Annotated in this window: 56 protein-coding genes and 1 tRNA gene (2 of these 57 running past the window's edge); 27 read left to right on the forward strand and 30 right to left on the reverse strand. The window is 66.7% G+C overall.

Annotation, left to right across the window (positions count from 1 at the left end):
• Positions 1-484, forward strand: partial view of a peptidoglycan editing factor PgeF gene (gene pgeF / locus RM543_RS03600; protein WP_311689527.1) — the 3' portion only. The gene continues 266 nt to the left of window position 1, outside the view; the window shows 484 of its 750 coding nt (coding positions 267-750); the start codon falls outside the window, past its left edge; its stop codon occupies positions 482-484.
• A 115-nt stretch (positions 485-599) separates the two neighbouring features.
• Positions 600-764: a hypothetical protein gene (locus RM543_RS03605; protein WP_311689528.1), complete on the forward strand. Its 165-nt coding sequence runs from the start codon at positions 600-602 to the stop codon at positions 762-764.
• Positions 765-859: 95 nt separating this feature from the next.
• Here the strand turns inward: RM543_RS03605 and RM543_RS03610 are convergent, their stop codons facing one another.
• Both RM543_RS03610 and RM543_RS03615 read right to left on the reverse strand, forming a co-directional pair.
• Positions 860-2,389 (reverse strand): ATP-dependent DNA helicase, encoded by a 1,530-nt coding sequence (locus RM543_RS03610; protein ID WP_311689529.1) that lies wholly within the window; start codon positions 2,387-2,389, stop codon positions 860-862.
• A 65-nt stretch (positions 2,390-2,454) separates the two neighbouring features.
• Entirely contained in the window at positions 2,455-3,168 is a 714-nt protein-coding gene (locus RM543_RS03615) for a helix-turn-helix transcriptional regulator (RefSeq protein WP_311689530.1), read from the reverse strand.
• A 773-nt stretch (positions 3,169-3,941) separates the two neighbouring features.
• On the opposite strand from RM543_RS03615, the gene RM543_RS03620 reads away from it, so the two are divergent.
• The 3 genes from RM543_RS03620 to RM543_RS03630 are packed head-to-tail and all read left to right on the forward strand — an operon-like array spanning position 3,942 to position 5,654.
• A complete protein-coding gene (locus tag RM543_RS03620; protein WP_311689531.1) occupies positions 3,942-4,271 on the forward strand; it encodes an H-NS histone family protein in 330 nt (109 codons plus the stop codon).
• Positions 4,272-4,310: 39 nt separating this feature from the next.
• The gene (deoD, locus tag RM543_RS03625; protein ID WP_311689532.1) at positions 4,311-5,015 is read left to right on the forward strand and encodes a purine-nucleoside phosphorylase; all 705 of its coding nucleotides are present in this window, start codon (positions 4,311-4,313) and stop codon (positions 5,013-5,015) included.
• 39 nt (positions 5,016-5,054) lie between these two features.
• Complete coding sequence (locus RM543_RS03630; protein ID WP_311689533.1) at positions 5,055-5,654, forward strand: thymidine kinase; 600 nt, start codon at positions 5,055-5,057, stop codon at positions 5,652-5,654.
• Here the strand turns inward: RM543_RS03630 and RM543_RS03635 are convergent.
• Both RM543_RS03635 and RM543_RS03640 read right to left on the reverse strand, forming a co-directional pair.
• Complete coding sequence (locus tag RM543_RS03635) at positions 5,635-6,303, reverse strand: GntR family transcriptional regulator (protein ID WP_311689534.1); 669 nt, start codon at positions 6,301-6,303, stop codon at positions 5,635-5,637. The genes RM543_RS03630 and RM543_RS03635 overlap by 20 nt on opposite strands.
• 33 nt (positions 6,304-6,336) lie before the next feature.
• Positions 6,337-7,026: a M48 family metallopeptidase gene (locus RM543_RS03640; RefSeq protein ID WP_311689535.1), complete on the reverse strand. Its 690-nt coding sequence runs from the start codon at positions 7,024-7,026 to the stop codon at positions 6,337-6,339.
• Positions 7,027-7,123: 97 nt separating this feature from the next.
• Here RM543_RS03640 and RM543_RS03645 point away from each other — a divergent pair, with 97 nt between their 5' ends.
• The 3 genes from RM543_RS03645 to RM543_RS03655 all read left to right on the forward strand — a co-directional run bounded on the left by RM543_RS03645 (position 7,124) and on the right by RM543_RS03655 (position 8,308).
• Complete coding sequence (locus RM543_RS03645; protein ID WP_311689536.1) at positions 7,124-7,444, forward strand: TIGR02300 family protein; 321 nt, start codon at positions 7,124-7,126, stop codon at positions 7,442-7,444.
• Positions 7,445-7,516: 72 nt separating this feature from the next.
• Positions 7,517-7,592: transfer RNA gene (locus RM543_RS03650), tRNA-Ala, on the forward strand.
• Positions 7,593-7,762: 170 nt separating this feature from the next.
• Positions 7,763-8,308, forward strand: coding sequence for an AAA family ATPase (locus tag RM543_RS03655; RefSeq protein ID WP_311689537.1), 546 nt, complete (start codon positions 7,763-7,765; stop codon positions 8,306-8,308).
• A gap of 95 nt (positions 8,309-8,403) precedes the next feature.
• Here RM543_RS03655 and RM543_RS03660 read toward each other — a convergent pair whose 3' ends face one another.
• The 10 genes from RM543_RS03660 to RM543_RS03705 all read right to left on the reverse strand — a co-directional run bounded on the left by RM543_RS03660 (position 8,404) and on the right by RM543_RS03705 (position 21,790).
• Positions 8,404-9,861, reverse strand: a complete 1,458-nt coding sequence (locus RM543_RS03660; protein ID WP_311689538.1) for a phospholipase D-like domain-containing protein — start codon at positions 9,859-9,861, stop codon at positions 8,404-8,406.
• A gap of 289 nt (positions 9,862-10,150) precedes the next feature.
• Positions 10,151-13,381, reverse strand: coding sequence for a carbamoyl-phosphate synthase large subunit (carB, locus tag RM543_RS03665; protein WP_311689539.1), 3,231 nt, complete (start codon positions 13,379-13,381; stop codon positions 10,151-10,153).
• A 213-nt stretch (positions 13,382-13,594) separates the two neighbouring features.
• Complete coding sequence (locus RM543_RS03670; protein ID WP_311689540.1) at positions 13,595-14,845, reverse strand: class I SAM-dependent methyltransferase; 1,251 nt, start codon at positions 14,843-14,845, stop codon at positions 13,595-13,597.
• Positions 14,846-15,003: 158 nt separating this feature from the next.
• Positions 15,004-15,126: a hypothetical protein gene (locus RM543_RS03675; RefSeq protein ID WP_311689541.1), complete on the reverse strand. Its 123-nt coding sequence runs from the start codon at positions 15,124-15,126 to the stop codon at positions 15,004-15,006.
• Positions 15,127-15,222: 96 nt separating this feature from the next.
• Entirely contained in the window at positions 15,223-16,158 is a 936-nt protein-coding gene (locus RM543_RS03680) for a 2-hydroxyacid dehydrogenase (protein ID WP_311689542.1), read from the reverse strand.
• Entirely contained in the window at positions 16,155-17,303 is a 1,149-nt protein-coding gene (rodA, locus tag RM543_RS03685) for a rod shape-determining protein RodA (RefSeq protein ID WP_311689543.1), read from the reverse strand. Before rodA ends, RM543_RS03680 begins: the two co-directional genes overlap by 4 nt.
• A gap of 4 nt (positions 17,304-17,307) precedes the next feature.
• On the reverse strand, positions 17,308-19,230 hold the full coding sequence (mrdA, locus tag RM543_RS03690; RefSeq protein ID WP_311689544.1) for a penicillin-binding protein 2: 1,923 nt from the start codon (positions 19,228-19,230) through the stop codon (positions 17,308-17,310).
• An 8-nt stretch (positions 19,231-19,238) separates the two neighbouring features.
• Complete coding sequence (locus RM543_RS03695; RefSeq protein WP_311689545.1) at positions 19,239-19,778, reverse strand: rod shape-determining protein MreD; 540 nt, start codon at positions 19,776-19,778, stop codon at positions 19,239-19,241.
• Positions 19,771-20,706, reverse strand: coding sequence for a rod shape-determining protein MreC (gene mreC / locus RM543_RS03700; protein ID WP_311689546.1), 936 nt, complete (start codon positions 20,704-20,706; stop codon positions 19,771-19,773). Before mreC ends, RM543_RS03695 begins: the two co-directional genes overlap by 8 nt.
• Positions 20,707-20,752: 46 nt before the next feature.
• Positions 20,753-21,790, reverse strand: a complete 1,038-nt coding sequence (locus RM543_RS03705; protein ID WP_116085854.1) for a rod shape-determining protein — start codon at positions 21,788-21,790, stop codon at positions 20,753-20,755.
• 178 nt (positions 21,791-21,968) lie between these two features.
• On the opposite strand from RM543_RS03705, the gene RM543_RS03710 reads away from it, so the two are divergent.
• On the forward strand, positions 21,969-22,982 hold the full coding sequence (locus RM543_RS03710; RefSeq protein ID WP_311689547.1) for an ATP-grasp fold amidoligase family protein: 1,014 nt from the start codon (positions 21,969-21,971) through the stop codon (positions 22,980-22,982).
• Here RM543_RS03710 and RM543_RS03715 read toward each other — a convergent pair.
• A complete protein-coding gene (locus tag RM543_RS03715) occupies positions 22,964-24,541 on the reverse strand; it encodes a 2-isopropylmalate synthase (RefSeq protein WP_311689548.1) in 1,578 nt (525 codons plus the stop codon). The genes RM543_RS03710 and RM543_RS03715 overlap by 19 nt on opposite strands.
• Before the next feature lie 236 nt (positions 24,542-24,777).
• On the opposite strand from RM543_RS03715, the gene RM543_RS03720 reads away from it, so the two are divergent.
• From RM543_RS03720 to RM543_RS03730, 3 genes are read left to right on the forward strand one after another with little or no spacing between them, the layout of a single operon-like run.
• Positions 24,778-25,500, forward strand: coding sequence for an SDR family NAD(P)-dependent oxidoreductase (locus RM543_RS03720; RefSeq protein ID WP_311689549.1), 723 nt, complete (start codon positions 24,778-24,780; stop codon positions 25,498-25,500).
• A complete protein-coding gene (locus RM543_RS03725) occupies positions 25,497-26,153 on the forward strand; it encodes an SDR family NAD(P)-dependent oxidoreductase (protein ID WP_311689550.1) in 657 nt (218 codons plus the stop codon). Before RM543_RS03720 ends, RM543_RS03725 begins: the two co-directional genes overlap by 4 nt.
• Entirely contained in the window at positions 26,147-27,676 is a 1,530-nt protein-coding gene (locus RM543_RS03730) for a cryptochrome/photolyase family protein (protein ID WP_311689857.1), read from the forward strand. Before RM543_RS03725 ends, RM543_RS03730 begins: the two co-directional genes overlap by 7 nt.
• Positions 27,677-27,739: 63 nt before the next feature.
• Here the strand turns inward: RM543_RS03730 and RM543_RS03735 are convergent, their stop codons facing one another.
• A complete protein-coding gene (locus RM543_RS03735; RefSeq protein ID WP_311689551.1) occupies positions 27,740-29,197 on the reverse strand; it encodes an MORN repeat-containing protein in 1,458 nt (485 codons plus the stop codon).
• Positions 29,198-29,359: 162 nt separating this feature from the next.
• On the opposite strand from RM543_RS03735, the gene RM543_RS03740 reads away from it, so the two are divergent.
• Complete coding sequence (locus RM543_RS03740; RefSeq protein ID WP_311689552.1) at positions 29,360-31,084, forward strand: NAD+ synthase; 1,725 nt, start codon at positions 29,360-29,362, stop codon at positions 31,082-31,084.
• 332 nt (positions 31,085-31,416) lie between these two features.
• Here the strand turns inward: RM543_RS03740 and RM543_RS03745 are convergent, their stop codons facing one another.
• From RM543_RS03745 to RM543_RS03755, 3 genes are all read right to left on the reverse strand, one after another.
• Complete coding sequence (locus RM543_RS03745) at positions 31,417-32,001, reverse strand: chemotaxis protein CheD (protein ID WP_311689553.1); 585 nt, start codon at positions 31,999-32,001, stop codon at positions 31,417-31,419.
• A gap of 24 nt (positions 32,002-32,025) precedes the next feature.
• Positions 32,026-34,284, reverse strand: a complete 2,259-nt coding sequence (locus RM543_RS03750; RefSeq protein WP_311689554.1) for a methyl-accepting chemotaxis protein — start codon at positions 34,282-34,284, stop codon at positions 32,026-32,028.
• A gap of 69 nt (positions 34,285-34,353) precedes the next feature.
• Positions 34,354-34,758 carry a metallopeptidase family protein gene (locus tag RM543_RS03755; RefSeq protein WP_311689555.1) on the reverse strand — a complete coding sequence of 135 codons (405 nt, stop codon included), beginning with the start codon at positions 34,756-34,758 and terminating at the stop codon, positions 34,354-34,356.
• Between the two features lie 94 nt (positions 34,759-34,852).
• On the opposite strand from RM543_RS03755, the gene gltX reads away from it, so the two are divergent.
• Positions 34,853-36,172, forward strand: a complete 1,320-nt coding sequence (gene gltX / locus RM543_RS03760) for a glutamate--tRNA ligase (protein WP_311689556.1) — start codon at positions 34,853-34,855, stop codon at positions 36,170-36,172.
• Positions 36,173-36,214: 42 nt separating this feature from the next.
• On the opposite strand, the gene RM543_RS03765 is transcribed toward gltX, so the two are convergent.
• Both RM543_RS03765 and trpA read right to left on the reverse strand, forming a co-directional pair.
• Positions 36,215-37,018 carry an ion transporter gene (locus tag RM543_RS03765; protein ID WP_311689557.1) on the reverse strand — a complete coding sequence of 268 codons (804 nt, stop codon included), beginning with the start codon at positions 37,016-37,018 and terminating at the stop codon, positions 36,215-36,217.
• A gap of 114 nt (positions 37,019-37,132) precedes the next feature.
• Positions 37,133-37,924 (reverse strand): tryptophan synthase subunit alpha, encoded by a 792-nt coding sequence (gene trpA, locus RM543_RS03770; RefSeq protein WP_311689558.1) that lies wholly within the window; start codon positions 37,922-37,924, stop codon positions 37,133-37,135.
• Between the two features lie 138 nt (positions 37,925-38,062).
• Here trpA and RM543_RS03775 point away from each other — a divergent pair, with 138 nt between their 5' ends.
• The 3 genes from RM543_RS03775 (at position 38,063) to purU (ending at position 40,527) form a co-directional block, all read left to right on the forward strand.
• Entirely contained in the window at positions 38,063-38,254 is a 192-nt protein-coding gene (locus RM543_RS03775; RefSeq protein WP_311689559.1) for a hypothetical protein, read from the forward strand.
• A 156-nt stretch (positions 38,255-38,410) separates the two neighbouring features.
• Positions 38,411-39,508: a redox-regulated ATPase YchF gene (gene ychF, locus RM543_RS03780; RefSeq protein WP_116085834.1), complete on the forward strand. Its 1,098-nt coding sequence runs from the start codon at positions 38,411-38,413 to the stop codon at positions 39,506-39,508.
• Between the two features lie 134 nt (positions 39,509-39,642).
• Positions 39,643-40,527 carry a formyltetrahydrofolate deformylase gene (gene purU, locus RM543_RS03785; RefSeq protein ID WP_311689560.1) on the forward strand — a complete coding sequence of 295 codons (885 nt, stop codon included), beginning with the start codon at positions 39,643-39,645 and terminating at the stop codon, positions 40,525-40,527.
• Positions 40,528-40,672: 145 nt separating this feature from the next.
• On the opposite strand, the gene RM543_RS03790 is transcribed toward purU, so the two are convergent.
• Positions 40,673-41,059, reverse strand: a complete 387-nt coding sequence (locus RM543_RS03790) for an ArsR/SmtB family transcription factor (RefSeq protein WP_311689858.1) — start codon at positions 41,057-41,059, stop codon at positions 40,673-40,675.
• 202 nt (positions 41,060-41,261) lie between these two features.
• On the opposite strand from RM543_RS03790, the gene RM543_RS03795 reads away from it, so the two are divergent.
• From RM543_RS03795 to RM543_RS03815, 5 genes are all read left to right on the forward strand, one after another.
• Positions 41,262-41,594, forward strand: coding sequence for an AtpZ/AtpI family protein (locus tag RM543_RS03795; RefSeq protein ID WP_311689561.1), 333 nt, complete (start codon positions 41,262-41,264; stop codon positions 41,592-41,594).
• A 1-nt stretch (position 41,595) separates the two neighbouring features.
• Entirely contained in the window at positions 41,596-42,369 is a 774-nt protein-coding gene (locus RM543_RS03800) for a F0F1 ATP synthase subunit A (RefSeq protein WP_311689562.1), read from the forward strand.
• Between the two features lie 59 nt (positions 42,370-42,428).
• Entirely contained in the window at positions 42,429-42,665 is a 237-nt protein-coding gene (locus tag RM543_RS03805; RefSeq protein ID WP_116085830.1) for a F0F1 ATP synthase subunit C, read from the forward strand.
• A 98-nt stretch (positions 42,666-42,763) separates the two neighbouring features.
• The gene (locus RM543_RS03810; RefSeq protein ID WP_311689563.1) at positions 42,764-43,396 is read left to right on the forward strand and encodes a F0F1 ATP synthase subunit B'; all 633 of its coding nucleotides are present in this window, start codon (positions 42,764-42,766) and stop codon (positions 43,394-43,396) included.
• Positions 43,393-43,956 carry a F0F1 ATP synthase subunit B gene (locus tag RM543_RS03815; RefSeq protein WP_311689564.1) on the forward strand — a complete coding sequence of 188 codons (564 nt, stop codon included), beginning with the start codon at positions 43,393-43,395 and terminating at the stop codon, positions 43,954-43,956. The genes RM543_RS03810 and RM543_RS03815 overlap by 4 nt, the downstream gene beginning before the upstream one ends.
• Before the next feature lie 161 nt (positions 43,957-44,117).
• Here the strand turns inward: RM543_RS03815 and RM543_RS03820 are convergent, their stop codons facing one another.
• The 4 genes from RM543_RS03820 to RM543_RS03835 all read right to left on the reverse strand — a co-directional run bounded on the left by RM543_RS03820 (position 44,118) and on the right by RM543_RS03835 (position 47,816).
• A complete protein-coding gene (locus RM543_RS03820; protein ID WP_311689565.1) occupies positions 44,118-44,780 on the reverse strand; it encodes a YiaD family glycine zipper/OmpA-like lipoprotein in 663 nt (220 codons plus the stop codon).
• Positions 44,781-44,915: 135 nt separating this feature from the next.
• Entirely contained in the window at positions 44,916-45,761 is an 846-nt protein-coding gene (locus RM543_RS03825; RefSeq protein WP_311689566.1) for a methylated-DNA--[protein]-cysteine S-methyltransferase, read from the reverse strand.
• A 75-nt stretch (positions 45,762-45,836) separates the two neighbouring features.
• A complete protein-coding gene (locus RM543_RS03830; RefSeq protein WP_311689567.1) occupies positions 45,837-46,202 on the reverse strand; it encodes an HIT domain-containing protein in 366 nt (121 codons plus the stop codon).
• 39 nt (positions 46,203-46,241) lie between these two features.
• Positions 46,242-47,816 carry a DUF5928 domain-containing protein gene (locus RM543_RS03835; RefSeq protein WP_311689568.1) on the reverse strand — a complete coding sequence of 525 codons (1,575 nt, stop codon included), beginning with the start codon at positions 47,814-47,816 and terminating at the stop codon, positions 46,242-46,244.
• Positions 47,817-47,958: 142 nt separating this feature from the next.
• On the opposite strand from RM543_RS03835, the gene RM543_RS03840 reads away from it, so the two are divergent.
• The 4 genes from RM543_RS03840 to RM543_RS03855 all read left to right on the forward strand — a co-directional run bounded on the left by RM543_RS03840 (position 47,959) and on the right by RM543_RS03855 (position 51,806).
• Positions 47,959-48,777, forward strand: a complete 819-nt coding sequence (locus RM543_RS03840; RefSeq protein WP_311689569.1) for a sulfotransferase family protein — start codon at positions 47,959-47,961, stop codon at positions 48,775-48,777.
• 108 nt (positions 48,778-48,885) lie between these two features.
• A complete protein-coding gene (locus tag RM543_RS03845; RefSeq protein ID WP_311689570.1) occupies positions 48,886-49,959 on the forward strand; it encodes an enoyl-CoA hydratase/isomerase family protein in 1,074 nt (357 codons plus the stop codon).
• A 92-nt stretch (positions 49,960-50,051) separates the two neighbouring features.
• A complete protein-coding gene (locus RM543_RS03850; RefSeq protein WP_311689571.1) occupies positions 50,052-50,999 on the forward strand; it encodes an NAD(P)H-dependent flavin oxidoreductase in 948 nt (315 codons plus the stop codon).
• Between the two features lie 30 nt (positions 51,000-51,029).
• A complete protein-coding gene (locus tag RM543_RS03855) occupies positions 51,030-51,806 on the forward strand; it encodes a phosphatase PAP2 family protein (protein ID WP_311689572.1) in 777 nt (258 codons plus the stop codon).
• Positions 51,807-51,831: 25 nt separating this feature from the next.
• On the opposite strand, the gene RM543_RS03860 is transcribed toward RM543_RS03855, so the two are convergent.
• The 4 genes from RM543_RS03860 to RM543_RS03875 all read right to left on the reverse strand — a co-directional run bounded on the left by RM543_RS03860 (position 51,832) and on the right by RM543_RS03875 (position 54,603).
• Positions 51,832-52,818 (reverse strand): adenosine kinase, encoded by a 987-nt coding sequence (locus RM543_RS03860; protein WP_311689573.1) that lies wholly within the window; start codon positions 52,816-52,818, stop codon positions 51,832-51,834.
• Positions 52,815-53,459: an endonuclease III gene (gene nth, locus RM543_RS03865; protein ID WP_311689574.1), complete on the reverse strand. Its 645-nt coding sequence runs from the start codon at positions 53,457-53,459 to the stop codon at positions 52,815-52,817. The genes RM543_RS03860 and nth overlap by 4 nt, the downstream gene beginning before the upstream one ends.
• A gap of 457 nt (positions 53,460-53,916) precedes the next feature.
• Positions 53,917-54,342: a globin domain-containing protein gene (locus RM543_RS03870; protein ID WP_311689575.1), complete on the reverse strand. Its 426-nt coding sequence runs from the start codon at positions 54,340-54,342 to the stop codon at positions 53,917-53,919.
• Between the two features lie 63 nt (positions 54,343-54,405).
• On the reverse strand, positions 54,406-54,603 hold the full coding sequence (locus RM543_RS03875; RefSeq protein WP_116085810.1) for a zinc-finger domain-containing protein: 198 nt from the start codon (positions 54,601-54,603) through the stop codon (positions 54,406-54,408).
• A gap of 88 nt (positions 54,604-54,691) precedes the next feature.
• Here RM543_RS03875 and RM543_RS03880 point away from each other — a divergent pair, with 88 nt between their 5' ends.
• A protein-coding gene (locus tag RM543_RS03880) for an ABC transporter ATP-binding protein (RefSeq protein WP_311689576.1) crosses the window boundary here: on the forward strand, positions 54,692-55,611 show its 5' portion. 58 nt of this gene lie beyond the right edge of the window; only the first 920 of its 978 coding nucleotides appear in the window; the start codon lies at positions 54,692-54,694; its stop codon lies beyond the right edge, outside the window.

A 55,611-nucleotide genomic window follows, 5' to 3' on the forward strand; every position in this document is an offset into this window, starting at 1 on the left:
CGTGACGAACGAGCCGGGCGTGGTCTTGAGCGTGCTGACCGCCGATTGCCAGCCCGTCCTCTTCGCGGACGAGGAGGCCGGCGTGATCGGCGCGGCCCATGCCGGATGGCGCGGCGCGAAGGACGGTATCCTCGAGCGGGTGGTCGAGGAGATGGAGGGCCTCGGCGCCGAGCGGTTGCGGATCTGCGCGGTGATCGGCCCCTCGATCAGCCAGGCTGCCTACGAGGTCGGCCCGGACTTCGTCGAAAGCTTCGTGGACGAGGAACCCGAGGCCGCCCGCTTCTTCGCCGGCGGCGAGGGGGATCGCGCGATGTTCGACCTGCCGGGCTACGGGCTCTGGCGGCTGAGGGCGGCGGGCGTGGGAGAGGCTGAGTGGACCCGGCACTGCACCTATGCGGATCCGGACCGATTCTTCTCCTACCGCCGGACGACCCATCTGGTCGAGGCCGATTACGGGCGCATGATTTCCTGCATCCGGCTGTGACGCGAGCCGGTCTCCAAGACTCCCGCAAAGTGGCGCCGGGGCGCCCCATGCCCGCCCCATTCGAGCGCGTATCTTGCAGTCGAGCAAAGGTGCGAGCCCGTTGGGAGAAGCCGAAATGGCAAGCAAGACAAGACGCTGGATGACGTCCGCGATCGAGGCCGCGAAAGCGGCGGAAGACGTGCGCATGCCCTGGGCGAAGGGCGCGCCCCGCGCCGCCCGGATCGCGCGCCGGGATGCCCGTGAGGAGGAAGCGCCCCGGCTGAAACGCCGCACCGCCTGACATCCCGCCCATGTCGGCGCCGGGCACGTCTCTCTGGCGCTAGCTCCGGGGGGCCGGTTCGAGGCCTTCCGGTCAGCGACAACTACGCTTCGATATCAAACGTCCGGCGACGTCAGCGTCAGGGGGGCGGGTTCTGCGGCCACGAGATCGTCTGCGGTGAGCGGACCCGAAGGCCGGGCGAGGCGATACCGGGTGACCCAGAACAAGCGCTCCTCGGCCCGCGTGATCGCGACATAGGCGAGGCGCTTCCAGAGCGGCTGCCCCGCCTCGCTCCGCCCCATCCGCGCGGCGGCATAGAGGTCCGGGGAGAAGACCTGCACGTCCCGCCATTGCGAGCCCTGCGCCTTGTGGATCGTCACCGCGGCCCCATGCAGAAACGCAGCGCCCATGGTCGCGGCATGAGGAATCACGGGCTCCCCCTCCTCCGGCAGCTCGATCTTGATGATCGAGGCGACGGAAATATGCGGATCCTCCGCGCCGACGATGTGAAGGCGCGCGAAGCCGGGCTTCTTGCCCGGGCCGCGATAGATCGCCTGCGCGCCCTTGATGAGGCCGCGGGCTTCGAGATCGAGGCGTCTGTTGCGCTGCTTCAACGGCAATTCGATCCCGTCGCAGATCAAGGGCTCGCCGGGAAGAAGGTCGTCCTCCGGCGCCCCGAACGCACCGCGAAAGGCATGGATCAGCCTGATGCGCGTGGCATTGCGCCAGACCAGGACCGGGGAGCGCGCCATGAGTTCGGCGTCGACCCGGCCCGCAACGACGACGCGTTCGTCCTGCCGGGCCTTCTCCTCGATCATGCGCTCGAAGTCGTCGAAGGTGAGCTCGGGATCGGCGAGGGCGTGGGCAAGATCGAGAATCGGGTTGTCCTCGGCCTGCCGGTGGATGCGGGTCAGATCGAAGCGCTGCGTTTCGGGGAGCGTCTCGAAGACCATCTTGCCGCCGCCGTTGACGGGCGGGAGCTGGGCCGGATCTCCGAACAGCATCAACGTCGGAAAGATCTCCTTCAGATCCTCGAACTGACGCTCGTCCAGCATGGAGCTTTCGTCCACGAGTCCGATATCCAGCGGATCGTCCCGCCGCTTCCAACCCGTGATGAAGTCCGAGCCGCGCAGACCGGCGACGGCCAGGGCGCCGGGCACCGACGGGTGGCGGGCATAGAACGCCGCGGCGCGGTCCAGTGCCTCGTCGGACAGGGCCTCGGTGTCCGGGCGGTCGCCTTCGCCGGCCAGCCAGTCCGCGATGGCTTCGTATTCGGGCGCGAAGACGGGGGTGTAGAGAATGCGGTGGATCGTGCAGGCCGGGACGCCGCGATGCCGCAGGACGCTGGCCGCCTTGTTCGTGGGGGAGAGAATCGCGAAGGTCCGCTTCTCCGTCTTCTTCTTGCCCTCCCAGTCGCCGGTGACGATCTGCGCGCCGGCCGCCTCCAGGGCCTGCGCAACGTGCGCCAAGAGCACCGTCTTGCCGCTGCCGGCCTTGCCGGTGATGGCCAGAACGCGCGCGCCGCCCTTGCCGGGCGGGCGGGTGGTTCCAGCCTCCAGATCGACGCCGGCATGACGCAAGGCGTCCCCGATGGCGGCGAGAGCGCGGTTCTGGTCGTCGGAGAATGTGAGCGTGGAGGGATCCATGGCGCGTTCCTAGACCGCCCCGCGCAAGGTGGCCAGACGGGGCGGTACGCGAGGTGCCGTCCGGCTCAGACCACGATCAAACCGTAACTTATGGCGCGGGCGACAGCGTGCGTGGTGTTGAGCGCCCCGAGCTTATGCCGCGCGCCCTCCGTGCGGACCCGGATCGCGCGCTCGGAAACGCCCAGCTCTTCGGCTGCCTGCGTCATGTCCATGCCGCGCGCAAGACAGGCGATGGCGTCCCGCTCCTCGGACGAGAGGGACGGCGCGGGGTTCGCGACCGTCTCGAACTCCAGCGCCTTGAGATTGAATTCATGGGCGAGGATCAGAAGATCGTGCGTATTCTCTTCGCAGAAGGCGTTCCAGACGACGTCATCGCAGTTGTGGGAGATCGTGAGCACGGCAAGCTGCCCGGTCGGTCCGCGGACCGGAATGCTCAGGCCCTGGTTGCCGACGCCGTGCTCGATCGCGTCCGCGCGGAACTGCTTGGCCGATTTGCTCGACCAGTCGAGATCCCGCCAATTCGTGGGGTCTGCGCGTTGCAGGCTGCCGAGGATCACGGGATCGACCCGGAGGTATCCCTGCTCGACATAGTGGTCGACCCATTCCGCTGTATAGGTGCCTGCGCCGAAGCGTTCACCGGCGTTGTTCACCCAATGGTAAACGAAGTGATCGACCGCGTAATGCCGGCTGACCGCCTCCGTTGCCTTTTGCAGATCCTCCACCGTCTCGGCGGACCGGATCATCTTGCAGAGGCCCTCGATGCTGCGCCCCATCGTCATCGGTAAATCTCCAAACGCGTGCCACGCCATGGCGTCATCCGCCGGCCTGGTCCGAAATACATTTCGCCCCGGATAGGCGGGACGTTGGGCAAAAAGGTGGCAGTCGGTACTGCTGCCGACACGCCAAACCGGAGGCCCGTGTCTCCGGTTGATCCATCTTTCCTGCTAACGGAAGGTTGGGCAATCCAGCGGTTCGCAGGCTAATGACAGTGTTGCGCGTTCGCCTCGCGAGGCAGGCGGGACGTCTCCCGGAGGACAAGCCGGAAGGGGGGCGCTGCAACGTCTTGGCCTTCAACAAAAAAAGTCCGTCATCCCGGCGCGGGACCCGGCGGCGCCGGCCTGGGCGTGGCGGTCGCAGGCGTCGTGCCGCGAATGGATGGGAAGTGTGTTCAGAATGGACCGCCGAACGCCCTCGGAGGAGGGGTGCCGCGGACCAGGCCTGCCCGAGCCGCCTTCCCGTGCCGCGGGACGGCTGCGACTCCCATCGGCAATTTCGTGCGGGCGCCCCCCAACGCCATCGACTCTGCACGGTGGGCAATGTGAAGCGCCGGGCCTGGCCTTGCCTTTATTTTGCCAGAATGCCGAAATCCAATTATGAGCGCCATAAATTAAATGAATGGCGCTATGCGCCTATGTTGACGTAAGTTAAGTGAAGAATTCCACCGTAACGGGAGTGGTTTGGAGCGGCTTGCGCTTTCAAATTTTTTCGTTCATTGAAAGTCGCCAATGGCGCGATATGTGGCCAAAGATCTTTTTCACGCGAACAGGGTTATATGAAAATGTCAGTAAATATCGAAGGCAGGTCCCGCAAGGAGCTCGAGGAGATGCGAGCGCAGATCGACGCGGAGATGGAAAAGGCGCTGGAGCGGGATCGTCGCGAGGCGCTCGATGCCGTGGAGAAAACCGCCCAGAAACACGGCTGGACGCTGGACGAACTCGTCGGTGGCCGGAAAAAGGGCAAGGCTGCGACGGCCAAGAAGTCGCGCCCCAAATATGCGCATCCCGAAAATCCCTCCATGACCTGGACGGGTCGCGGCCGTCGCCCCCAGTGGATCAAGGATCACGAGGAAAACGGCGGGGATCTGAACGATCTCGCCATTTGATGCAGGTTCGGATCGCTTTGCAGACCGGGAGGTGATGACGTGACGGTACATATCGGGGCGAAGCCCGGAGACATCGCGGAAACGGTCCTGATGCCGGGCGATCCCCTGCGGGCCAAATGGGCAGCAGAAACGTTCCTCGACGGAGCCGTCTGCGTCAACGAGGTCCGCGGGATGCTCGGTTTCACCGGGGAATGGAAAGGCAATCGCGTCACGATCCAAGGGTCGGGGATGGGAATGCCGAGCCTGTCGATCTACGCCAACGAACTGATCTCGGAATACGGCGCCAAGACGCTGATACGAATAGGTTCGGCCGGTGCGATGCAGGACGCCATCGAGCTGAGGGACGTGGTGCTGGCAATGACCGCCACCACGCTCTCGACTCCCTCCCGCGGGATTTTCCGGGAAATGCAGTTCGCGCCGTGCGCGGACTGGTCGCTTCTCAAGGCGGCCGAAGCAGCGGCCACGGCAAAGGGCACGAAGACGCATGTCGGCGGCATCTATTCCTCGGACGTTTTCTATGACGAGCGTCCCGACCTGAACGAACAGATGACCCGGCACGGCATTCTCGCCGTCGAAATGGAGGCGGCGGAGCTCTACATTCTCGCCGCCCGCCATCGCTGCCGGGCCCTGGCGGTCCTGACGATTTCCGATCACCTCATTCGCGAGGAAGCGCTGCCCTCTTCGGAGCGGCAGTCGAGCTTCGGCGATATGGTGGAAATCGCTCTCGAGGCGGCCTTCGCCTGAGACTTGCCCGGCCGATCCACGGGGGGTAGGCCGGGCAGCATGGCGAAACTCTACTTCCACTACTCGACCATGAACGCGGGCAAGTCGACGATCCTGTTGCAGGCGTCGTACAATTACCGCGAGCAGGGGATGGACACCTTTCTTCTCACGGCCGGCGTGGATACCCGGGCGGGCGCGGGTCGCATTGGCTCGCGCATCGGCATTTCGGACGCTGCCGAGGTCTTCTCCGAGGGCGACGATCTTTTCGCCCGTATCAGGGCAGAGATGGAGGCGCGGCCGCTCGCCTGCGTGTTCGTCGACGAGGCCCAGTTCCTCTCCTCGGAGCAGGTCTGGCAACTGGCCCGTGCAGTCGACGATCTGAACGTCCCCGTCATGTGTTACGGTTTGCGCACGGATTTTCTTGGCCAGCTTTTCCCCGGCTCCGCCACGCTCCTGGCGCTCGCGGACGAGATGCGGGAAATCCGCACGATCTGTCATTGCGGGCGCAAGGCGACGATGGTCGTGCGGCGGGATGAGGACGGGCAGGTCGCCCAAAGCGGCGCACAGGTCCAGATCGGCGGGAACGAAACCTACCTCCCCCTCTGCCGCCGGCATTTCCGGGAGGCGGTCGGCGACCGGCCTACTGGGCCAGAAGCCTGAGCCCCTGCGTCACGTCGGTGCGGACCGCGAGTTTAAGCGACGGTTCGTCCCCGGCGCGGAGGGCGGCCAGGATCAGCTTGTGATGATAGGGCGGCTCGGTCCGCCGCAGCCGCCCGTAAAGGGCGCGCATCGTCGGGCCGAGTTGCAGCCAGACCGTCTCGGCCATCGCCAGCATCGCGGGCGCCTGCGCGCGAAGGTAGAGCGTTCGGTGAAATTCGAGGTTCGAGCGGATGTACCCGCAGCCGTCCGCGGCGGCGACATGGCCTGCGACCGTCGAGTTGATCGCCTGAAGCCGGTCGATGAGGGCGAAATGCGCGCGGGGCAGGGCGCGGGCGGCGAGCTCCGGCTCCAGCAGTGCGCGCAGGGCCGCCAGTTCCTCGATTCGTTCAGGTGAGAGCTCGGGAGCGGAGACGCGGCCGGAGGCCGAGAGGGTCAGCGCGCCTTCGGCCACCAGGCGCCGTACCGCCTCCCGCGCGGGCGTCATCGACACCCCGTATTCCTTGCCGATCCCGCGCAGCGTCAGAGCGGCGCCGGGCGCGATCTCCCCGTGCATGATCCGGGTGCGCAGCGCGCGGAAAACCCGCTCATGCGCCGACAGCGTGGCGGCGGAACCTGGAAGCACGGTCTCTGGGCGGGGCTGGAGCAGCATGGCGCGTCACAATCGCGCCGCGCGCGAAGCGGGTCAATCGCTCGCCGGCGCCTCAGCATCGAATCGCCACCCGTGGAGCGCTTGCCCTTGCGTCTTCAGCCACGCGCGCGGAGCCTCGAAGCCGGGCATCAGATCGCGGACAAGCGCCCAGTAGCGATCCGAGTGGTTCATCTCCTGCAGATGGCAGACCTCGTGTGCGGCCACGTAGTCGAGCACCACGGGCGGCGCCATGATCAGGCGCCACGAATAGGACAGGGTTCCGCTCGAGGAGCAGGAGCCCCAGCGCGATCGCGTGTCCCTGAGGGCGATGCGGGAATAGGGGCGGCCGAGCGCTGCGGCATACCTGTCGGACGCCGCCGCCAGCCGCTCCCGCGCCAGCGTCCTTAGGACGGCCCGAGCCGCGGGGCCGGGCGCGGACCCCTTGCGCACACAAAGGTGCTCCTCCGTGACCCCTGCGCGCGAGCCTTCAGCGATCTGAACCGTTCGTCCTTCAACCGGGATCGCCGCGCCAAGGATGACGTCATGCTGCGGGGCGGCCCTCTTCAGTGCGTCCCGGATCCAGGGGAGGCGGCCGCGCGCGAAATCGAGCGCCTCGCGCTCCGCCATCCGCGCAGGCAGCGTCAGCGTGACCCGACCGTCGAGGGCGGATACCCGCAGCGTCACCCTCCGCGCGCGGGCGGATCTGCGCATCAGCAGGGGCACGGATCCGATGCCGTCCGACACCGACCGCTCGCGACTCGCGTCACCGCCATTTGACAGCGGTGCGCCCCTGTGGCATCGGGCGTCTTTCTGCTTCCTGCGAAACATGAGGATCCCTTCGATGCCCAAGGAAGAATGGGGAACCAAGCGGCTGTGCCCGACGACGGGCAAGCGATTCTACGACCTCGGCCGTACCCCGGTTATCAGCCCCTATACCGGCGAGGCCGTCAACCTCGAGACCGGCAAGGCGAAGGCGATCGCCAAGGAGCCGAAGGCGACGGCCAAGAAGGCCGACGACCTGATCGAGGACGAAACGCCCATCGACAACGATGACAACGACACGGATGTCGATCTCGGCGACGACGTTCTCGAGGACGACGACGAGGATTCGGTGTCCCTCGATGACATCGCGGACCGGTCGAACGACGACGACGACAATTAACCAAAGGGCGTCCTGTGGCGGCTGCAATTCGGGCTTGAACTCGTCTGCACCGCCGCATAGACAACGCCGCACGGGGCCTTAGCTCAGTTGGGAGAGCGCTTGCATGGCATGCAAGAGGTCAGGGGTTCGACCCCCCTAGGCTCCACCATTCCCTCGTTGAAAAGCACCAGATAGGTCTGCCTTTTTCGTCAGAGAGTTTGCCTCTGCTGCGCAAACGGGTGCTGTTTTCCTACAAAAAATCTATGCTGCTTTGATCCGCGCCTTTAGGCGTGTTGATCGCGTCGCAGCCCTTCCCCCTGTCAAACCCGAGGATGGCCCATGAGCGACCATTTCTTCGTCGTGACGGGCGGCCCCGGTTCGGGCAAGACCAGCCTGATCACCGAGCTTGCCCGTCGCGGCTTTCACACGATCCCCGAATCCGGCCGCGCGATCATCCGCGAGGAGATGAAGAGCGGCGGAGACGCCCTCCCTTGGGCGGATCGCATGGCCTATGCCCAACGGATGCTGGAGCGCGACCTGTGTGCGTACAGCGCCGCAAAGGTTCTCTCAGCTCCCGTGATCTTCGACCGGGGTATTCCTGACATCATGGGCTACCTGAGCCTCTGCGGCCTCCCCGTGCCGTCACACGTCGTCGCAGCAGCCGGGGCAACTCGCTACAACGTCCGCGTCTTCCTGGCGTCGTATTGGGATGAGATCTTCACGCAGGATACCGAACGCAAGCAGACCCGCGACGAAGCCGTAGCGACCTGTGCCGTCATGCGCGAGACCTACACCGCCCTCGGGTACGAAATCACGGAGCTTCCGCGCGCCGACATTGCAACGCGCGCCGACTTTGTCTGTGCGCAATCGGCGATCCGACCGTAATCTCCAGTCAGAAAGAGAACCTGCTGAAGCGGACAAACCGCGCGGCTTCCCTTAGTGCGACACATACGCTGCCGGGCCGCCCTTGAGCCGCGCGATCAGTCCTCCGCGAAATCCGCGATCCCTTCGGCCAGCCGCTCGAGGAACGTCTCGCTGGCCTGCTCCGGGTCCGCCATTTCGTTGTCCGAAAGGCCGTTGTCGTCCTCGGCGATCTCGTCCGGGGTGAAGGGAACGAGGGTGCGGCCTGCGCCCCTGAGCGCCTCGATCGCCTTCAGAACCGAGCCTTCGGCCGTGATCGCCGCATCCACCGTCTCGTGGGACTTGTCGAGATGCTCTGCGAGCATGTCCGTCCGGGTCTCCCGGATCTTTGCGCGGACAGCCTCCGGATCGGGGCAAGCGCTTGCCTCGACCGCGAGGTCGCATTCGGTGTCGAAGCCGAGGGAGCGGTTGTTGAAGTTGGAAGAGCCCACCCGTGCGAGCCGGTCGTCCATCACCGTTAGCTTGGCATGGACGTAGATCGCCGCGCCCCCCTCGGTCACCGGGAAGAATGCGCCGAAACGGCCATGAACGTCCTTATCCCAGAGCATGTGCAAAAGGTTGAAGCGCGCGCCGTCCATCGCCTTCTGCCGCAGCCACCCCTCCGACTTGCGCGGCAGGATGATGATGAATTCCGGACCGTCCGGCTCCTGAAGGCGCTCCGCGATGGCCTCTGCAATCCTTGGTGCCGCAAGGTACTGCGTCTCGACGTAGAGCGTGTCCTGCACCTCGGCGATGAGGCGCAGGTAGAGCGCCTCGATCTCCCGGATCTCCTCGTGCCCGGCGTAATCCGGATAGGTGCGCGAGATCCCGACCGGAACGTTCGTCAACGTGGGGTCCAGCCCGTCCGGCCAGATCGCGTCCGCGCCGTCCGGTGTCTCGATCACGTCTCCCGTCGCCCGCTTCCACCGCTCCCGCGCCAGATCACCCAGCGCCTTGGCGAGGGGGCCCGATACGGCGGTGGTGACATCGTGCCACGGCTTCGAGGGCTCTCCGCCGGGCATCTTCCGGTGCTCCTCGTCATCGGCGTGTGCGCGGGTGTCCCAGCGTCCGGCCGTCATGTCGATTCCGCCGCAGAAGGCGATCTGATCGTCGATGACCACGATCTTCGAATGGTGCGCGGCGCCGGTCGGATGGTGCGAATCGAGCCGGAACGTGAAGTTCTCGCCCATGCCGAGGGTCCGGATCGACATCGGCATCATGCCACGGCCAATCGACTGCACGGCGCCGAGATCCCATTTGAGCATGTAGATGTGAAGATCGTCCCGGTTCTGCGGCAACCATTCGAGAAAGTCGCCGAGCTGGTTCGGCCCCTCCATCGTCTCGCGTCCCGGCTCGAATTCGACCCGCGTGTCGAAGTCCCAACCGATCAGCATGATGGTCTGGCGCGCCGAGAGCATCGCGCCCTTCACGGCGCGGAAGTAATCGGCGCCATCGACGATGCGCGCCAGCTTGTCCGCCTGTTCGACGCGCCAGGCGGTCTCGCCGGTCTCGATCAATCGGGTCGGCCCGTTGGGCATGCTGGTCTCCTGCTCATTTCCCGTCACCGAAAGGGCGTCAGGCGCGGCTGCGCACCCCCGGGACGGGGAGGTCACGGACTCGTTAAGCTCGGCTCTCCGCCGCCGGGTTCCGAAATAGTTGTGGTTTGCGACCGAAATCTGACATCGGACCGGAAAGGTTCGAGGCCGCGCGGCGCCTGACGTTGCGTCCTGAACGGGTGCCAAGGGAGCGGCCAGCGCCGCTTTCGGATGGAAGGGCCGGCCCCCGTCGGGACAGGCCCTCGCGGGAGCCGGAGCGATGGCCCGGCCCTCAGGCCTCCTGAAGCGACCGCACCGACAGCTCGCCCTCTTCGCGAGCCTTCATCGCGAGAGCGGCGGCATGGGCGCCGGCCAGCGTCGTGTAGTAGGGGATCCTGTCGAGCAGGGCGACCGAGCGGATGGAACGACTGTCTTCCACCGCCTGCGGCCCCTCGGTGGTGTTCATCACCAGCGCGATCCGCTCGTCCTTCATCTCGTCGACGATGTTCGGCCGTCCCTCGTACACCTTGTTGACCACCTCCGCAGCGAGGTCGTTCTCGGCAAGGAAGGCCGCCGTGCCGCGGGTGGCGACGATGGTGAGGCCGAGATCGATCAGGGTGCGGGCGGTTTCGAGGAGTTGCTCCGTCTTGTCCTCGTCCCGGATCGAGAGGAACACGCGCCCCTCCTTCGGAAGGTCGATCCCGGCGCCCATCTGGGCCTTCAGGAAAGCGCGGGGGAAGGTGTCGTCGGAGCCCATGACCTCGCCCGTGGAGCGCATCTCGGGCCCGAGAAGCGTATCCACTCCGGGGAAGCGCGCGAAGGGCAGGACGGCCTCCTTGACGGCGAAACGCTCCGTCTCCGGATCCACCAGGTCGAAGTTCGTCAGCGGCTCACCGGCCATCAGTCGCGCGGCGATGGAGGCGATGGGGCTGTTCACCGCCTTGGCGACGAACGGCACCGTCCGGCTCGCGCGCGGGTTGACCTCGATGAGGTAGACCTCTCCGTCCTTCACCGCGTACTGCACGTTCATCAGCCCGACGACGCCGAGCTCCAGCGCCAGCGCGCGGGTCTGCTCGCGCAGCGTCGCGATGATGTCCGCCGGGAGGGAGTAGGGCGGCAGGGAACAGGCGCTGTCCCCCGAATGCACGCCGGCTTCCTCGATATGCTGCATGATGCCGGCGACATGGACGTTCTTGCCGTCGGACAGCGCGTCCACGTCGATCTCCGTGGCGCCGGAGAGGTAGCTGTCCAGCAGCACCGGGGACTTTCCGGACACGACGACCGCCTCCGAAATGTAGCGCTCCAGGCTGCTGCGGTCTCGGACGATCTCCATCGCGCGTCCGCCGAGGACGTAGGACGGGCGGATCACCAGCGGGAAGCCGATTTTCTCGGCGATGTCGATGGCCTCGGCATCCGAATGAGCGATGCCGTTCCTGGGCTGCTTCAGGCCCAGCTTCACCACGAGCGACTGGAAGCGTTCGCGGTCCTCGGCCAGGTCGATCGCGTCGGGCGTCGTGCCGAGGATCGGGATGCCCTCGGCCTCGAGCGCATTGGCGAGCTTGAGCGGCGTCTGACCGCCGAACTGGACGATGACGCCGTGCAGCGTGCCCTTCTCCTGCTCGAGGCGCAGGATCTCCATCACGTGCTCGAAGGTCAGCGGCTCGAAGTAGAGCCGGTCCGACGTGTCGTAGTCGGTGGAGACCGTCTCGGGGTTGCAGTTGACCATGATGGTCTCGTAGCCGGCTTCGGTCAGCGCAAAGCAGGCGTGGCAGCAGCAATAGTCGAACTCGATGCCCTGGCCGATCCGGTTCGGCCCGCCGCCGAGGATCACGACCTTCTTCGCATCCGAGGGGCGCGCCTCGCATTCCACCTCGCCCATCACGGGCTCCTCGTAGGTCGAATACATGTAGGGCGTCTGTGCCTCGAACTCCGCCGCGCAGGTGTCAATGCGCTTAAAGACCGCGACAATGCCGAGGTCGAGCCGCGCCCGCCGCACCTGCGCTTCCTCGAGCCCGGTGACGGTGGCGAGACGCGCATCGGTGAAGCCCATGATCTTGAGGCGCCGGAGGCCGTCCTCGCTCTCGGGCAGCCCGTCGACACGCAGCGCTTCCTCGGTCTCCACGATCTCGCGGATACGGGAGAGGAACCACGGATCGTACTGCGTGGCGGCCTGGATATCCTCGTCGGTCAGGCCGTGCCGCATCGCCTGCGCCGCGATCCGAAGCCGGTCCGGCGTCCGCTCGGTCAGCGCCTTGATGATGGCGGCGTGATCGGCCGCGCCGGGGATGGCGATCTCGTCGAAACCGGTCAGGCCCGTCTCCATCGACGCCAGCGCCTTCTGCAGGCTCTCGTGGATCGTCCGCCCGATCGACATCGCCTCGCCGACCGACTTCATCGCCGTGTTAAGCTCCGGCTTGGCGCCCGGAAACTTCTCGAATGCGAAGCGCGGGATCTTGGTCACGACGTAATCGATGGTCGGCTCGAAGCTCGCCGGCGTCACTTTGGTGATGTCGTTGTCGAGTTCGTCCAGCGTGTAGCCCACGGCCAGCTTCGCGGCGATCTTGGCGATCGGAAAGCCCGTCGCCTTGGACGCGAGCGCGGAGGAGCGCGAGACGCGCGGGTTCATCTCGATCACGACCATGCGGCCGTCCTCGGGGTTCACCGCCCATTGCACGTTGGAGCCGCCGGTTTCGACGCCGATCTCGCGCAGGACCGCGATGCTCGCGGAGCGCATGATCTGGTATTCCTTGTCCGTGAGCGTGAGCGCCGGCGCGACCGTGATGCTGTCGCCGGTATGCACGCCCATCGGATCGACGTTCTCGATGGCGCAGACGATGATGGCGTTGTCGTTGCGGTCCCGCACGACCTCCATCTCGAATTCCTTCCATCCCAGGAGGCTCTCGTCGATCAGGATCTGGGAGACGGGGGAGGCGTCGAGGCCGGAGCGGCAGAGGCGAAGGTAATCGTCGCGGTTATAGGCGATGCCGCCGCCGGTGCCGCCGAGCGTGTAGGCCGGGCGGATGATCGCGGGCAGTCCGACATGCTCCAGCGCGTCGGTGCATTGCTGCATGGTGTTGGCGATGGTCGCCTTGGGGTTCTCGAGGCCGATCCGGTCCATCGCCTCGCGGAAGAGGCCGCGGTCTTCGGCCATCTCGATGGCCTCGCGGTTCGCCCCGATCAGCTCGACGCCACATTCCTCCAGCACGCCCATGTCGGCGAGCGCGAGGGCGGTGTTCAATCCGGTCTGTCCGCCCATGGTGGGCAGGAGCGCATCGGGCCGCTCCTTGCGGATGATCTTGGCCACGACGTCCGGCGTGATCGGTTCGATATAGGTGGCGTCCGCAAGGCCGGGGTCGGTCATGATCGTCGCCGGGTTCGAGTTGACGAGGATGACGCGATAGCCTTCCTCCCGCAGCGCCTTGCAGGCCTGGGCGCCGGAATAATCGAACTCGCAGGCCTGACCGATGATGATCGGCCCCGCTCCGATGATCATGATGGACGAGATGTCGGTGCGTTTAGGCATGCGGGGGCTCCGGATGGTGTCGGCGGATGGGGTCGGCCAAATCGTTCGGCGTTATAGTGACCGGGTGCCGGGGCGCAAGGGATAGCGGGCCGCAACGCGGGGCCGGGCGAGGTGCCGGGAGACCGCAGCGCGACAGTGGCGGCGCGGGCGCCGTCGTCGTCCTGCCCCCGATCCCTCTCATGGTCCGGACTGCTCCGGGGGGAGCCGTGCGCCCTATTCGGCGGCGGCCGCCATCGCGGCCACGTCCGTTTGTGCGTCATCGCGGTAGAGATAGTCCCGCGTCAGCGGCACCGCATCCTTCCTGCGGGAGAGCTGCACCTGGAAGACGCATTGGCGGTGTTCCCGGAAGCCCAGCTCCGAGGCGATCAGGTAGTAGCGCCACATCCGCACGAAACGCGCGTCGTAGAGCTCCTCGGCGCGGTCCGCGTTCGCCATGAACCGCTCGTACCAGTGCCGCAGCGTCTCCGCGTAATGCAGCCGCCAGATCTCGACATCCGTGGTCCAGAGCGGGGTGCTCTCGACGGCCTTCGCCACCTCGGACAGGGCAGGGACGTAACCGCCGGGGAAGATGTACTTCTGGATCCAGGGCGAGGTGCCGCCCGGCGGCGCGGTGCGTCCGATGGTATGGATGAGCGCTATGCCGTCCGCGTCCAGAAGGTCGTAGACCTTGCGGAAATAGGTCTCGTATTGCGGCACGCCGACATGCTCGAACATGCCGACGGAGACGATCCGGTCGAACGAGCCCGTCACCTCGCGGTAATCCGTCAGGCGGAACTCCACCCGGTCCTCCAGGCCCGCCGCCTTCGCCCGGGCGGCCGCGACCTTCTGCTGCTCGGTGGAGAGGGTCGCACCGAGAACGGTCGCTCCGTAATCCCGCGCCAGCGTCAGACCCATCCCGCCCCAGCCGCATCCGATGTCGAGGACGCGCATGCCAGGCTCGATCCGCAGTTTCTCCGCAATATGCGCCTTCTTCTGCGCCTGCGCCTCCTCCAGCGTATCGTCAGGAGACCGGAAGTAGGCGCAGGAATACTGCTTATCCTCGTCGAGGAAGAGGTCGTAGAGTTCGCCCGACAGGTCATAGTGATGCGAGACGTTTTTCCGCGCCGTCGCCTTCGGCGCGTGTTGCTGAAGGCCCCGGCGCAGGCGGCGGAGCCGGAGGTCCAGGCCGCGCCATGCAGGCTGGTCGGGGCGTGCAGCGTTCACGGTTGCCAGTTCCAGGAGGCCGTAGAGATCGTCGTCCTCGATCGTCAGGCCGCCGTCCACGTATCCCTCGCCAAGGCCCAGATCGGCGTTGAGGCAGATCCGGCGGGGCAGGGTCTCGTCATGGATCGTGACACGGACGATGCGGTCCGCCGCGCCCTGCGCCTGTCCGTAGTGCCGGACGGAGCCGTCTGGAAAGGTGACGTCGAGCCTGCCGACCTTCATCAGGCCGCGCAGCATTCTGTCGAGGATGCCCTCCCACATGGGCACATCTCCTTCGGTCGGTCATGCGTTGACGCAAATGTTAACGCGCCTCGCGGAAAGAGAAAGAGGGTGCCGCCGGCTTGCCCACTCGAGGCGCGGCAAGCGGTGTCGGCGGGACTTTCCCGAAGCGGCGAATAATTGCCGGTCCGAGCGGAACTTCAGGCGGGGATCGCAGTTGCATACCCGACAGAGATTGACACCGAGGGCACTTCAATGATCGCGAAAATGATTCTCGCTTCCGGCATGATCACGGGAATGATGGCCAGCGTCGTGTTTGCCATCGTGTGATTCCGCCCTGCGCCCCGTCTTAAGGGGCGACAGGACGTAGCAAGAGCGGCTGCTCCGGACCGGGGGCAGCCGTTTTTCGTTTCAGGTCCTCAGTAGCCGCTCGCGCGGTCGACGAGGGCGAGGAGCGCCTTGCCGTCTTCGCTACGGCGAATGTTCTCGGCGATGAACCGGGCGGCAGTCGTCGGCCGGGTTTCCGAGGCGACATGCGGGGTCACGGTGATTCCGGTGTGAGCCCAGAAGGGGTGCGTCTCCGGCAGTGGCTCCGTCCTGAAGACATCCAGCACAGCGTGGCCGAGCTGGCCCGCATCCAGCGCCTCTATCACCGCGTCATCGTCGATCAGCGTGCCGCGCCCGGGATTGATCAGGACGGCGCCGGGAGCGGTAGATCCCAGGGCCGCGGTATCGACGATGCTCTCGGTCTTCGGCGTTCCCGGCAGCAGGCAGATGACGAAATGCGCCCCCGCAAGCGCCTCGGTCAGGCCATCCGGGCCGGAGACGCAGCGCACGCCCTCGATCTCCCGCGGTCGCCGGCTCCAGCCGCTGACGTCGAAGCCCAAGGCTGCAAGCGCCCGCGCCACCGCTCCGCCAAGTTCGCCGAGGCCCAGGACCGCCACGCGGCGTTCGCGCGCCAGAGGAGGCACGTAAGGCTCCCACGTGCCGGACTGCCGCGCCAGGGCATGGCCGATATTCAGGTGATGATGGAGGACATGCCCCATCACCCACTCGGTCATCCCCTCCTTCAGGCCCGGATCGGCCATCCGCGTCAGTGGCGCGGTGAGCGTCTCGTTCCCCGCGATGGTCTCGACGCCGGCCCAGAGCGACAGGACCGCCTTGAGCCGTGTGTAGGGTGCGAAATCCCGCAGATCTGGGTTCGGGGCGTACACGATGTAATCGACGGTCTCGGGCGGACCGACACCCGGCCCCAGTTCGGCAACGATTCCCGCCTCGTCCAGCGCCGCGCGGAACGGCGCCTCGTAGTCGTCCCAGAGGCCGGGCCTGGCGGAGAACAGGATCTTCAGGCTCATGCGCGCCCCCGCGGGCGGTGAACATGGGCGGACTGGACGAGACCGAAGGCGGCCAGCAGCACCAGCATCGCCGAGCCGCCGTAGCTGACCAGCGGCAGCGGAACGCCCACCACGGGCGCAAGGCCCATCACCATGGACATGTTGACCGCGAAGTAGAGGAAGAAGGTCGCCGCGATGCCGATGGTCAGGAGGGCGGAGAAGCGATCCTTGTTCTGCATCGCGGACGAGATGCAGAAGACGATGATCAGCGCGTAGAGCGCGAGAAGGGACAGCCCGCCCACGAAGCCGAACTCCTCCGCCAGAGTGGTGAATATGAAGTCGGTGTGCTTCTCGGGCAGGAAGTTCAGACGGCTCTGGGTGCCTTGCATGAACCCTCGTCCGGTCCAGCCGCCGGAGCCGAGGGCGATCTTGGACTGCGTGATGTGATAGCCCGCGCCGAGCGGGTCCGTGTCGGGGTCGAGGAAGGTATCGATCCGGCGGTACTGGTAATCCTTGAGCAGCTGCCAGGGCGTGCCGCGCGATTGCAGGACCGCGGTCACGAGGCCGACACCTGAGGCGATGACGGCGGCGAAATAGGCCCAGTGGACCCCCGCGGCGAACATCACGATGCCGCTTCCCGAGACCAGAAGGATCGCGGTCCCGAGGTCGGGTTGCTTCAGGACGAGCGCGGTCGGGATGAGCACGAGAAGGAGCGGCACCAGAACCCAGAGCGGGCGGGACACCTTGTTGATGTCGAGCCAGTCGTAATAGGCGGCGAGCAGCATCACGAGGGTGATCTTGGTGAGCTCGGAGGGCTGGAGACGCACGAAGCCGAGGTCGATCCAGCGCGTCGCGCCCATTCCGGTCGTCCCGAACAGCTCCACCCCGACGAGCAGGGCTATCGAGATCGCATAGGCCAGCGCCGCGACGTTGCGCCAGAAGAAGATCGGAACCATGGCGACGATGAACATCGCGGTCATCCCCATGGCGAACCGTTCCATCTGCGGCTCCGCCCAGGGCCTGAAGGAGCCGCCGGCCACGGAGTACAGCATCAGGAAACCGGTCGAGGCGACGGCCGTCAGAAGCACGATCAGCGCCCAGTTGAGGTAGAGCACCTTGCCGAGCCCCTTCGGGACGGACTGGACGCGGTATTCGAGATAACTCACGCGCTCACGCCTTCTCGCTCGGTGGCGTGGCGCCGTCCGGACGGCGGATCAGGAGGCTGCTGAACAGGTCCTCCTGCTGCCGCCGCTGGGACGAGGGGTAGGCGTCCAGGGGCGGAATGGCTCCGTCATGGAGGGCGGAGAGCATGATGTCCCGCGCGACGGGGGCCGCGACGGCCGAACCGCCGCCGCCATGCTCGACGATGACGGAGACGGCGATCCTGGGATTGTCCGCGGGGGCGAAGCACACGAAGAGAGCGTGGTCCCGCTCCTCCCAGGGCACGTCCGCGTTGCGGACCACGACGGAGCGGACCTGGCTGGTCCCGGTCTTGCCGCAGAGCTGCATGTCGTCGGCGACGATGCGGCTGCGATAGGCCGTACCGCCGCGTTCGTTCATCACGCCGTACATGCCGGAGCGGATCTGCTGAAGCGTGGTCGGGCCGAGGCCGAGGGGGCCCTCCGTCTCGACCGGCTGCTCCACGCCGTTGACCGATTTGACGAGCCGCGGCTTGATGCCCTCTCCGGTCGCCAGCCGCGCGGCCATCACGGCCAGCTGCAGCGGAGAGGCGAGGACGTAGCCCTGGCCGATGGATGCGTTGAGGCTGTCGCCCACCAGCCATTCCTGGCCGTGGCGCTCGCGCTTGTACTGCTTCGTCGGCGCGATGCCCTCGGCCACGGCGGACATCGGCAGATCGTGCCGGATGCCGATCCCGAGCTTCCGGGCCATGGCGGAGATGTTCTCGATCCCGACGCGTTCGGCCAGTTCATAGTAGTAGACGTCACAGGACCCCTTGAGGGAGCCGTGCAGGTCCGTCCAGCCATGTCCGCCGCGCTTCCAGCAGTGGAAACGGCGCTGGCCGAGTTCCTTGTAGCCCGGGCAATAGATCGTTTCGCCGGCGGTCACGACGCCGGCCTCGAGCGCGGCGAGCGCGGTGACCATCTTGAAGGTCGAACCGGGCGGGTAGAGGCCCTGCACGGTCTTGTTCGCGAGCGGGCGGTGATCGTTCTCCGTCAGCATCGCGTAATCGGCGACCGAGATGCCACGGACGAACTTGTTGGGATCGAAGGAGGGCGCCGAGGCCATCGCCAGAAGGTCGCCCGTGCGCACGTCCATCACCACGGAGGCGGCGCTCTCCGCGCCGAGCCGCGCCTGCGTGAAGTTCTGCAGGCGGTGGTCGATGGTGAGCTGCACGTCGCCCCCGGCGATGCCCTCCTGCCGCGACAGCTCCCGCATGACCCGTCCGCCGGCATTCACCTCGATGCGCTTGGTGCCCGCCTCGCCGCGCAGATCATCCTCCAGCTTGGCCTCGAGACCGACCTTTCCGATCTGGAAGCCGGGAATCTGGAGCACCGGCTCGGGGTCCTCGATCTTCGACAGGTCGTAGTCGGAGACCGGGCCGACATAGCCGACGATATGGGCGAAATCGCTTCCGAGAGGATAGTGTCGCGTCAGGCCGACCTCCGGCGTCACCCCCGGCAGGGCAGGCGCGTTCACCGCGACTTCGCTCACGTCGGCCCAGTCGAGCTGATCGGCCACGGTGACCGGAACGAAGGGCGAGCGGCGCATGATCTCCTTCATCGCGCGCTCCGAATTCTCGTCCGAGATCGGCACGAGCGCGCGCAGACGGGCCATCGTCTCCTCGATCTCGCCGGCATCCTCGCGCACCACGACGACGCGGTAATTCTGGGCGTTGCCGGCGATCAGCGCGCCGCCCCGATCGAAGATCAGGCCCCGCGCCGGGGGAAGCAGGCGGATGTTGATGCGGTTCTCTTCGGCCAGAAGACGGAACGCGTCGGCCTGATCCACCTGCATGTGCCGCATCCGGCCGCCGAGGACGGCCATGAAACCGAGCATCCCGGCCCCGGCGAGGAGGGACCGGCGGGTGATCCGGCGGGCGCTTTCTTCGGTATCTCTGGGGGGCCTGCGCATCTGGGACCTCACAATCTGTGTCCGAGGGCGTCCGTCTTTCCCGGGCTCGGTTTGCGCACGTTCAGGACATGCGCGGAGAGGAAGGCGACGGCGGGGTATATCGCAGCGGTGACGAGGCCGCGGAAGACCGCGCTGCCGAAGGAGGGGCGATCCACGGCGAAGAGTGCCAGGACGGCGTGGTTCGCGGCAACCATCCCGACGAGAACAACCGTCACGAGGCCCCATTCGAAGGCGAACGGTACGTCCCGGTTTTGCGAGCGGCGCGAGCGGAGAAACTCGGTTCCCGCGATCACGAGCGCCGCTCCGAGGCCGGGCGGACGCTGGAACATGAGGTCCGTGGCCAGATAGACTGCGGCAACGAGAAGCACGGGCACATAGGCCGGGCGGCGGATCGTCCAGCAGAAGGTCAGCGCCAGCAGAAGGTCCGGCCCCGGCAGGACCGGAACCGTCATGTCGAGCGGCAAAAGCCGGACGAAGACGATGATCGCCGCCAGAAGGAGGTAGAGCGAGCGAAATCCCCAGAGGCGGGCGGTGACGGGATCAACCATTTTCGGACTGCCCCGCGGCGAGCTGGTCGATGCCCTCTTCGGGCACTGGCGGCAAAAGCGGGACGGGCTGCGGCGGCACGATGAGGGAGCCGTCCGCGGGAACCACTTCGCCCTCGTGGGAGCGCAGCACGCGCATGAATTCGAGCCGCTCGTAATCGGCCGCGAGGCGCGTGCGGAGGCGTCCATCCGTGCCGGCGATCACCTGGCCGACGAGGATGCCCGACGGAAAGAGCCCGCCATCGCCCGAGCTGACGACCCGGTCGCCGGGGCGCACCTGGTCGAAATCCTCGATGAAATCGAGCGTCGGGGCGGAGGCGTTGTCCCCCGACAGCATCGCGCGCTGACCGGACGGCTGGATCGTCACCGGGATGCGGCTCGCGGCATCGGTCAGGAGGATCACGCGGCTCGTCTGCTTTCCGACACCGGCGATGCGCCCCACGAGGCCGAGGCCGTCCATCGTCGCCCAGCCGTCGCGGATGCCGTCCCGGCTGCCCACGTTGAGAAGGGCGGACTGGCGGAAGGGGGACCCGCTGTCGGCCATCACCACGCCGGACACGGAGGTCAGCTTGGGGTCGAGACGGACGGAATTCAGGGCAAGGAGCTTGGCGTTCTCCTGTTCCAACTGCACCGCCGCCTCTTTCCACGCCTTCATCTGCTGAAGCTCGCGGCGGAGGTCCTGGTTCTGTTCGTAGATCCGCTGGTAGGACTGGAAGTCGTCCACCATGTCGGCGAGGCTCCGGATCGGAGCGCCGGCGAACTCGAAGCTGGGCACCACGCGGTCGAGCAGCTCCGTGCGCATCCGTTCCACGCGGGGGCTGTCGATGCGCCAGACGACGAAGATCGCGAGGCACAGGACGATCGTCACCCCGACGAGGATGCGTCGGACCGGACTGACGTAGTCTATGCCGTTGCCTGCGCTGCGTGCCACGGGTGCCCTCGGTCGGAGTGGATGATGTGGCGGCGTGAGCCGATGGTCAGCTGTCGTAGTCTATCACATGCCGAAGCTGTTTTTCATACTCCAGCGCCTTGCCCGTCCCGAGGGCCACACAATTGAGTGACTCGTCCGCGACCGAGATCGCGAGGCCGGTCTGCTCCCGGAGCGCCAGATCGAGCTCTCCGAGGAGGGCGCCGCCGCCAGTGAGCATGACGCCGCGATCCACGATATCCGCCGCGAGGTCGGGCGGTGTCGCCTCGAGCGCCGTCATCACCGCCTCGCAGATCGCCTGCACCGGCTCCGACAGGGCCTCGGCGACCTGCGCTTGGTTGATCTCGGTTTCCTTCGGCACGCCGTTGAGAAGGTCCCGGCCGCGGATCTGCATGGACGCGCCGCGCCCGTCATCGGGCATCCGGGCGGTGCCGATGGAGGTCTTGATCCGCTCGGCGGTCGAATCGCCGATCAGGATATTGTGCTGGCGCCGCAGGTAGCTGACGATCGCGTCGTCCATTCGGTCGCCGCCGACGCGGACGGAGCGGGCATAGACGATGTCGCCAAGGGACAGGACCGCGACTTCCGTCGTGCCGCCGCCGATATCGACGACCATAGAACCGGTGGGATCGGTGATGGGCATGCCCGCCCCAATCGCCGCCGCGATGGGCTCGGCAATGAGACCGGCCCGCCGGGCCCCCGCCGACAGGACGGATTGCCGGATCGCCCGTTTCTCCACCGGCGTCGCGCCGTGGGGGACGCAGACGATGATCTTCGGCTTGGTGAAGGTCGTGCGCTTGTGAACCTTGCGGATGAAGTGCTTGATCATCTCCTCGGCCACGTCGAAGTCGGCGATGACGCCCTCCCGCATGGGCCGTATCGCCTCGATGGAGCCCGGCGTGCGGCCGAGCATCAGCTTGGCATCCTCGCCGACCGCGAGCACCTCCTTGCGGCCACCCTTGATGTGGTACGCCACTACCGAAGGTTCGTTCAGGATCACGCCGCGTCCCTTGACGTAGACGAGGGTATTCGCCGTGCCGAGGTCGATCGCCATGTCCGATGAAAACAATCCGCCCAGTCGGAACATGAATTCTCCTTCCGAAAACTCGTGGAACCGCGACACCCCGGTCCGCGGGCCGAGCCGCTTATAGGCGTAGGGGGCTGTGCGGAAAAGGGGGGCGCGGTGGCCTATGCGCGCAATCCTGCCGTCTGGTGAAGTCGTTGTCCATGATGCAGTAATGTCGCTCCCGCGCCCCGATCACGGAATGAAAGTGATGACACCGCATCTGCCGGACCGCCTGCTCTTCGCGGCGGTGAATCTTTGGGTGCGCCGACGGCACAAGCGGCTCGTACGCTTCTGCCGCGAGCATCCCGAGCGCTGGGCGGGGATGCCGTGGCCGGCCCTGCCGCGCTCGGTGTCGGCGAAATTCGCGTGGCGCAAGCTCTTCGATCACGATCCGCGCTTCGTGCTGCTGTCCGACAAGCTGGCCGTCCGGCGCTGGGCGAAGGACGAGGGGGTCGACGTTCCCTTCCCGCGTCTCCTCTGGGAAGGGACGGATGCCGATGCCATTCCCGAGGCCCTTCTGGCGCAGGACGTGGTGCTCAAAGCGAATCACGGCTCGTCGATGAACATCTTCCCGGCCCGGACCGACATGGATGATGCTGCGATACGGCAAAGGGCGGCGCGCTGGCTTCGGACCCGCTACGGCGAGGCGGCGCAGGAAACGGCCTACCTGTCGATCGAGCCTCGCCTCTTCGTGGAGGAAAGCGTCGGCTTCGGCGCGCTGGAGGAGATCAAGTTCTACACCTTCGGCCCGGAGATCGGCCGGATCTTCCGCTCCCGCGGCCGGGACACGGCGGACGAGGCGGCCACAATTCTGCTGCCGGACGGGGCAGGGGGCTTCGAGCAGGGCGCACGGTCAGACGTCGTCGACCGCACGCTCGATGCGCCGCTCCCGGAATGCTGGGATCGCCTTGTCGATCTGGCGCGGCGGATCGGCGGGCAATTTGATCAGGTCCGGGTGGACTTCCTCGTGGAGGGCGAGCGGTTCTGGCTCGGCGAGCTGACCCTCTACACTCAAAAGGGATACATCCCCGCGCCCGAGGCCGAGGCAGGCGGGTGGCTCGCGGAAATGTGGGACATCCGGCGCAGTCGCGCCTTCGAAAGCGCGCCACGGGGCTGGCGCGGGGCCTACCTGCGGCGCCTGAAGCGGCATCTGGAAAGGGAAGCCGCCGCCCGGCACGGGGCGGCGGCGGAAGGTCAGCTCACGTCCTTGTAGTTGACTTCCTTGCGGTCGCTGCCCTCGGACCGGCGGCGGCGCGTCACCAGGCGATTGAGTGCGGCGACATAGGCGCGGGCGGAGGCGACGACGGTGTCCGTGTCGCTCGACTGGCCGGTGACGATCATGCCGTCCTCCTCCAGCCGGACCGTCACGGTGGCCTGAGCGTCCGTTCCCTCGGTCACCGCGTGAACCTGGTAGAGTTGCAGCCGCGCGCCGTGGGGGAACACCTCCTTCACGGCGTTGAAGACCGCGTCCACGGGGCCGTCGCCCGTTGCGGTCACCTGTCTGTCCGTGCCGTCCGCCGTCAGCGTCAGGTCGGCCGACTGGGGCGCCTCGGTGCCGCAGATCACGCGCAGGAACTTCACCTTCAGGTATTCGTCGACTTCCATCACGTCCTGCATCAGGGCGACCAGATCGTCGTCGAAGACCTCCTTCTTGCGGTCCGCCAGCGCCTTGAAGCGAACGAAGACGTCGGCGAGCTGGTTGTCCGCCAGGTCGAAGCCCAGTTCCTTCATCTTCGAGCGCAGGGCGGCGCGGCCCGAGTGCTTGCCCATGACGAGCGAGGTGGCGGAGAGGCCCACATCCTCCGGCCGCATGATCTCGAACGTCTCGGCGTTCTTCAGCATGCCGTCCTGGTGAATGCCGCTTTCATGGGCAAAGGCGTTCTTGCCGACGATCGCCTTGTTGAACTGCACCTGGAAGCCGGACACGGCGGAGACCCGGCGGGAGATATGCGTGATCTTCCGAGCATCGATGCCCGTGTCGAAGGGGATGATGTCCCCCCGCGTCCGCATCGCCATGACCACTTCCTCGAGGGCGGTATTCCCCGCCCGTTCGCCGAGACCGTTGATCGTACACTCGATCTGACGGGCGCCGCCCGCGACGGCGGCCAGGGAGTTCGCCGTCGCCATGCCGAGGTCGTTGTGACAATGCGTGGAGAAGATGACGTCCTCTCCCCCCTCGACCTCAGCGATCAGGCGCCGGATCAGGTCAGCCGATTCGACGGGCGCGGTGTACCCGACGGTGTCGGGGATATTGATCGTCGTGGCGCCGGCCTTGATCGCGATCTCGACGGTGCGCTTGAGGTAGTCCCATTCCGTGCGCGTCGCGTCCATCGGCGACCATTGCACGTTGTCGCAGAGATTGCGCGCGTGGGTCACGGTCTCGTGGATGCGCTCGGCCATCTCGTCCTTGTTCAGGTTCGGGATGGCGCGGTGCAGCGGCGAGGTGCCGATGAAGGTGTGGATGCGCGGGGAGGCGGCGTGCTTCACGGCCTCCCAGCAGCGGTCGATATCCTTCAGGTTCGCCCGGGCGAGGCCGCAGATCGTCGCGTTGGTCGACCGCCTGGCGATTTCGGCCACGGCGGCGAAATCCCCCTCGGAGGCGATCGGAAAGCCGGCCTCGATCACGTCCACGCCCATCTCGTCGAGCAGCTGGGCGATCTCGAGCTTCTCGGCATGGGTCATCGTGGCGCCGGGGCTCTGCTCGCCGTCGCGCAGGGTGGTGTCGAAAATCAGGACGCGGTCTTTGCCGGCGCCGATTACTTGGTCTGTCATGGAAGTCTTCCTTAGCTCTTGTCTCGATCCTTCCAGCGCTGTTCCACCCCTGAGCGGCGCGCCGGAGGGCACGCTCAGAGGCAGCTAAGGAGAAGGAGCGCCGGACGGGCGCGGCGCAGGATCTGCGCGTCGGCTGCGATATGTGGGCGTCCGGTCATGTCGCGGACTATAATCACGCAAAGGTAAATGAAAACCCCTCGATTGACCGCTCCGTGCCCGCTTCTACCTCCCCCGGCATGGAACCCAAGACTGCAATCGTGACCGGCGCGGCCGGCACCATCGGGCGGGCGATCTGCGAAAGCCTTGCCGGCAAGGGGTGGCGCGTCGCGGCGCTGGACCTGGATGCGGACGGCCTCGCGCGGGTCGAGGGCGGCGTCCTGCCGATCACTTGCGATGTCACGGACGAAGCGGCGGTCGCCGAGGCCTTCGCGAAAGCGGGGAGCGAGTTCGGGACGCCGGGCATCGACCTTCTCGTCTCGAATGCCGGCATCGCCCATCCCGTCACCGGCCCCATCGAGGAGCTGTCGCTGGCAGGCTGGCGCAGGATGACGGACAGTCATCTCCTCGGCGCCTTCCTGACGGTCCGCGCCGCAGTGCCGGGATTGCGGGCGAGGGGCGGCTCCATCGTCACCATGTCCTCCGTGCGCGCCGTTCAGGCGGAGCCCGACTGCGAGGGCTACGGCGCCGCGAAGGGCGGGCTGATCGGGCTGACCCAGTCCCTCGCCGTCTCCCTCGGCCCAGAGGTGAGGGCGAACACGATCCTGCCCGGCTGGATCGTCCCGCCCAAGGAGCGGCCGGACTTGCGCGAGGTCGACCATGGCCAGCATCCGGCGGGCCGCGCCGGCCGGCCCGAGGATATCGCCGAGGCGGTGATCTACCTCGAGGGTGCCGGGTTCGTCACGGGGCAGACGCTGGTGGTGGACGGCGGCATGGGCCGCAAGATGGTCTACGCCGAATGAGGTCGCTCGTCGTGGGCGCCTCCGGCGGGATCGGATCGGCACTGGCGGAAGCGCTCGGGGAGCGGGGGGAAGTCGTCTCGCTGTCGCGCGGCGAGGACGGGCTCGACGTGCGGGACGAGGCGTCGGTCGAGCGCTGTCTTGGCGCGCTGCAGGGGGAGTTCGACCTGATCCTCTGCGCCGTCGGCATCCTCGACGCGGGCGCTCCGCCCGAGAAATCCATCGCCGCCGTGACGCCCGTCTCCATGACCCGCCTCTTCGAGGTGAACGCGGCCGGTCCCATGCTCGTCCTCAAGCACGCCCTGCGGCTGCTGCCGAAGGACAGGCCGGCCACCTTCGCCGCGCTCTCCGCCCGCGTCGGATCGATCGGGGACAATCGCATCGGCGGCTGGCATTCCTATCGCGCGTCCAAGGCGGCGCTGAACATGCTGATGCACGGCGCGGCCATCGAACTTGCCCGCACGCACCGGCAGGCGACCCTCCTCTGCCTCCACCCCGGCACCGTCGCGACGCCGTTCACCGAGGATTACACCGCACGGCACACAACCGTCCCGCCGGCGGAGGCCGCCGCCAATCTCCTCGCGGTGCTGGACCGTCTCGGCCCCGAGGAAAGCGGCGGGTTCTTCGATCAGCATGGCAGGGGAATCGACTGGTGAGCCGTCTCGTTCTCGTCCTCGGAGATCAGCTTTCCCCGGACATCCACGCGCTGCGCGAGGCCGACAGGGACGAGGATGTCGTCGTCATGGCCGAGGTCATGTCCGAGGCGAGCTATGTTCGCCATCATCCCAAGAAGATTGCCTTCCTCTTCGCCGCCATGCGCAAGTTCGCCGCGCGGCTGAGGCAGGACGGCTGGACGGTGGACTACACCGAACTCGACGATACCGAGAACACGGGCTCCATCCCCGGCGAGCTCCTGCGCCGCGCGGAGCAGCGGGGCAGCGCCGAGGTGCTGGCTACCGAGCCCGGCGAATGGCGTCTGATCGAGGCTCTGAACGATTGCCCGCTCGACGTCACGCAGCTTTCGGATGATCGCTTTCTCGCCAGTCACGCCCGCTTCGAGGACTGGGCGAAGGATCGCAAGGAACTCCGGATGGAGTGGTTCTACCGCGAGATGCGGCGGGAGACCGGCCTTCTGATGGAGGACGGGGAGCCGGCGGGCGGGAAATGGAACTTCGACCACGAGAACCGCAAGCCCGCTCCCGGCGAGATCGACTATGGCGGACCCATGGAATTCACGCCCGACGAGATCGTGGAGGAGGTGCTGGACCTCGTCGAGGCCCGGTTCGGCGAGAATTTTGGGGACCTCCGCCCCTTCGCTCTCGCCACCGAACCCGTCCAGGCCCGGCGCGCGCTCACGCATTTCGTCAAGAACGCCCTGCCGAAGTTCGGCGATTACCAGGACGCGATGCTGGAGGTGAACGGCTTTCTCTACCACGCCCATGTCTCGTTCTACCTCAATGCCGGGCTCCTGAGCTGGCAGGAGATCTGCGAGGCGGCGGAAGAGGCGTGGCGGCAGGGAGACGCGCCGATCAATGCCGTCGAAGGCTTCATCCGCCAGATCATCGGCTGGCGGGAGTACATGCGCGGGATCTATTTCCTGCAGGGGCCGGACTACACCTCCCGCAACATCCTGAACCATGACCGCGACCTGCCCGGGTTCTACTGGGGCGGCGAGACGCGGATGAACTGCGTCGGCTCGGCCGTAAGGGACACGAAGGACCACGCCTACGCCCACCATATCCAGCGCCTGATGGTGACGGGCAACTTCGCCCTCCTCGCCGGGATCGACCCGCACCAGGTGCACGAATGGTACCTGGAGGTCTATGCCGATGCCTATGAATGGGTGGAGGCGCCCAATGTCATCGGCATGAGCCAGTTCGCCGATGGCGGGGTCGTGGGCTCGAAACCCTACATTTCCTCGGGCAATTACATCGACAGGATGTCCGACTACTGCGCCGGCTGTCATTACGACGTGAAGACCAAGACAGGGGAGGGGGCCTGCCCGTTCAACCTGCTCTACTGGGCCTTCCTCGACAGGCACAGGGACCGCTTCGAGCGCAACCCCCGGATGGGCAACATGTACCGCACCTGGGATCGGATGAAGGACGAGAAGCGCGACACGATCCTCGGCGAAGCGGAGGAGTTCCTCGGCCGCATGGAGAAGGGCGAGGTGGTCTAGCCTGGCGGATCGGCGAAGGCGCCGTGGGCGAGGGCCCCGCCGATGCGGGACCGTCGCGCAGGCCTACTGCGCCCTGGTCTCCGCCTCGCCATCGGCCGCCGCCGGCACTGCGTCCGCAGGTTCGGCGGTGCTGGTCAGGACGCCGTCGTCCCACGTGCCGGTGGCTTCCTCGCCGGTGGCGTAGACCATCGTTCCCTCGCCCTGGCGATTGCCGTCGGCAAAGGATCCCTCGTAGCGGTCGCCGTTGGCGTAGGTCGCGACACCCTCGCCGCTGATTTCGCCATCGGACCAGCCGCCGGTATAGGTGAAGCCGTCGGTCATGGTGATCGTCCCCTGGCCGTCGCGCTGGCCTTCGGCGAAGCCGCCCTCGTAGACGGTGCCGTCTGCATAGGTCGCCGTTCCGTCGCCATGGCGCAGACCGGCCTGCCATTCGCCTTCGTAGCGGTAGCCGTCGGGAGAGGTCATCACGCCCTGGCCATCGTTCTGGCCGTCCGCGAAACCGCCGGTATAGGTCAGGCCGTTGGCATAGGTGGCGGTGCCCTCGCCGTCGATCACGCCGGCCGTCCAGCCGCCCTCGTAGGTCGACCCGTCGGCATAGGTGATCGTGCCCTGGCCGTCCGCTAGGTCGTTCGAGAACGTCCCCTCGTAGATCGATCCGTCGGGATAGACGACACGGCCCGTTCCCTCGATCCGGCCCTCGACCCAGTCGCCGGCATATTCGTAGCCGTCGGTCCCGACGAATTCGCCCTGACCGTGGCGCAGGTCGTTCTGGAAACCGCCCTCGTAGACGTCTCCGTTGGCGTAGGTGACGGTGCCGCGGCCGTCCCGCTTGCCGTCCACCAGATCGCCTTCGTAGACATCGCCGCTCGGCTGGACGAGCCTGCCGGTGCCGTTGATCTGCCCGCCGGCCCATTCGCCGACATATTCGAGCCCGTCCGGCATGGTCAGCGTGCCCTGACCCGAGCGCTGCCCGCGGCTGAGATTGCCCTCGTAGACGGCGCCGTCGGGATAGGTGATCGTGCCGCGGCCTTCCTTGACCCCGGCGACCCACTGGCCTTCGTAGCGATAGCCGTTGGGGGAGACCATCCTGCCCTCCCCGTCATGCAGCGCGTTGACGAAAGAGCCCTCGTAGCGCACGCCGTTGGCATAGTTGGCGGTGCCGGTGCCGGTCATCTCGCCGTTCGTCCAGTCGCCCTCGTAGGTGCCGCCATCCGCGAAGACGATCCGGCCCTGTCCCTCGGGCTTCCCCGCGACGAACTCGCCGGTATAGACCGAGCCGTCGGGATAGCGCGCGGTGCCGTCACCGAGGATCTCGCCCTCGACCCAGTCGCCCTCGTACTCGTAGCCGTTGGGGAGCCGATACGTGCCGCGCCCGTGCTGGAGCCCGTCCTTGAACGTCCCCTCGTAGACGCCGCCATTGTCATATTGCTTGGTCTGCACGCGGCTGACCTGCGCCTCGGCCGTCATGGCGAGACTGGCCAGCGCGGCGGCAAGGGCGATCGATCGGGCGGTTCGGGACATCGGACTGCTCCCCCAAGACTAGCGGGCGGATGTTCGCCTCCGGTTTCGGATGCGCAACCTACGGCGGGCCGGGAGCGGCGGCAACGCTTTTCCGGGCCGGACGCTGTCAACTGACCGTCAGTCTGCTATCTGGCGGAGGATTGCCGAGCCGAAAGACCTCCCATGCCGACATTCCGCCTGACACTCGCCCAGCTCAACCCGACCGTGGGCGCGATCGACGCAAACGCCGCCGCGGCGCGGGACGCCTGGGCGGAGGCAAAGGCCGCCGGCGCGGACCTCGTGGCCTTTCCGGAGATGTTCATCACCGGCTACCAGACGCAGGATCTCGTCCGGCGGCCGGCCTTCACCGCCCATGCCGAACGCGCGCTCCTTCAGCTCGCGGCCGACTGCGCGGACGGCCCGGCCATCGCCATCGGCGGTCCCTTCGCCGATCCGCCGGCGCTCTACAACGCCTACTGGATCCTCGAGAAGGGCCGTGTCGCCGCCCGCATCCTGAAGCATCACCGCCCCAACGACGGGGTGTTCGACGAGGTGCGCCTGTTCCGCTCCAGTCCGATCCACGGGCCCTACCGGATCGGCCCCGTCCGGATCGCCTCGCCGATCTGCGAGGATGCCTGGTGGCCCGATGTGGCGGAGGCGCAGGCCGAAAGCGGGGCGGAGATCCTGCTTGTCCCCAACGGCTCCCCGTACCACCGCGTGAAGCGCGACGTGCGCATGGGGCACATGGTCTCCCGCGCGGTCGAGACCGGGCTTCCGCTCGTCTATCTCAACCTCGCCGGCGGCCAGGACGACCAGGTCTTCGATGGCGGCTCCTTCGTGCTCGACCGGGCGGGCGGGCTCGTCCAGCAGATGCCGCTCTTCGAGACCGCGATCCGCCATGTCGACTTCGAGGAGGGGGAGGACGGCTGGGTCCCCGCCGCGGGTCAGCTGGCGCCCGTTCCCTCGCCGTGGGAGCAGGATTACCGCGTGATGGTCGAGGCGCTGCGGGACTATCTGCGCAAGTCCGGCTTCAAGAAAGTGCTGCTCGGGCTGTCGGGCGGGATCGATTCCGCCATCGTCGCGGTGATCGCGGCGGACGCCATCGGCCCCGAGAACGTGCGCTGCGTGATGCTGCCGTCCGAGTTCACGTCTCAGACCTCGCTCGACGATGCCGCCGCCGTCGCCACTGCCCTGGGCTGCCGGCTGGACGAGGTGAATATCGGCGGTCCGCGCGATGCCGTGACGGCGGCCCTCGCGCCGCTCTTCGAGGGGCTGGAAGAGGACGTGACCGAGGAGAACGTCCAGAGCCGCCTCCGCGGGCTTCTTCTGATGGCGATGTCCAACAAGTTCGGAGAGATGCTGCTCACCACCGGCAACAAGTCCGAGGTCGCGGTGGGCTACGCCACGATCTACGGCGACATGTCCGGCGGCTACAATCCGATCAAGGACCTCTACAAGACCCGCGTGTTCGAGACCTGCCGCTGGCGAAATTCCGAGCATCGTGACTGGATGATGGGCCCGTCCGGGGAGGTTGTTCCGACCCGGATCATCGACAAGCCCCCCACGGCCGAACTGCGCGCCGACCAGAAGGATGAGGACAGCCTGCCGCCATACGCCGATCTCGACCGTATCCTCGAGATGATGGTGGACCGTGACCTGTCCACCGCCGCCATCGTCGCGGAAGGCTTCGAGGAAGACGTGGTCCGCCGCGTCGAGGGACTGGTCTACGGCAGCGAATACAAGCGCTTCCAGGCGGCCCCCGGCGCCCGTCTGACACCCCGCGCGTTCTGGCTCGACCGGCGCTATCCCATCGTCAATCGCTGGCGCGACCCCGGCCTTCCCATCGACGATCCGCTTCCGTCTCGCGAGCCGGCCGAAGCCGATAGCGGTGGCGACCCCCAGACCTGAGGTCAGACGCGCGGCCGGCGCCGGGCATGGGGTGGGGGGAGCCGCCCGTTCCGCGCCTGTTCCGTGACAGGGTGGCAGGTCAGGGCTGCAACGTCGCGCCCTGATTGGGTGCGGGTCTGCGGTCGTCTCATCTGCCCGACTGACCGGACCGGGACCGCAAGATGGAGTTCGCCGGGCTCTGACGTCTTGTCGATGTTGTTGGTGCCGAGCCGGGCCGGGGCGGAAAGCAGGGCGGAGCCGGTCCTGGCATGAGAAGGTCGCCGAAGGTTCCCGGCCGGGCCCTGAACCGAATGCCGCCCTGCTCCCGACGGGAATGAACATGCAAGGGGCGGCTAGAAGAGGTCTATGGCGCCCGATCCATCGGGTAGTTTGGGGGGCTCAGGTACGGCGTCGATTTCCTGCTCGGTCGGGCGGATCAGCTGCATCAGGACTTCCCCGGTCGCGATCCTGAACTTCAGGCGTCGGGAGCGGATGCCGCCGGTATGCTGACCGGCGACAGGTATCCTTTCTGCAGCGAGGAAGTCGGAGGCGAACTTCGCGTTGGCAGCGCCGATGGGACGCACGTTGCCGAGCATCATTGCGCCGCCGGCGATGCGGGCCGTCATGCGACGCTTCTGCGCTCCCTTCTTCAGCATGGAATTTATCAGCAATTCCATGAGGTATGCGCCACTACGCGTGTTGAGGTTCTGCGCGCCGCCGCTGTTGGAGACCGGCAGGAGAAAGTGGTTCATCCCGCCGATCCTGCGTTCCTCGTCGTGGAGGCAGACAGCCACACAGGACCCCAGGATGGTCGTCAGTGCGTCGCCGGGACGGTCTGAGACGGCGATATCTCCCTGTACGAGGTTGATCAGGTTTTCCGAGCCCCCGGCGGTCTGCCGGAAGCGACGGATCGAGTCTGCGCCGGAACTGCTGTCCATGCGGTTCCTCCTGGATGCCTTGCGTTAAAACTGGAGCCATGCATCGTCGCCGGGGTCCTCCACCGCCAGCGCAGCCGATGCCGCCGGTGCCGCGCCGCGAGACGCCGGAGGTTTCTGTGCGGTCCTGGGCGCGGAGGCGGCCCGCTCGGCCCCGCCGAAGGGAACGACCGTTCCATTGGCCGGCCGGTTCGTCCGGAAGCTCTCGGCAAGCGACCGCAGTTTCTCGCTTTCCGTGCGCAGCAGTGCGCCGGCAGTGTTCACCTGGCTCGCGGCGGCGGCGTTGTCCTGTGTCACGCGGTCGAGATCGTTCACGGAGGAATTGATCTCCGACAGCCCGATGGACTGTTCCTGCGCCGCGTGGGCGATTTCCTCGACGGTCGCGGTGATCGTCTCGAAACGCTCGACGATGGCGGTGAGGGACTTGCCAGTCTGGTCAACGAGGTCGACGCCCTGCGTCACGGTGCGCGCGCTTTCCTCGATCAGGCTCTTGATTTCGCCGGCACTGTCGGAACTGCGCTGGGCAAGGGCACGGACCTCGGCGGCCACGACGGCAAAGCCGCGTCCGGCCTCTCCTGCCCGCGCCGCCTCGACCCCTGCGTTGAGGGCGAGGAGGTTCGTCTGGAAGGAAATGTCCTCAAGCATCGAGGTGATCTGGGTGATTTTCCCGGAAGAGGCCGCGATATTGTCCATCGCCTTGATTGCTGCGGTCACGACGTCACCCGCCTTCTTGGCATCGTCGCGGACGGTCGATACGGTTTTCTCCGCTTCCTTGGCGCCGGTGGCCGTCGAGGAGACCGAGGAGGTGAGCTCATCGAGTGCGGCGGCGGTTTCTTCGAGTGTGGCCGCCTGGTTTCCGGCCCGCTGGGACAGCGACTCGGCGGCGCGGGAGATGTCGGCGGTATTGCTGTGGATTTCTTCGGCGTTCTGCACGAGGGACCCGAGGGCGTCCCCCAGCTTCTCTACGGCCGAGTTGAGATCCTGTCTGACGCCCTCGTACTCCTCGGGGAACGTGTGATCGATGCGCACGGTCAGATCGCCCGAGGAGACGCTGCGCAGGGCGTCCTTGATGTCGTCAAAGACGGCGGTCTGCGCCTCGGCGCTGCGAGCCGCGTCTTCCGCAAGACTGCGCCGCTTGATCGCATTGTCCCGGAACACGATCATGGAGGCTGCGATCTGGCCGAACTCGGTGCGTCCCGCCGCCGGAATTTCCGCGTCGAGATCGCCGTCGGCAAGGGCGGTGAGGGGCGCCAGCGTCCGTGTGAAGGCCTTGTTGATCGCGCGGACCATCAGGAAGCTGAGCGCAGCAACGAAGATAAGAACCCCGATCTCGATGGCGCTGATCAGGACGAGGCCATGCATGACGTCGTTCGACCATTCCTCGGACGTTTCGCGCAGGCGATCCGCGAGCCTGGCTTTCAGGTTACGCATCTGTTCAAGGCGCGTATCGGTTGCGGTCAGCCAGGCCGGCACCGAGACGCTCTCGATCTGCTCGGGCGTGCCGGCGGCGTAGATCCCGCGCATCCTGTCGATGCGGTCGGCCACGTCCCCGCTGTCGATCTGTTCGACCCGCTGGAAGAAATCGGCTTCGAGGAATTCGTCCAGCATCTCGAAGCGGAGGGTCTGGCCAGCCTGCCGCTTGGTGAGGATGGTTTCCATCTCTTCGGAGAATGCGCCGACGGCAAATCCCGACGCGGCAGCGCCCTGCTCGAACGCACCGTCGTTGATGGCGTCCGACAGGAGAGCATAGGCGCGCATCTGTCGGCCGAGAACGGGAACGGTCATCTCGTCCGCCGCGCGGCCGATCATGATGTGAGCAGGCCGGATCGCGTCGGTGTAGCTTTCGAGGATTTCCAGGGCCGTCTGCGAGCGGGTCTCGACTTCGGCCCGGATCCCGCTGAGGGACTCGATGGAGTCGATGACGTCCTCGAGGCCCTGCCGGTTCTTGGCGTCCCGTGCGGATCGCAGGGCCGTATCCATCTCGTCGCGAAGCTCGTCGGCGCGCTGGTCCGTGCGCTGCTTGGCGGCGGCATACTGGCCGGTGTACCGGTCCCCCGGCACGGCGAGCATGAGCGCCGCGGCGGACTTCTCCGCGGCGATCGCGCCGGAATACTTGGCAAGCGCTTCTGTCGCCTCGATCACCACGTTGGCGTGGCGGATCCCGTTCAACTTCTCTACCCCGCGGCTGACTTCCAGCATGGTGCTGATCGCCGCGAGAGAGATGCAGAGGCCCACGAGGGCCAGGATGATCGTCGTGATTCGGAAACGTGAAATAACGCGTTGCATTGGCCGGGACCCCTTTCGTTCGAGGCACCGATAGCCGTTACTACTGAACAACCGGTTACGGTCCGCGTCTCAGGTCCACCATTCGTCCACGGACGCGATGTCATCGTCGGACCAGCCGAAATGGTGCGCGATCTCATGGACGAGGATATGCGTGACCAGCTCGCCCAGCGTGACGGTCCCACGCTCTGCCCACTCGTCGAGGATCGGACGCCGGAAGAGCCAGATGACGTCGGGCCGGGATGGCTGATCGAACACGGAGCGTTCCGTCTGCGGTATGCCGTCGTAGAGGCCGGTCAGCTCGAAGGGGCTCTCGATATCCAGCTCCGCAAGCATCTCCTCGTCCGGGAAGTCGACGACGCGGATCGCGATGTCCGCGGCGCCGCTGCGGAACGGCGGGGGAAGGGCGGCGCGGGCCGCTTCGGCAAGCGCCGCGATCTCGTCCACGAGCGGCGCTTCGGCCTTGCTCCAGTCCATGCTGCGTCCTCCCTCGGGGCCATCGCGACCGATATGGACAAGGCGGGCGAGACGTGAAAGAGCCAAGCCGCCCTGCCACCCGGGAGATTTCGCCATGACCGTCACTCGTTTCGCGCCCTCTCCGACCGGGTATCTCCACGTCGGCAACCTGCGCACGGCGCTCTTCAACTGGCTGGTCACGCGGGCCGGGGGCGGGACGTTCATCCTGCGCCTCGACGACACCGATCCCGAGCGCTCGAAGCCTGAATACGCCGAGGCGATCCGGGAGGACCTGCGCTGGCTCGGTCTCGACTGGGACCGCGAAGAGCAGCAGTCGAAGCGTCTCGACCGATATGCCGAGGCCGCGGATCAGCTGCGGGCCGCGGGTCGGCTCTACGAGTGCTTCGAGACGCCGGGCGAGCTGGACCTCAAGCGCAAGAAGCAGATGAACATGGGCCGTCCGCCGGTCTACGATCGTTCCGCGCTGGAGCTGTCGGAGGCGGAGAAGGATGCGCTGCGCGCGGAGCGGCCGGGCCATTGGCGCTTCAAGCTCGACCACCAGCGGATCGAGTGGGAGGATGGCATCCTCGGTCCCCAGAGCATCGATGCGGCCAGCGTTTCGGATCCCGTCCTGATCCGCGGCGACGGGCAGGTGCTCTATACGCTCGCCTCGGTCGTGGACGACACCGAGATGGGGATCACGAATGTCGTTCGCGGTGGCGACCACGTCACCAATACCGCGACGCAGATCCAGATCATCGAGGCACTGGGCGGCAAACTGCCCTCCTTCTCGCACCATTCGCTGCTGACCGGACCGCAGGGCGAGGCGCTGTCGAAACGGCTTGGTACGCTGTCCCTTCGGGATCTGCGCGGTCGCGGCGTCGAGCCAATGGCGCTGCTGTCGCTGATGGCGCGGCTTGGCTCCTCGGCGCCGGTGGAGCTGCGCCAGACGCATCAGGAGCTCATTGACGGCTTCGACATCTCCCGTTTCGGCGCGGCGCCCACGAAATTCGACGAGAGCGACCTCTTCCCCCTGACCGCCCGCTACCTTGCGAGACTGCCCGTCGAGGCGGTCGCTGACGAGCTGGACGCGGCCGGCGTACCGGAGGGCGAGCGGGCGGCGTTCTGGGACGTGTTCCGCGAGAATGTCGAGACGCGGCAGGACATTGCCCCCTGGTGGGAGGTCTGCACGAAGGGCGCTCCGCCGCTGGTGGACCCCGAGGACCGGGAGTTCGTGGCCGAGGCGCTGGCGCTTCTGGGCGAGCCTCCCTACGGGCCCGAAACCTGGGGCGAGTGGACATCGGCGGTGAAGGACGCGACCGGGCGCAAGGGCAAGGGCCTGTTCCTGCCGCTGCGCAAGGCGCTGACCGGGCGCGGACGGGGGCCGGAGATGGCCGATTTCATGCCCTTGCTGCGCGTCAAGCCGACGCTCTGAGGGGGCAGGGAACGCCCTTCCTTTCGCGTCTCACTTGTTGCGCTAGTCCCGCACCGCCGCTTTGGACGTCTCTCCCGATGCCGGTGACAGACGCGTCTCGATTGCTTCGAGTCGCTGCAGAACCTCGACGCGATAATCCGCCGTCGCGGCATTCGATTCCTGCGCGTGCGCATCCTGCATCGAGTTGACGATGAGGCCGACGACGAGGTTCACGACCGCGAAGGTCGTCACGAGGATGAAGGGCACGAAGAAGAGCCAGGCTTCCGGGTGCACCTCCATCACAGGCCGCACGATGCCCATCGACCAGCTTTCGAGCGTCATGATCTGGAAGAGCGAATAGGCGGAGGCGCCGAGGGAGCCGAACCACTCGGGGAACGTCTCGCTGAAGAGCTTCGTGGCCATGACCGAGGCAATGTAGAAGATCACCGCCATCAGCAGGAACACCGATCCCATGCCCGGCAGGGCGGTGACGAAGCCCTCCACCACGCGCCGAAGCGTCGGGGCGACGGAAATGACGCGCAGGAGCCGCAGGATCCGCAGCGCGCGCAGCACGGCGAAGCCCTGCCCCGAGGGGATGAACGCCACCGCCACGATGACGAAGTCGAAGACGTTCCAGCCGGAGCGGAAGAAGGACGGGCCGCGAGCGACGAGCTTGGCGGCGATCTCGAGGACGAAGATCGCGAGGCAGAGCCGGTCGATGGTGAGGATCAGGCCGCCGGCCTCTGCCATCACGGTCTCGGATGTCTCGAGCCCGAGCGCGACCGCGTTGATCAGGATCACCGCCATGATCCCGTTCCTGAAAGACGGGCGGTCGATGAAGTCGGCTATGCGTGTTCGGATCGTCATGTCGTCTCCAGTGGGCCCCGGCGGGGCCTCGGAAAAGCAGGAGCATCGGCCGCGAACAAGGACGCGCCGGACGAGGCCGCCGGACATGTGCCGGGATCGCCGCGTCGCCCTGGTTCAGCCCGAATGCACGCCGTCCGCGAGGGAGCGGACATAGGCCAGCAGCTCCTCGATCGGCCCGCCTTCGGCGAGCTTGGAGACGATGGCGGACCCGACCACCGCGCCGTCGGCGATTTCGGCGATGCCGCGGGCGCTCTCGGGGTCGCGGATGCCGAAACCGACGATGACCGGCAGGTCCGTCGCGGCCTTGATCCGGGCGACTTCGGGGGCGACGTCGGACGGCTCCGGCACTGCGGATCCGGTGATGCCGGTGATCGAGACGTAGTAGACGAAGCCGGACGTGTTCTCGAGGACGCGGGGCAGGCGGGCGTCGTCGGTCGTCGGCGTCGCGAGGCGGATGAAGTCGATCCCGGTCTTCAGTGCGGGGATGCAGAGTTCGTCGTCCTCCTCGGGGGGCAGGTCCACGACGATCAGACCGTCGACGCCGGCCTCCTTCGCCTCCGCCAGGAAACGCTCGACGCCGCGGGAGTAGATGGGATTGTAGTAGCCCATCAGGACGATCGGCGTTTCGTCGTTCTCCTCGCGGAACGCGCGGACCATGCCGAGGGTCGATTCAAGGGTCATGCCGCCGGCGAGGGCGCGCTGACCTGCAGCCTGGATCGTGGGGCCGTCCGCCATTGGATCGGTGAAGGGGAGGCCGAGTTCGATGATGTCGACGCCGGCGTCCGGAAGCCCGCGGAGAACCTCCAGGCTGCGCTCCCGATCCGGGTCGCCCGCCATGATGTAGGAGACGAAGGCCTTGCGGCCCTCGGTGCGAAGACGGGCGAAGGTATCGGCGATCCTGGCCATGACGCGGCTCCTTGGTGGAAGGTCCTCGGCGCTGTTGCCCGAGCGGGGAGGGGAAATCAAGCGCGCGCCCGCGGGATCCTCGACCGGAAAATTCGCGGGTCCCGTGAAATGATCGAAGACGTGCCTATATCGGATCCCATGAATTATATACTCGCACTCCTCCTTCCGCCCCTGTCCATCCTGCTCGCGGGACGGCCGATCGTCGCCATCGTGACCTTCATCATCTGGATCCCGTCGATCCTGATCAGCGGCGGTCTCGGTCACCCGATCTTCATCCTCCTGGCGTGGATCCTGATCTACCAGTCCCACGCCGACCGCCGCGCGCGCTGACCGCGCGCCAAGACCGCAGCGCGCGCTGACCGCGCACCAAGGCGGCGTCACGGACCTCCGCAGGGGCTGCCTGCGGGGTCTGCGGTCCCGCACGCCGCTTGCCCCTGAGCCCGTGTTCGCCTAGATGCGCCTGCGATCCATCACAAGGAGACCGGCATGGGCTTTCGGACCGGCATCGTGGGGCTGCCGAACGTGGGCAAGTCCACGCTCTTCAACGCGCTGACCAAGACCGCGGCGGCGCAGGCAGCGAACTTCCCCTTCTGCACCATCGAGCCGAATGTCGGCGACGTGGCCGTCCCGGACGCGCGTCTGGAGCGGCTCGCGGGCATCGCGAAATCTGCTCGCACGATCCCGACACGCATGACGTTCGTGGACATCGCCGGCCTCGTGAAGGGCGCGTCCAAGGGGGAAGGGCTCGGCAACCAGTTCCTCGCCAACATCCGCGAATGCGACGCCATCGCCCACGTGCTGCGCTGCTTCGAGGATGACGACGTGACCCACGTCTCGGGCAAGGTGGATCCCGTGGACGATGCCGAGACCATCGAGACCGAACTGATGATCTCGGACCTCGAATCCATCGAGAAGCGGCTCCAGAACCTCACCCGCAAGGTCCGCGGAGGGGACAAGGAGGCGATCCAGCAGGAGCGTCTTCTGAAGACGGCGCAGGCCGCACTCGAGGGCGGCAAGCCCGCCCGATCCGTCGAGGTGGATGCGGACGATGCGAAGGCCTGGGAGATGCTTCAGCTTCTGACGTCGAAGCCGATCCTGTATGTCTGCAACGTCTCCGAGGACGAGGCTGGGACCGGAAACGCGCATTCCCGCGCCGTCGAGGAGATGGCCGCGGCGCAGGGCGCCGGCACGGTCGTCATCTCCGCGAAGATTGAGGAGGAAATCTCCCAGCTCGATGCGGAGGAGGCGGCGGAGTTCCTCGAGACACTGGGGCTGGACGAGGCCGGACTCGATCGGCTGATCCGCGCCGGCTACGAGCTTCTGGGCCTTCAGACGTTCTTTACCGTCGGCCCCAAGGAGGCCCGTGCATGGACCGTTCCGGGCGGGGTCGCGGCGCCCCAGGCCGCCGGGGTCATCCACGGCGATTTCGAGCGCGCCTTCATTCGCGCCGAGACGATCTCCTACGACGATTACGTCGCCCTCGGGGGCGAGCAGGGCGCCAAGGATGCCGGCAAGATGCGGGCTGAGGGGAAGGCCTACAAGGTTGCGGACGGCGACGTGCTGCATTTCCTGCACGGCGCCTGACGCACAAAAGGCAGGGCCCCGCGCCGCTTTCCCTCCGCCGTGCGGCGCTTTCCGGCGCGCCGGCGGCCCGGGCGGCGGTCAGCGTTCGGGCTCATGGGACCGTCGTCCCCCCGCGTTTCTGAATCGGATGTGACATGACGAATTTCGCACTGACCGTGAAGTGCCCCTCGACCCGCGGGATCGTGGCGGCCATCGCCAATTATCTCGCCGAGCATGGCTGCAACATCACCGACAGTTCCCAGTTCGACGATACCGAGACGGGCAACTTCTTCATGCGCGTGAGCTTCGTCTCCGAGGAGGACCGCACGCTTGCCGCGCTCGAGGAGGGCTTCGCCGCGACGGCCAAGGGCCTCGCGATGGATTACGCCTTTCACGACGAGGCGGAGAAGATGAAGGTCGTCATCATGGTGTCCCGCTTCGGGCACTGCCTGAACGACCTGCTCTATCGCTGGAGGATCGGCGCGCTGCCGATCGACATCGTCGCGGTGATCTCCAACCACATGGAGTACCAGAAGGTCGTCGTGAACCACGACATCCCCTTCCACCACATCCGTGTGACCAAGGAGAACAAGGCGCAGGCCGAGGCGCAGCAGATGTCCATCATCGAGGAGAGCGGCGCCGACCTGGTGATCCTCGCCCGCTACATGCAGGTCCTGTCCGACGAGATGTGCCGGAAGATGTCCGGCCGGATCATCAACATCCACCACTCGTTCCTGCCAAGCTTCAAGGGCGCAAATCCCTACAAGCAGGCCTTCGAGCGTGGCGTGAAGCTCATCGGGGCGACGTCCCACTACGTGACGGCCGATCTCGACGAGGGACCGATCATCGAACAGGAAACGGTGCGCGTCACCCACGCCCAGAGCAACAACGACTACGTTTCATTGGGCCGGGATGTCGAGGCGCAGGTGCTCGCGCGGGCGATCCATGCCCATATCCATCGGCGCGTTTTCATCAACGGAAGCAAAACAGTTGTTTTCCCGGCCTCTCCCAACAGCTACGCCTCGGAGCGGATGGGCTGAACGCGGGGAACCGTGATCCTCACGTCCGCGTTACGGCTGGAAATCAATCAGGAGGCAGTTCACAATGAACCGCATCATCTATCTCGTCGGCCTTGTGGTCATCGTTCTCGCCATCGTGGCGTTCGTGCTCTGATCTGAGCCGATATCACCGGTCATCGGCGGTGCGGGAGGTTTCATCCGCCGCGCCGCCGGGATCGGAAATCAGTCCCTCCCGGACGAGAAGGCGCTCGAGCGCGTCCATCTCCACCGGTTCGACCTGACCGAATCCCTGCATCCAGACCGTGGCATCGCGCAGGGAGGCCGGTTCCAGCCGACACCATTTCACCCGTCCCCGCTGCTCCTGCGAAATCAGACCGGCGCGGGTCAGGACGGACAGGTGCTTCGAGATCGCCGCGAGCGACATCTCGAAGGGCTCAGCCACGTCGGTCACCGCCATGTCGTCTTCCAGCAACATCGACAGGATCGCGCGCCGCGTCGGATCGGCCAGCGCGGCGAACAGAATGTCGAGATGATGGGGGGCAGGGCGGACCATTCCCTCGCCGATAGGAGCGTCCGGATCGTCGGTCAACCTCGCAGTTGAATATGGCAGCCGGGCGGATTCGGGGCTGCGCGCCGTTCTGGGCTGAGGCCCTGCTTGGTAAAAACGAACGTTTTCAATGATTTGTTAGAGTCCTTTGCCAATTGACTTGTCTGTCCCCCCTGCCTAGAACCACGACCGACGACGGGGGCGGCCCATGACCGACGACGATAAAGCGGACCGCCTGCGCCGGCTCGACGAGCAGATCGCGCGCCTCAAGGGCACGACGGGAAAGCCGGAGACGAGCCGGGTGGAAGACCACCACAGTCAGGCGCAGATCGCCTGGCGCATGGTGACGGAGCTCGTGGCCGGTCTCTTGATCGGTCTCGGGGTCGGCATGGGGCTCGATGCCCTGTTCGGAACGAAGCCGTTCCTGCTGATCCTGTTCATCGGGCTCGGGTTCTTCGCCGGAGTGCGCGTGATGATGCGTACGGCGGAGGAGATCGGTAAGAACGCGGGCGATCGGCCCGCCGCAGACGACGAGGGCTGACGTGGAAGAAGAAGCGGCACACGACGTGGCGGCGCATGGCGCCAGTGGCGGCATCCAGATCCACCCGATGGACCAGTTCATCGTGCGCCCTCTCTTCGGCGGGGACGAGATCCACTGGTACACCCCCACCAACGTCACGCTCTGGATGGCCCTGACCGTTCTGGCGATCGCGCTTCTGCTGGTCGTCGGAACGCGCGGCCGCAACGTGGTGCCGAGCCGCGGCCAGTCGGTCGCCGAGCTCGCCTACGGCTTCGTCTACAAGATGGTTGAGGACGTGACCGGCAAGGAGGGGCTGAAATATTTCCCCTACATCATGACGCTGTTCATGTTCATCGTGACGGCGAACATGCTGGGCCTGATCCCCGCCGCCTTCACGGTCACCTCGCACATCGCCGTCACCGCCGTCCTGGCCCTCGCGGTCTTCTTCACGGTGACGATCCTCGGCTTCGTCAAGAACGGCACGGGCTTCCTGTCGCTGTTCTGGGTCGCCTCGGCGCCGCTCGCGCTGCGCCCGGTCCTGGCGATCATCGAGCTGATTTCATACTTCATCCGCCCGGTCAGCCACTCCATCCGTCTTGCCGGCAACCTGATGGCCGGACACGCGGTGATGAAGGTCTTTGCGGGCTTTGCCGCGGCGGCCGCCATCGCGCCCTTCTCGATCCTCGCGATCACCGCGATCTACGGGCTCGAGCTGCTGGTCGCGTTCATCCAGGCGTACATCTTCACGATCCTGACCTGCGTCTATCTCAAGGACGCGCTTCACCCGCACCACTAAGGGCGGGCCGGATCGACCGAACCCCTATCTGCCAATTCCAGTCCCAAGGAGAAAAGATCATGGAAGGCGAAATCGCAAACATGGGCCAGTTCATCGGTGCAGGCCTTGCAGGTCTCGGCTGCGGCGTGTCCGCTCTCGGGATCGGCAACGTCGCCGGTAACTTCCTCTCCGGCGCCCTGCGCAACCCGTCTGCCGCCGCCGGCCAGACCGCCACGCTCTTCATCGGCATCGCGTTCGCCGAAGCGCTCGGCATCTTCTCGTTCCTCGTCGCCCTGCTGCTGATGTTCGCCGTCTGATCGGACGGACTGCAACTGGCGATATGCCGGCGGAGGGCGACCTGATCGTCTTCCGCCGCCGGGGCATCCCGCCCCGGGTCTGACCCAAGGAGACGCCGATGGAAGAGACCGACGCGGAAATGTCCCCGGCGGACACCGCGGGGCGGACCGGAGTAGTGGAGAACCACGACGTCGGCGCATTGCCGTCGGACGTGGATGTACACACCGAGACCCTCGCGCATGAGGAAGAGGCCGCGGGCATGCCGCAGCTGAACCTCGAAACGTTCCCCAACCAGATCTTCTGGCTGGTGATCGCGCTCGTCGCGATTTACCTCATCCTGTCCCGCATCGCGCTGCCGCGCATCGCCGCCGTTCTGGCGGAGCGGAATGGCACGATCACCAACGATATCGCGGCGGCCGAGGAGCTCAAGCTCCGCGCGTCCGAGGCGGAAGAGGCCTACAAGCAGGCGCTCGCCGATGCCCGGAGCGAGGCGCAGAAGATCTCCGCCGATACCCGTGCCGAGATCCAGGCGGACCTCGACGAGGCCATCGCAGCCGCCGATGCCGACATCGCCGAGAAGACGGCCGAGAGCCAGCGCCGGATCGGCGAGATCCGTGACCAGGCTGCGGCGGATGTCGAGGTCGTGGCCAAGGATGTCGCTCAGTCCATCGTCGAAGCGTTCGGCCAGGACGCGGACGATGCCGCTGTGAATGGCGCCGTCGACGCCGAGATGGGGAGCCGTACCGCATGATCCGTATCGCACTCGCCGCGTCGGCGGCCGCTCTCGCGGCCCTTCCGGCGCAGGCCGCAACCGGGCCGTTCTTCTCGCTCGGGAACACCAACTTCGTGGTGCTCCTTGCCTTCATCCTGTTCTTGGCGATCCTTGTCTATTTCAAGGTGCCGGGTCTTCTGATGAAGATGCTCGACAAGCGGGCCACCACGATCCGGTCCGAACTGGACGAGGCGCGCGCCCTCCGCGAGGAAGCCCAGACCGTCCTCGCCGAGTTCGAGCGCAAGCAGAAGGACGTGCAGGATCAGGCTCAGCGCATCGTCGCGCAAGCCCGGACCGATGCCGAGGATGCTGCCCGGCAGGCAAAGGCGGACCTCGAGGCGTCCATCACGCGCCGCATGGCGACCGCGGAGGAGCAGATCGCGTCCGCCGAGGCGTCCGCCGTTCGCGAAGTGCGCAACCGCGCCATCGAAGTGGCGACAGCCGCCGCCGCGCGCGTTCTCAAGGAGCGCATGACAGGCGAGCGTCAGAATCGCCTGATCGACGAGAGCATCGGAACGGTCGAGGCCAAGCTTCACTGAACCGCACCTGCGCTCATCTGCGGATGACACTAAGACCGCCCTGCGCCTGATCGGCCGGGGCGGTTTTCGTTTGCCGGCCCGCAACTCCGCCCCGTGGGGCGCGCAACGAAAAAGGGCGGGATCCGAAGATCCCGCCCTTCCTGTGAAGTCTGTCCGGCCGATCAGTTCGGGCGGATGATGACTTCGACGCGGCGGTTCTGCTGACGGCCGGCGGCGTCGAGGTTGGACGCGATGGGCTGATCTTCGCCCCGGCCGATGGACCGGACGCGGGCCGGGTTCACACCGGAATTGATCAGCACGCCAGCGACGGACTGAGCCCGGCGCTGGGAAAGCTGCTGGTTGTAGGAGGCAGCACCCGTGTTGTCCGTATGGCCGATCACGTCGACCGTGGTGTTGGGGTAACGCTGCAGGTTCGCCGCGAGCGAGCGCAGGTCGGATTGCAGGTCCGGACGCAGGGAGGCGCTGTCGGTGGCGAAGAGGATGTCCTGCGGAAGGGTCAGGATCAGCTCGTTGCCGGTGTTCTGGATGGCGACGTTGTTGCCCATCTGCTGGCGCAGTTCGGCTTCCTGCTTGTCGAGCTGGTTGCCGATGACGCCGCCGGCCGCGGCCCCGATCACTGCACCGCCGACGGCGCGGCGGCGGCGGTCCTCGGCGTCGTCACCCGTCAGCGCGCCGGTGGCCGCACCGACGAGACCGCCGACGATGGCGCCGTCACGGGTGCGGTTGGGGTCGGAGCCGTCGTTGAGAAGGCGCGGGTCGGTACAGGCGGAAAGCGCGATCGTGCCGGTCAGCGCGACTGCCGCGAATTTGAAGGAGATGCTCATTCGATTCTTGCCTCAGATGTTGGTGTGAAATGTCTGCCCTTATTTTTAGGGCAACTTGGCGCCCTTTACAGCAAGTCGCAACGCACGTTAGCGAAGAATCGCGCACGTCGGCGTGACGGCCGGGACCGGCGGGTCTCAGACCGCGTCGGCGCGCGCCGATTCCCAGGCGAGGATGGCGCGCTTGACCGGTAGCCCCCAGTGGTAGCCTCCAAGCCCGCCCGAGGCGCGGATCGCCCTGTGGCAGGGAATGAGGAAACCGACCGGGTTGCGCCCGACCGCGGTGCCGACGGCCCGCACCGCGCCCGGATGGCCGATGGCGGCCGCGATGTCCGAGTAGGTTGCGACATGGGCGGTCGGAATCGCCATCAACGCCTCCCACACCTTGATCTGGAACGGCCCGCCCGGCGGGTCCAGACGCGCCTCGCCCCGGCCCTCGAAGGCGGCGGTGACCCAAGGGCGGAGCGCGGCTGGCTCTTCGCGCAGGTCCGCCTTCGGCCAGCGACCGGCGAGGTCGGCCATCACGGCCTCCCGCCCGGTCTCGGCGGTGAAGCCGAGGCCGCAGAGGCCACGATGCGTCGCCATGGCAATGACCTCGCCGAACGGGCTGTCGAACGTGCCCCAGGCGATGCGCTGGCCGTCTCCCTTCGCGGCCCAGGCGCCGGGGCTCATCGCTTCCCAGCGCAGGAAGAGATCGTGCAGACGGCCCCCGCCCGACAGCCCGGCCCCGTCCGCGGCCTCGAGGACGGTATGCCGGTCGCGCAGGAGCGCCTTGGCATGGCCGAGCGCAAGATACTGCTGGTAGCGCTTGGGCGAGACACCGACCCAGGACGAGAACAGGCGCTGGAAGTGCGACGGGCTCATGCCCAGCCGGGCGGCCAGATCGTCGAGGGGCAGGCTGCCGCCGGCCGCGTCGATCTCCTCCAGCGCCCTGCGCATGACGCCGTAGTGATAGGTGCCCGTCAGATCCTGCTCGTCCCGCATCGCTGTCGCCTCTTGTCCATCAGCGTTCCGACAATGCCGCGAGGGGGACGCGCCCGGCGACCCGGAACCTGCGCCTTATCCGGCCAGAAGCGGGCCGAGGGCCTGGCCGCCGAGGATGTGCACGTGCATGTGCGGCACCTCCTGAAGGCCTGCCTCGCCGGCATTGGAGATGAGGCGGTAGCCTCCCTCCTCCAGCCCCTCGCGGCGGCAAACCTCGGCGATCGCGCGCGTGAAATCGGCGATCTGTGCGTTCGATGCCTCCCGCGCGAAGTGATCGTAGGTCACGTAGGCGCCCTTCGGGATCACGAGGACATGGACCGCCGCCTTGGGCGTGATGTCCCGGAAGGCGAGGGAGTGCTCGGTCTCCAGAACGGTGTCGTTCGGGATCTCCCCGCGCAGGATCTTCGCGAAGATGTTTGTGTCGTCATAGGCGTGGGTCATGCCGGGTCCTTTCGGGGAAGAGGTCGGGAAGGGCTGCGGTCAATCGGTGAAGAGGTGGGGCATCGAGGTGATCTCCCTCGCCTCCTCATGCGAGATGGAGAGGAAGCGGGCGAGGGGGCCGGCGTTCTCTTCGGGATCCGCCGACTGCCGGATGCGCTCCAGATGCGGGAAACCGGCCTGCCGCAGCCGACCGCTCTCGTGGAGGATGTCATAGCGGATCGCGGGGATCAGCCGACCTATCACGTCTTTCGGCGTGGACGCTCCGGCAAGGCCGACGCGCATGGCGTGGCCGGCAAGGTAGTCGTCCGTCATGTCGCATTCGATCTCCAGCATCCGCACGGTCGAGCGGTCAGACTGCAAATCCTGCATGAGGTCGATCATCGACGGGTCGAGGCAGATCGCGAGCCGGTCCTTGCCGTGGTAGTCGAACAGCATTCGGATGAGGGCGCGCCGGTGCCGCGTCCGTTTCTCGAGGGTGGATTGTATGCCGCCGAGATGGGGCAGTTCGGTATCTTCCTCGTTGAAGAGGTAGTCGATGCCCGGCGCTCCCGTGACCTGCTTGATCCGCGCCATCAGCCGCTTGGCCACGTGCCACTTCTTGCACACCACGATCAGCAGCTCCCGCGGCTGTTCATGGCCCGCCTCCTCCCAGAACCGGGCGGCGTAGCGGCGCCCGATCCGGCCGCGTCCAGCCAGGAAGCGATAGAGGCTCTCCGCCTCGCCCGAGATCGGGAAATGGACGCCCGTCTCGGCATAGATCCGGCCGAGCCGGGCCTTCAGGTCCGTCGCCTCCGGGCTGATCTTGCGGGCGAAGAGGGAATCCTGGGTGAGCAGGAGGTCGAAGTGGTCGTTGTAGAACGTCACCGGCATCCCGTAATCGGTGAACATGAGCAGCGTCAGCGTCCGGGTCTCGATCTCCACGCCCGGCACCACGTGGCGCACGACGGTCTGGAAGAAGGTCTCGTCCGGGATCCAGGTCCGCCGGAAGAAGCGCATCGCGTCGGGCCGCTCCTCGCAGAAGGACAGGACCGCCTCGACGGTGCGCCGCCGGAGGCACCACCACTGGCTCCCGATCATGATCTGCAGATCCGAGGGGATCTGCTGCGTCAGGCCAAGCCGCGATTGCAGCGCCAGGCTGGCGTAGAACAGGCTCTTGTGCTTGCGTTCGTTGAAGAAATGCCGGTGAGTGAGCCGCTCGCCCTTGATCCCCGTCTTGATCCAGTCGCTCTCGAAGAAATCGAAGCTCTCGATGTAGTCGACATCTTTCGAGTCGAGGAAATTGTGGGCGTACTCGGCCGACTTGATCGACATGCAATCGCCGGAGAGCAGGTAGAAGTGCGTCGCCCTCCGGAAGGCCGCCACCGCGGCGCGCGTGGCCTCGAGGGTCGCCTCGACGAGGCTCCACTCGCCCCAGCCGCACTTCACCCGTCGCCGGGCAAAGGTCACGTTCGGATTGCCCGCAAGGGCGGCCTCGATCTTCTGGAACGCGTCTTTCGGTGCGCGACCGTCGAAGTGGATCGCCATGCAGTCGCCGGCCGCGGTCAGCCGCTCGGCCTGAGCGATCACCGCATCGGGGTCCTTGTGACACAGCAGGATGTAGGCGATCCGGGCCATCCGGTCCTTTCGCGGAAGCAATTCCTTGATTGCAGACTGAATATCGTGAAGAGCCGTTGAAATGACAGGGCTTGTTTGCTCTCTTGCCGCAGGAAGCGGCCAAGGCTGGCGGCGGACCCTGTCGTCATGAAAAGAGGCCTGAATGGGATTTCCCGGAACGTGGATGACCGAGAGCGAAAGCATGGTGTACCGCGTGGTGCCGAAATGCGCCTGCTCCACCATCGGTCAGATCATGTACTACTCCGACCATGGTGCGTTCTTCGACGGTGACGTGCACGATGCCGAGGCGGGGCTGCACAAGTGGGGCTTCGAGAACAGCAAGCCGCTCATCGAGGCCAACGTGAAGGGCCATCGAAGCCCGACCTTCACCTGCGTCCGCAACCCCTACGGGCGCATCCTGTCCTCCTTCTTCGACAAGATCTGCGGCATCCAGCGCAACGGCAACCGGTATCGCGGCAACCTCGTTCCCCAGCTCGTCCAGCGTTACGGGATCGAGGTGGGGGATCCCGAGACGGGCTTCGAGTTCGATCAGATCCGCTCCTTCCGGCGCTTCCTGCTCTTCGCGCGGGACACGATCCGCTTCCGTCGCCCGATGGAGCCGGACATCCACTGGTCGGCGATGTCCTCGCATATCTCCACGTTCATCGTGAACGGTGGGCGCTACGACAGGATCTTCTGGACGGAGACGTTCAACGAGGGAATGCAAGCCGTGCTCGACGCTTGCGACACGCCCCATTCCGTGGATCTGGCGACGATCCCGCGGTTCAACGAGAGCGAGGGGCACGGTCCGAAACGGGCGCACCCGGTCGAGGACTATTTCGACGACCTTTCGATGCATCTCGTCTTCGAAATGTACAAGAAGGATTTCCAGCTCTTCCGGTACGATTTCGAGAACCCTGCCAACAAGATGCCGGTGGGCGAGGTCGATCTGGACGAGGTTCACGCCAAGCTCGGCGCCTGAGCTGCGGTTGACCTCGGCCGATTTCGGCAAAGATGGTCATTGGAGAAAACGGACAATCGGGAGGATTGCGGGGACCCCGCCGAGGAGGGCCGGGACCTGCGACTTGGCATGAGCGACGAACTGCACATCAGACGGGACGGCCGGGCAGGGCGCATCACCCTGACGCGTCCCGATGAACGCAACCGGCTGACGGCAGGCTGCTGCCGCGAGATCCGGGAGGCGCTCGAGGCGTGGCAGGGGGACGACGCCGTCTCCCTCATCGTGATCGACGCCGAGGGAGATTTCTGCGCCGGCCGCGATCTGGGCGAGTTCCTGCGCCATGCGCGGGAGGGGGGAGCCACGACCGCCGCCGAGGTGCTGCGCTGCGAGTACCGCCTTGCGGACCGGATCGCACAGCCGAGCAAGCCGATCGTCTCCTTCCTCTCCGGCCGCGTGGCCGGGACCGGCGTCGCCCTGGGCTGTTTCGCGCAACGCCGCGTGGTAGGAAACGGCAGCCGCATCGTGTTCGACGGCTGTGCCACCGGCCTCATCCCGGATACCGGCGGGACCTACCTTCTGGCGCGCGCTCCCGCCCGGCTCGGCGAGTATTTCGGGCTTGCCGGCGTGTCCGCGGGGCCGGGGGATGCCGTTTGCGGCCGTCTCGCCGACGCCTTCGTACCGGAGAAGGACTGGCCGGATCTCATCGACGAGTTGTGCCGGACCGGCCTGCTCCGCACGGTGGACGAGGCCGCCTATCCCGCGCCGGATGCGCCGCTGCTCTATGCGTGCCAGGCTCTCGACGAGGTCTTCGCGCGAAATACCGTGCCGGAGATGCTCGCCGCCCTCGAAGCGGAGGCGAAGGAGGACGATTCGGAGGCCGCCCTCGCGGCCGAGGCTGCCGCCTCCATCCGCCGCGCCGCGCCCCTGTCCATGGACTGGACGCTCGCCACGGTCCGGGATCTGCGCAGCTCCGGAGGCAGCGTCCGCACCGCCCTCGATCTGGAATTCCGGTTCATGCGGCGCGCCGCCCAGGATCAGGCCCGGCTGGACGCGCTGCAGACCGTCCATGCCGGTGGCGATCAGCCCGCCTGGCCCCACACGCTCGGCGCCGTCCCGGCCGAGGCTCTGGCGCAGATGCGCGCCCCCCTGGGACGCGATGCGCTCATGCTTCCGGAATGGGATGAGATGGCGGCCGGCGGCTGACACGGGCTGACGCTCTGACGGAGCGTCGCGGTTGCTCCGATGCCTTCGGCGCCTATCGTCATGCTCAGGAGAGACCCCGGGAGGCCGACCGCATGACATTGCCAAAGACGCTGGAGGGACGCCTGTCCCTCCCTGCCATCGCTGCGCCGATGTTCCTGACCTCGGGCCCCGAGCTCGTCATCGAGACCTGCCGCGCCGGCGTTCTGGGAACATTCCCCGCCCTCAACCAGCGCACGACGGAAGGGTTTGCCGAGTGGCTGGACGAGATCGAGGACGCCCTCGGCGACGGGGATGCACCCTTCGGCGTCAATCTCATCGTCCACCGGTCCAATCCCCGCGTCGAAGCGGACCTGAAGGTGATCGTGGAGCACGAGGTTCCGCTGGTCATCACGTCCCTCGGCGCGGTCTCGGACCTCGTTGATGCGGTCCATTCCTATGGCGGCCTCGTCTTTCACGACGTGACCACGCGCCGCCATGCCGAGAAGGCCGCCGAGGCTGGCGTGGATGGGGTGATCGGGATCGCGGCAGGGGCGGGCGGCCATGCCGGCGCGACCAGCCCGTTCGCGCTTCTGACCGAGATCCGGCAGGTCTTCGATGGTACCGTTATCCTCGGCGGTGCCATCTCCACCGGGCAGGACATCGCCGCGGCACGGGTCATGGGAGCGGACCTCGCCTATCTCGGCACGCGCTTCATCGCGACCGAAGAGGCGATGGTGGACGAGGCGTACAAGCGCATGGTCATGGACAGCGGCGCCGCGGACGTCGTCTACACCCCCGCCATCTCCGGCGTGAACGCCAACTTCCTGCGTCCCTCCATCGTCGCGGCCGGCCTCGATCCGGACAATCTCGGCCCCGGCGGCAAGCTGGATGCCGGGCACGAGGCGAAAGCCTGGAGCACCGTCTGGTCTGCCGGGCAGGGGAGCGCGGCGATCACCGACGCACCACGGGCCGCCGAACTCTGCGCGCGGCTCCTCGAGGAGTACCGCGCCGCCATGGCCTCGGCGGGGATGGATCCCTTTGCCGCGGCGCCTTCGGCTTGACCCGGCGCGCCTGACCGCCATTCTGCGCCGATGTCACCGATCCGCCGCCTCTCCTTCATCCGCTCGCTGATCCAGCGTGGGCGTCCCGAATTCTCGACCATGGCGCTGCTCGCGCTTCTTGCGATGATCGCATGGGGATTCGCCGAGCTGGCGGAGAGCGTGGCCTTCGATCCCGCGGCCCGCCTCGAACGGGCGATCATCCTGTTGATGCGGACGCCCGGAGACCCGTCGAACCCGATCGGCCCGCCGTTCGTGGAAGAGCTGATGAGGGATTTCACCGCGCTCGGAGGCGTGGGTGTCCTGACGCTCCTCACCATCGCCGTCGCCGGACTGCTCTGGCTCCAGCGCAACCGCATGTCGATGGTGGTGCTGCTGATCGCGGTGGCGTCCGGGATCCTCTTCTCGCAGGTCGCGAAGAACGCGTTCGACCGGGCGCGGCCGGACATCGTGCCGCACGGCTCCATCGTCCACACCGCGTCCTTCCCGTCCGGCCATTCGATGATGTCCGCAATCGTGTACCTGACGCTGGCGGTACTGGTGGCGCGGGTGCAGGAGCGGCGGGCCATCAAGATCTACGTCATCGCCCTGGCGGCGCTCCTGACGATCGCGGTGGGCGTAAGCCGGGTCTATCTCGGCGTGCACTGGCCGTCGGACGTGCTGGCCGGCTGGGCCGCTGGCACCGGCTGGGCGCTGGCCGTGGCTCTGGCGACCGAGCTTCTGGATCGCGGCGAGCCGCCGAACATGGTCCTGACGGACCGGGATTCGCCGAACCACCCGGAATTCAAGGCGTGGGGCGGGGACGCCTGAGCCCCCGTCCGCCGGACGGTGTGGCTCAGATCAGTCCGGCATCCCGGAAGAGGGCCTTGATGTCGGCCTCGGGGCGGGCGCCGAAATGGCCGATGACCTCGGTCGCGGCGATGCAGCCCATGCGGCCGCAGGTCTCGAGGTCCTTGCCGGTGACGAGACCGTAGAGGAAACCCGCCGCGAACTGGTCTCCCGCGCCGGTCGCGTCCACCGGTACGACACGGGAGACTTCCGCCTCGGCCCGCTCGCCATCCTTGAACAGCCAGACGGACTCGCCGGATCGCGTGCAGACGACGAGGTCGCAATCCGCCACGGCCAGCTCCATCGCCGCGTCGAGCGTTTCGGTCTGGTAGAGGGACATCCATTCCTCGCGGTTGCCGATCACGAAATCCATCGGGCCGGCGACGAGACTGCGGAAATCCTCCCGGTGCCGGTCCACGCAGAACGGGTCCGACAGCGCGATCCCGGCACGGCCCCCGCCCGATCGGACGAGATCCGCGGCGCGGAGGAATGCCTGCTTGCCGGGGCTCTTGTCGAAGAGGTAGCCCTCGAGGAACAGGATGTCGGCGCCGCGAACCTCCTCCTCCGGCAGGTCTTCGGCACCCAGTTCGGCGGAGATGCCGAGATAGGTGTTCATCGAGCGCTCGCCGTCTGGGGTGACGAAGATCATGGACCGGCTCGACGGAAGCTGCGCCCCGGAGACAGGCTCGTTGAGAAACGTCGATCCCGGCGGCATGGCGGAAGCGTAGAACCGGCCGAGCGCATCGTCCCGGACCTTGCCGATGAGACCGGCGGAGACGCCGAGTGCGCCGAGGCCGGCGAGCGTGTTCGCCACGGAACCGCCGGCGACCTGACGCCGCTCCTCCATCGCCCCGTAGAGCGTTTCGGCCCGCTCGCGCTCCACGAGCTGCATGATGCCCTTCTCGATCCCCATGTGGTCGAGGAACGAATCGTCGCAATGGGAGAGGACGTCGACGATGGCATTCCCCATCCCGATGACGCTGTAGCCGCTCATGCCGTCTTTCCTTCGTTGCAGCACAGATCCCCCAGCACGCAGGCGCCACATTTGGGGTTCCGCGCCGTACAGGTGTAGCGCCCGTGCAGGATCAGCCAGTGATGGGCGTGAAGTTGAAATTCCGCGGGGACGTGATCCTCGATCGCCCGCTCGACCGCGATGACGTCCTTGCCGATCGCGATGCCGGTGCGGTTCCCGACGCGGAAGATATGCGTGTCCACCGCCTGCGCGGGCATCTTGAACCACGAGTTGAGAACGACATTCGCCGTCTTCCGCCCGACCCCCGGCAGTGCCACGAGGGCGGCACGGGAGGAGGGGACCTCGCCGCCATATTCCTCCACGAGGATGCGGGAGAGCTTCGAGACGTTCTTCGCCTTGTTCCGGAAGAGACCGATGGACTTGATGTGCTCCGCGATGCCCTCCTCGCCGAGGGCCAGCATCGCCTCCGGTGTCCGGGCGGCGGCGAAAAGCGGTTCGGTGGCCTTGTTCACACCGCGATCCGTAGCCTGCGCGGACAACACGACGGCGACGAGAAGGGTGAACGCGCTGTCATGCACGAGCTCCCCTTTCGGCTCCGGCTCCGCGTCACGAAAGCGGGTGAAGGCCTTTACGAGGTCCGGATAGGAAAGCTGCGGTTTCATCGCATGCGGGTATGCCGGGGATCGCCGGGAGCGGCAAGCGCGAGCATCGCCCGGCCGCCGTGTGGGCCGTCCTCGGCAGGAGAGTGCCCGAAGATCACGACGCGGAGCGGATTGTGGACAGGGGCGGCCCGGGTGATCGGGGTGCCTGCCGGTCCGAGCGGTTCGGGGGCGGGGAGGGGCGGGGTACCTTCCGCACTTGGTGGACGGACATCGCTTACATGACTCTCCGTGGGTTTCTCGACTGGAAAAGGCGGGGAGGGTGCTCGGCGCGGCCCCGGCTCTCGTCTTCTCGCGCGAGGCCTGGATCCGGGAGTGGCGCGGGACCCACGAGACGTCGGAGAAGGCGGTGAGAGAGGGCGGAGTGGTGCTGAACGGGGAGGAAGCCGGTTGCCTCACCGGGCAGCGCAAGGGCGGTCGGGCGGAAGCGCGTAATCCAGCCGGCATGCTTTTCGCCACGTCAGGCTGCTGCGGCGGCTTCCTTTGCCCCGGCGATCATGTGTTCGGCGACGAAGCCGAGAACGGCGCCCCAGGCCTCTTCCATCTCCTTCGTCCAGAGGGGGCCGGACGCCTCCTTCAGGGTGGCGATCAGGGTACTGGCGACGACGGGATAGTGCTCCGACTGCGCGCCGTAGCCCCGATGGCGCGCGCCGAGGGCCTTGAGCGGGGCGATGAGGGCGCGGGGCGAATTCAGCGAGGTCAGCGCCGTCTGAAGCATGTCCTTCAGTTTGGAATGCTGAGCGCCCATGTCCTGCGGAAAGATCGCGCGGAGGCCCGGGTTCTCCGCGAAGAGAAGCGCGTAGAAGTTCGCCACCAGCGCGTCGTTCCGCGAGGAGACGAGCAGAAAGCTGCGGCGGACAGCGACGATCTGGTGCGAGGACGGCATTTCGGGCTCCGGTTCTGACGCCGCCGAGGAAACCCGATTCGCATTAACACGCGGTGAAGCGGTTCAGCTTTCCGCCCAGTCCTCGTGCACGAACTTCTTGTCGCAATAGGGACATTCGACCCAACCGGTCTCGTGGCTGACCGAAAGCCAGACGCGCGGATGCCCGAGGCCCGGGCCGCTGCCGTCGCAGACCACGCGCATCTTGTTCACGACCTCGGTCTCCGGGGGATCGATGGAGGGGGATCCGGGGGGCTTGGTCATTGCGGTTTCCTTGTCGCGGCGCCCGGTGGGCCTTAAGTTCGCGGCATCATAAGGAACGCCCTTGCACGGGCAAGGGGCCGGAGGGCGCATGACTGGCAACGCCATCGAGATCGACAGGTTGACGAAGACTTACGCGGCGGTGGGCGGCGAGCCCCCCAAGACCGCGCTGGACGGTGTCGACCTCACAGTGCGCGCGGGCGCGATCTTCGGGCTTCTGGGGCCGAACGGCGCCGGCAAGTCCACCTTGATCAACATCCTCGCGGGCCTCGTGATGAAGACCTCCGGGAAGGTCCGGATCTGGGGATTCGACCAGGACGTGAATCCACGGCAATCCCGGGCGTCCATCGGCGTGATGCCGCAGGAGCTGAACATGGATCCCTTCTTCACGCCGCGCCAGTCACTCGAGGTGCAGGCCGGGCTCTACGGCGTGCCGAAGCGGGAGCGGCGGACGGACGAGATCCTCGAGACCATCGGCCTTACGGACAAGGCCTCCGCCTATGCGCGCAACCTGTCGGGGGGCATGCGGCGGCGGCTGCTCCTGGGCAAGGCGCTGGTTCACCGCCCGCATGTTCTCGTCCTCGACGAGCCGACGGCCGGCGTGGATATCGAGCTGCGCAAGATGCTGTGGAGGAACGTGCGGCGGCTGAACGAGGAGGATGGCATGACGATCATCCTCACCACGCATTACCTCGAGGAAGCGCAGGAGATGTGCGACGAGATCGCCATCGTCGACCGGGGCAGGATCGTGGCGCAGGATTCGACGCAGAACCTCGTCGGCCGTCTCGATGCCAAGGCCCTCGTGGTCACGCCGCAGGAAGATACCCCCATAGGGGAGCTTCCGGGCCTGCCGGAGGGCGTCGAGATGTCGCGCCGTCCGGCGGGGGCCGTGGCGCTGACCTACCGGCGCGGTGAGGTGACGGCGGGGCAGCTTCTCGACATCGTGCGCGCGGCCGGAATATCCGTGGCCGATGTGCGTAGCGAGGAGCCGAATCTCGAGGATGCGTTCCT

This window comes from Tropicimonas omnivorans, assembly GCF_031846565.1.
Classification (GTDB): Bacteria; Pseudomonadota; Alphaproteobacteria; order Rhodobacterales; family Rhodobacteraceae; genus Tropicimonas_B; species Tropicimonas_B omnivorans.

Coding starts and splice junctions, on each gene's coding strand:
- RM543_RS03750 (WP_311689554.1), bottom strand. CDS start 34,284: ATGCAACGCGTTATTTCACGTTTCCGAATCACGACGATCATCCTGGCC.
- RM543_RS03655 (WP_311689537.1), top strand. CDS start 7,763: ATGAGCGACCATTTCTTCGTCGTGACGGGCGGCCCCGGTTCGGGCAAG.
- RM543_RS03805 (WP_116085830.1), top strand. CDS start 42,429: ATGGAAGGCGAAATCGCAAACATGGGCCAGTTCATCGGTGCAGGCCTT.
- RM543_RS03860 (WP_311689573.1), bottom strand. CDS start 52,818: ATGAGCGGCTACAGCGTCATCGGGATGGGGAATGCCATCGTCGACGTC.
- RM543_RS03835 (WP_311689568.1), bottom strand. CDS start 47,816: ATGGCCCGGATCGCCTACATCCTGCTGTGTCACAAGGACCCCGATGCG.
- RM543_RS03610 (WP_311689529.1), bottom strand. CDS start 2,389: ATGGATCCCTCCACGCTCACATTCTCCGACGACCAGAACCGCGCTCTC.
- RM543_RS03695 (WP_311689545.1), bottom strand. CDS start 19,778: ATGGTTGATCCCGTCACCGCCCGCCTCTGGGGATTTCGCTCGCTCTAC.
- RM543_RS03830 (WP_311689567.1), bottom strand. CDS start 46,202: ATGACCCACGCCTATGACGACACAAACATCTTCGCGAAGATCCTGCGC.
- RM543_RS03850 (WP_311689571.1), top strand. CDS start 50,052: ATGACATTGCCAAAGACGCTGGAGGGACGCCTGTCCCTCCCTGCCATC.
- RM543_RS03615 (WP_311689530.1), bottom strand. CDS start 3,168: ATGACGATGGGGCGCAGCATCGAGGGCCTCTGCAAGATGATCCGGTCC.
- RM543_RS03680 (WP_311689542.1), bottom strand. CDS start 16,158: ATGAGCCTGAAGATCCTGTTCTCCGCCAGGCCCGGCCTCTGGGACGAC.
- RM543_RS03710 (WP_311689547.1), top strand. CDS start 21,969: ATGAAAGTGATGACACCGCATCTGCCGGACCGCCTGCTCTTCGCGGCG.
- RM543_RS03630 (WP_311689533.1), top strand. CDS start 5,055: ATGGCGAAACTCTACTTCCACTACTCGACCATGAACGCGGGCAAGTCG.
- purU (WP_311689560.1), top strand. CDS start 39,643: ATGACGAATTTCGCACTGACCGTGAAGTGCCCCTCGACCCGCGGGATC.
- RM543_RS03735 (WP_311689551.1), bottom strand. CDS start 29,197: ATGTCCCGAACCGCCCGATCGATCGCCCTTGCCGCCGCGCTGGCCAGT.
- RM543_RS03675 (WP_311689541.1), bottom strand. CDS start 15,126: ATGGCAAACACGACGCTGGCCATCATTCCCGTGATCATGCCGGAAGCG.
- RM543_RS03840 (WP_311689569.1), top strand. CDS start 47,959: ATGGGATTTCCCGGAACGTGGATGACCGAGAGCGAAAGCATGGTGTAC.
- RM543_RS03605 (WP_311689528.1), top strand. CDS start 600: ATGGCAAGCAAGACAAGACGCTGGATGACGTCCGCGATCGAGGCCGCG.
- nth (WP_311689574.1), bottom strand. CDS start 53,459: ATGAAACCGCAGCTTTCCTATCCGGACCTCGTAAAGGCCTTCACCCGC.
- RM543_RS03810 (WP_311689563.1), top strand. CDS start 42,764: ATGGAAGAGACCGACGCGGAAATGTCCCCGGCGGACACCGCGGGGCGG.
- RM543_RS03755 (WP_311689555.1), bottom strand. CDS start 34,758: ATGGACTGGAGCAAGGCCGAAGCGCCGCTCGTGGACGAGATCGCGGCG.
- trpA (WP_311689558.1), bottom strand. CDS start 37,924: ATGGCCAGGATCGCCGATACCTTCGCCCGTCTTCGCACCGAGGGCCGC.
- RM543_RS03740 (WP_311689552.1), top strand. CDS start 29,360: ATGCCGACATTCCGCCTGACACTCGCCCAGCTCAACCCGACCGTGGGC.
- RM543_RS03705 (WP_116085854.1), bottom strand. CDS start 21,790: ATGTTCCGACTGGGCGGATTGTTTTCATCGGACATGGCGATCGACCTC.
- RM543_RS03790 (WP_311689858.1), bottom strand. CDS start 41,059: ATGGTCCGCCCTGCCCCCCATCATCTCGACATTCTGTTCGCCGCGCTG.
- RM543_RS03670 (WP_311689540.1), bottom strand. CDS start 14,845: ATGTGGGAGGGCATCCTCGACAGAATGCTGCGCGGCCTGATGAAGGTC.
- RM543_RS03795 (WP_311689561.1), top strand. CDS start 41,262: ATGACCGACGACGATAAAGCGGACCGCCTGCGCCGGCTCGACGAGCAG.
- RM543_RS03620 (WP_311689531.1), top strand. CDS start 3,942: ATGAAAATGTCAGTAAATATCGAAGGCAGGTCCCGCAAGGAGCTCGAG.
- RM543_RS03825 (WP_311689566.1), bottom strand. CDS start 45,761: ATGCGGGACGAGCAGGATCTGACGGGCACCTATCACTACGGCGTCATG.
- mrdA (WP_311689544.1), bottom strand. CDS start 19,230: ATGCGCAGGCCCCCCAGAGATACCGAAGAAAGCGCCCGCCGGATCACC.
- RM543_RS03635 (WP_311689534.1), bottom strand. CDS start 6,303: ATGCTGCTCCAGCCCCGCCCAGAGACCGTGCTTCCAGGTTCCGCCGCC.
- RM543_RS03855 (WP_311689572.1), top strand. CDS start 51,030: ATGTCACCGATCCGCCGCCTCTCCTTCATCCGCTCGCTGATCCAGCGT.
- RM543_RS03645 (WP_311689536.1), top strand. CDS start 7,124: ATGCCCAAGGAAGAATGGGGAACCAAGCGGCTGTGCCCGACGACGGGC.
- RM543_RS03765 (WP_311689557.1), bottom strand. CDS start 37,018: ATGACGATCCGAACACGCATAGCCGACTTCATCGACCGCCCGTCTTTC.
- RM543_RS03815 (WP_311689564.1), top strand. CDS start 43,393: ATGATCCGTATCGCACTCGCCGCGTCGGCGGCCGCTCTCGCGGCCCTT.
- RM543_RS03845 (WP_311689570.1), top strand. CDS start 48,886: ATGAGCGACGAACTGCACATCAGACGGGACGGCCGGGCAGGGCGCATC.
- RM543_RS03660 (WP_311689538.1), bottom strand. CDS start 9,861: ATGCCCAACGGGCCGACCCGATTGATCGAGACCGGCGAGACCGCCTGG.
- RM543_RS03820 (WP_311689565.1), bottom strand. CDS start 44,780: ATGAGCATCTCCTTCAAATTCGCGGCAGTCGCGCTGACCGGCACGATC.
- RM543_RS03745 (WP_311689553.1), bottom strand. CDS start 32,001: ATGGACAGCAGTTCCGGCGCAGACTCGATCCGTCGCTTCCGGCAGACC.
- RM543_RS03870 (WP_311689575.1), bottom strand. CDS start 54,342: ATGCCGTCCTCGCACCAGATCGTCGCTGTCCGCCGCAGCTTTCTGCTC.
- carB (WP_311689539.1), bottom strand. CDS start 13,381: ATGCCTAAACGCACCGACATCTCGTCCATCATGATCATCGGAGCGGGG.
- RM543_RS03725 (WP_311689550.1), top strand. CDS start 25,497: ATGAGGTCGCTCGTCGTGGGCGCCTCCGGCGGGATCGGATCGGCACTG.
- RM543_RS03875 (WP_116085810.1), bottom strand. CDS start 54,603: ATGACCAAGCCCCCCGGATCCCCCTCCATCGATCCCCCGGAGACCGAG.
- RM543_RS03715 (WP_311689548.1), bottom strand. CDS start 24,541: ATGACAGACCAAGTAATCGGCGCCGGCAAAGACCGCGTCCTGATTTTC.
- RM543_RS03720 (WP_311689549.1), top strand. CDS start 24,778: ATGGAACCCAAGACTGCAATCGTGACCGGCGCGGCCGGCACCATCGGG.
- gltX (WP_311689556.1), top strand. CDS start 34,853: ATGACCGTCACTCGTTTCGCGCCCTCTCCGACCGGGTATCTCCACGTC.
- RM543_RS03775 (WP_311689559.1), top strand. CDS start 38,063: ATGAATTATATACTCGCACTCCTCCTTCCGCCCCTGTCCATCCTGCTC.
- ychF (WP_116085834.1), top strand. CDS start 38,411: ATGGGCTTTCGGACCGGCATCGTGGGGCTGCCGAACGTGGGCAAGTCC.